Source organism: Burkholderia sp. BCC1644 (assembly GCF_902833225.1).
Classification (GTDB): domain Bacteria; phylum Pseudomonadota; class Gammaproteobacteria; order Burkholderiales; family Burkholderiaceae; genus Burkholderia.
In genome coordinates, this window is sequence record NZ_CADFEI010000027.1 from 1 (window position 1) to 57,671 (window position 57,671).

A 57,671-nucleotide genomic window follows, 5' to 3' on the forward strand; every position below is an offset into this window, starting at 1 on the left:
CCGGCCTCGGCCGTGATCAGCGCCGCGATCTCCGCCGTGCGCGAGCGCACGATGTCGGCCGCGCGGCGCAGGATCGCCGCGCGATCGTGGCGCGTGAGCGTCGGCCGGTAGGCACGCGCGACCGCGAACGCGCGGCGCACGTCGTCCAGCGTCGCCTTCGGCACGGTGCCGACCAGCGAACCGTCGTACGGGTTGCGTACGTCGATCACCGCGTCCCGATGAATCCGTTCGCCGTCGATTCGCAGTGCTTCGCGACGAATCTCGCGGACGTCCGTCGATGCTGCAATGGCGTTCATGAGTGTGTCCCCTTGCGGATGCGTACGCATCACTGCAGATGGTTGAGCGCGATGTCGATGATGTCGAAGTTGCGCAGCCGCGCGCGGCCCGTGACGTCGGTCGCGACCGGCTTGCTGAAGATCAGCGGCACGATCTGCTCGGAGATGCCGCCGTGCGAGCGCAGCGGCACGTCGAGGCCCGACAGGTCGTGCTTGATGCGGCGCGTGCCGAGCACGACGTCCTGCTTCGAGATCACGATCAGGTCGCCCATCCGCGCGGGCGGCAGCTCGAAACGCGCGCAACCTTCCGCGCCCGTCAGCACGACTTCGATGCCGTCGACCGCGGCGAGCCGCGCACGCAACGCATCGACATCGGCCGTCGCCGGCACGTAGACGGTCGCGAACGAACCAAGCGCGCCGTGGTGCACGACGTACGGATCGGTGATCGGCAGGATCACGCGCGCCGCGTCGTGGCCGAGCCACTCGTCGAACAGCTCCTGCAGGTAGATCACGTTCGGTTCGCCGGTTTCGTCGTCGTGCTTCGCGTTCATCCCGTGGTCGGCCGTGATCGCGACGATCGCGCCGAGTTCATCGAGACGCTGCAGGTACTTGTCCATCATCGCGTAGAACGCATTTGCGCCTTCCGTGCCGGGCGCGCACTTGTGCTGCACGTAGTCGGTGGTCGACAGGTACATCAGGTCGATCGGGCGCGTCTCGAGCAGGCGCACGCCGGCCGCGAACACGAATTCCGACAGGTCCGCGCTGTACACGCTCGGCACCGGCTTGCCGACCAGCTCGAGCACGTTGTCGATGCCGTTTTCCTCGACGCTCGCCTCGTCGGCCTTTTCCGACGAGAAGCAGATGCCCTTCAGCCCCTTGCCGAGCAGGCGGCGCAGCTTGTCCTTCGCGGTGACGACCGCGACCTTCGCACCTTGCTCCGCGAAGGTCGCGAGCACGGTCGGCGCGACCAGGTACTTCGGATCGTTCATCAGCACTTCGGCGCCGGTGTCGCGATCGTAGAAGTAGTTGCCGCTTATGCCATGCACCGCCGGCGGCACGCCGGTCACGATCGACAGGTTGTTCGGGTTCGTGAAGCTCGGCACCACGCACTCGCCCTTGAGCGCCGTGCCCGGCTTCAGCAGCGTGCGCAGGAACGGCGCCACGCCGGCCTCGGCCGCTTCTTCCAGATATTCGTATGCGCAGCCATCGACACAGACGACCACCACGGGCCGGCTCATCCAGTTGTAGCGGCGGCCGTTCACTTCCACGGATACAGGCGTTTCAATCATGACGTTCATTCCTTTCAGTTCGAAGGGTAGAGCCGTCGGCGCCCGCGTCGCGCCGAAGGGAGGTGTTTTCCATGCTTGACATTAAAATTGATGATTTGTAGATTGTCAACAACATGCAGAGAACAGAAAGCAAAACAACGTAGCAGCAAGAGGGCTGGTCTCCACTCATCCGCCGTGTGCCGCGGCGCCACAGTCAAGGGGTCTGAAGATGAACGAAGTGCCGGTAAACAAGCGTTTGAATGCATGGGCGGCGGGCACGGCCCGTTTCGCGCTGGCCGCGGCGGTCGCGCTCGGCGCCGCGCAGGCGGCGCACGCGAAGACGTCGCTGCTCGTCTACACCGCGCTGGAAGACGAGGCGATGAAGCCCTACAAGGACGCGTTCGAGAAAGCGAACCCCGATATCGAGATCCGCTGGGTGCGCGACTCGACCGGCTCGGTCACCGCGAAGCTGCTCGCCGAGAAGAACAACCCGCGCGCGGACGTCGTGCTCGGCCTCGCCGCGTCGAGCCTCACGCTGCTCGACCTGCAAGGCATGCTGATGCCGTACACGCCGAAGGGCTTCGACCAGCTCACGCGCAAGTACAGCGACGCGAACACGCCGCCGCACTGGGTCGGCATGGACGTGTGGGGCGCGACGATCTGCTACAACCGCGTCGCCGCGCAGGCGAAGAACATCCCGAAACCGACCTCGTGGGAAGACCTGACGAAGCCCGTCTATAAAGGCGCGATCGTGATGCCGAGCCCCGTGTCGTCGGGCACCGGCTACCTCGACGTGACCGCGTGGCTGCAGACCTTCGGCGACGACAAAGGCTGGAAATTCATGGACGCGCTCGACAAGAACGTCGCGCAGTACGTGCACTCGGGCTCGAAGCCCTGCACGCTCGCCGGCACCGGCGAATTCCCGATCGGCATCTCGTTCGAGTTCCGCGGCCACGAGCTGCAGTCGCAGGGTGCGCCGATCGATCTCGTGTTCCCGAAGGAAGGGCTCGGCTGGGACATGGAAGGCACGGCAATCATGAAGACGACGAAGCAGCCCGATGCGGCGAAGAAGCTCGCCGACTTCATGGCGAGCAAGGACGCGAACGAGATCACCGCGCGCTGGTGGGCGATCGTCGCGTATCCGGGCGTCGCACGAAAGCTGGCCGGCATTCCCGACAACTACTCGGACCTGCTCGTGAAGAACGACTTCGTGTGGTCGGCGAAGAACCGCCAGTCGATCCTCGATACGTGGCAGAAGCGCTACGGGGCGAAGGCGCAGCAATGACGCGGCAATGACGCCGCGACCGGCAGCGGGGCCGCGCAGCGCGCCGCCCCGCGTCACCCTTCCCCTCGTCGAATCCGGCCCCCGGGCCGCCCCAGCATGGAGGCGCGCATGGCACCTTATCTGAGCGTAGAACGCATCGAGAAGCGGTACAACGACACGCAGGTCCTCACCGACATCAACCTGAGCGTGATGAAGGGCGAGATGATCTGCTTCCTGGGGCCGTCCGGCTGCGGGAAAACCACGCTGCTGCGGATCATCGCGGGGCTCGAAACGCAGAACGCCGGCCACATCATGCAGGACGGCCGCGACATCTCGCGGCTGCCGCCGCAACTGCGCGACTACGGCATCGTGTTCCAGTCGTATGCGCTGTTCCCGAACCTCACCGTGTACGACAACGTCGCGTACGGGCTCGTGAACCGGAAGATGAAGCGCGACGCGATCCACGAGCGCGTGCACACGCTGCTCGCGCTGGTCGGCCTGCCCGACAGCCATCGCAAGCACCCGGGCCAGCTTTCCGGCGGCCAGCAGCAGCGCATCGCGCTGGCGCGTGCGCTCGCGACTTCCCCCGGCCTGCTGCTGCTCGACGAGCCGCTGTCGGCGCTCGACGCGCGCGTGCGCGTGCGGCTGCGCCAGGAGATCCGTGCGCTGCAGCAGCGGCTCGGCGTGACGACGATCATGGTCACGCACGACCAGGAAGAAGCGTTGTCGATGGCCGATCACATCGTCGTGATGAACCACGGCGTGATCGAGCAGATCGGTACGCCGCTCGAAATCTACCGGCAGCCGGCGTCGCCGTTCGTCGCGGACTTCATCGGCCGCGTCAACACGATTCCCGCCGAAGTCGCGCAGGACGGCACGCTGCGCGCGGGCGCGGTCGGCCTCGACTGCCGCCACGGCACGGCCCGCCCCGCGCAAGGCGCGGCGGTATCGGTCTACGTGCGGCCGGAAGACCTGCGCATCCGCGTGCCGGGTGAAACGGCCGACAACGTGCTCGCGGGCCGCGTCGAGAAGCTCGAATTCCTCGGTGCGTTCTGCCGCGTGAGCTTCCGCATCGACGGGCTCGACGGCCAGGAAATCGTCGCCGACCTGTCGTATCACGACGTCGACCGTACCGGCGTGCAGGCCGGCGCGCGCATCGACCTCGCGCTCGATCGCGAGCATGTCCGCGTGTTCCCGTGCGCGAAGGAGCGACTGCAATGAGCACCGTCCTGACCGAGCGCCGCCGCGGCGCCTCCGCCCCCGCCGACGTGCGGCAGATCACGCACTGGCACGACCGGCTCGCGCAGCTCGCGCTCGTCGCGATGGCCGCGCTGATGTCGCTGTTCCTGCTGCTGCCGCTCGCGCTCGTCGTGCAGAAATGCTTCGTCGACGCGGATGGGCGCTTCGTCGGCGCGCACAACTTCGTCGACTATCTCGAGGACAGCGGCGTGCTGCGCTCGATGCTGCATTCGCTGACGGTCGGCGCGCTCGTCACGGCGATCGTCGTGCCGATGGCGTTCACGTTCGCGTATGCGCTGACGCGCTCGTGCATGCCGTTCAAGAACGCCGCACGCACCGTCGCGCTGCTGCCGCTGCTCGCGCCGACGCTGCTGTCGGCCGTGTCGTTCATCTACTGGTTCGGCAACGCGGGGCTGCTGAAGCCGCTGCTGCACGGCCATTCGATCTACGGGCTGCCGGGCATCGTGCTGAGCATGGTGTACGCGTCGTTCCCGCACGTGCTGATGATCCTCGTCACCGCGCTGTCGCTCGCGGACGGCCGGCTCTACGAGGCCGCCGACGCGATGGGCACGCGCCGCATCCGCAAGTTCTTCACGATCACGCTGCCGGGCGCGAAGTACGGGCTGATCAGCGCGACGATGGTCGCGTTCACGATGTGCATCAACGATTTCGGCGTGCCGGTCGTGATCGGCGGCTCGTACAACGTGCTGTCGACCGACATCTACAAGCTGATCATCGGGCTGCAGGACTTCAACCGCAGCGCGGTCGTGAGCCTGATGCTGCTGTGTCCGGCACTGGTTGCGTTCGGCGTCGACTTCTTCATCCGCCGCCGCCAGCAGTCGCAGCTCGGCGCGCGCTCGACGCCGTACCAGCCGAAGCCGTCGCGCGGCTTCGACGCCGCGATGCTCGCGTACTGCGCGCTCGTGTGCGCGTTCTTCATCGCGGTGGTCGGCATCTCGGTGTTCGCGTCGTTCGTGAAGTTCTGGCCTTACCAGATGAGCCTCGGGCTGCAGCACTACAAGATGGGGCTGATCGGCGCCGGCATCTTCGACGCGTACAAGAACAGCCTGCGGATGGCCGCGACGGTGGCGCTCGGCGGCACGATCGTCGTGTTCGGCGGCGCCTATCTCATCGAGAAGACGCGCGGCGCGCGCTGGCTGCGCGGCTTCATCGCGCTGTGCGCGATCCTGCCGATGGGCGTGCCGGGGCTCGTGCTCGGCATCAGCTACATCTTCCTGTTCAACGCGCCCGGCAATCCGCTGAACGGGCTGTACGGGTCGCTGTGGCTGCTCGCGATCGTCACGGTCGTCCACTACTACGCATCGAGCCACCTGACCGCCGTCACCGCGCTCCGGCAGATCGACAGCGAGTTCGAGGCCGTATCGGCATCGCTGAAAGTGCCGTTCTACAAGACCTTCCTGCGCGTGACGGTGCCCGTGTGCCTGCCCGCGATCCTGCTGATCGCGCGCTACCTGTTCGTCAACGGGATGACGACGGTCTCGGCCGTCGCGTTCCTCTACTCGCCGGACACGCAACCCGCATCGGTCGCGATCCTGAACCTCGACGACGCGGGCCAGATGGGCCCGGCCGCCGCGATGGCCACGCTCGTGCTCGCGACCTCGTCGTTCGCGTGCGTGCTGTTCGCCTGCATCTCGCACCGTCTGCTGCGTCGTACGCAGGCGTGGCGCAACCCGCATCGCCGTTGATTCCCTGCCGCATTCACGTGACGTCCCGACTTCACCAAGGAGACACCATGACGCTCGCCGCCCAGCCCATCCTGCTCACTCCCGGCCCCCTGACGACCTCCGACACCACGCGCGACGCGATGCTGCGCGACTGGGGGTCGTGGGACAGCGACTTCAACGCGATCACCGCGCGGCTGCGCGAACGCCTGCTGCAGATCGTACATGGCGAAGGCACGCACGAATGCGTACCGCTGCAAGGCAGCGGCACGTTCTCGGTCGAAGCGGCCCTCGGCACGCTCGTGCCGCGCGACGGCCACGTGCTCGTGCCGAACAACGGCGCGTACTGCCAGCGCATCGCGAAGATCTGCCGCGTGCTCGGCCGCAAGCTGACGACGATCGACTACCGCGAGGATCGCCGCGTCGATCCGGCCGACGTCGAGCGCGCGCTCGCCGCCGACGCGACCATCACGCACGTCGCGCTCGTGCACTGCGAAACGGGCGCCGGCGTGCTGAACCCGCTGCACGAGATCGCGCAGGTGGTCGCGAAGCACGGCCGCGCATTGATCGTCGATGCGATGAGCTCGTTCGGCGCGATCGACATCGACGCGCGCACGACGCCGTTCGATGCGGTGATCGCGGCGTCCGGCAAATGCCTCGAAGGCGTGCCGGGGCTCGGCTTCGTGATCGCAAAGCGCAGTACGCTCGAACGCAGCGAAGGCAACAGCCATTCGCTCGCGATGGACCTGTACGACCAGTGGGCCTACATGCAGCGCACGACGCAGTGGCGCTTCACGCCGCCGACGCACGTGGTCGCGGCGCTCGACGCAGCCGTCGCGCAATACGTCGACGAAGGCGGGCTCGCCGCGCGCGGTGGCCGCTACCAGCGCAACTATCGCGCGCTGATCGACGGGATGCTCGCGCTCGGCTTCCGGCCGTTCCTCGATCCGGCGATCCAGGCGCCGATCATCGTCACGTTCCATGCACCGGACGATCCGAACTACGACTTCAAGCGGTTTTATCAGGAGGTCAAAAAGCGCGGCTACATTCTGTATCCGGGCAAGCTGACCGAAGTCGAGACGTTCCGGGTCGGCTGCATCGGCCACTTCGGCGAAGCCGGCATCCCGGGCGCCGTCGCCGCGATCGCCGACACGCTGCGCGCGATGGGCGTGCGCCGCGTATCGGCCGAAGCGGCGGCCTGACGCGACGTGATGCAATGCCCCGGCCGCGTGCCCGTGCGCACGCGGCCGACTCCGCCGCATGCCGCCACGCGGCGGCCAGGTTTTCCGGCCGCGTACGTGCACGGCCCCGACCCTTATTGAAGAACCATCCGATGCGACCCTTCTGGATCGAACAAGCACTGTTCAACGACGGCGATCTCGCCCCCGCGCTGCAGGGCGCAACGCAGGCCGACGTCTGCATCGTCGGCGGCGGCTTCACCGGGCTCTGGACCGCGATCCAGGCGAAGCAGCAGAACCCGGCGCTCGACATCGCGATCGTCGAAGCCGACCTGTGCGGCGCCGGCGCGAGCGGCCGCAACGGCGGCTGCCTGCTCACGTGGTCCGCGAAATTCCTGACGCTGCGGCGCCTGTTCGGCGAAGCCGAGGCGATCCGGCTCGTGAAGGCATCCGAAGCGGCCGTGCAGCACATCGCCGATTTCTGCCGCGCGCACGACATCGACGCCGAACTGCGGCTCGACGGCACGCTGTACACGGCGACGTCGCGCGCGCAGGTCGGCACGCTCGCGCCGGTGCTCGACGCGCTCGCCGCGTGCGGCATCCACAGCTACGAGCCGCTGCCGGCCGCCGAAGTCGCGCGCCGCTCGGGCTCCGCGCGCAATCTCGACGGCGTCTACTCGCCGATCGCCGCGACCGTGCATCCCGGCAAGCTCGTGCGCGGGCTGCGCCGCGTCGCGCTCGCGATGGGCATCCGCATCTACGAGCGCACGCCGATGCTCGACTTCACGCCCGGGCAGCCGGCCGTCGTGCGCACGCCGTCCGGCAGCGTGACGGCGGGCAAGCTCGTGTTCGCGATCAACGCGTGGATGGCGAGCCGCTTTCCGCAGTTCGAGCGCACGATCGCGGTCGTGTCGAGCGACATGGTCATCACCGAGAAATGCCCCGAGTTGCTTGAGCAGACCGGGCTCGTCGACGGCGTGTCGGTGCTCGATTCGCGGATCTTCGTCTACTACTACCGCACCACCGCCGACGGGCGGCTGATGCTCGGCAAAGGCGGCAACACGTTCTCGTGGCGCAGCCGCATCGCACCGGTGTTCGACCAGCGTTCGCCGTACGAGGCGCAGCTCACGCAAAGCCTGCGCGAGTTCTTTCCGTCGCTCGCGGACGTGCCGGTCACCGCGAGCTGGAACGGCCCGTCGGATCGCTCGGTCACGGGCTTCCCGTTCTTCGGCCGCCTCGACGACGCGCCGAACGTGTTCTACGGCTTCGGCTATTCGGGCAACGGCGTCGGGCCGACCTACATGGGCGGGCAGATCCTGTCGTCGCTCGTGCTCGGCCTCGACAACGCGTGGACGCGCAGCCCGATCGTGCGCGGCCCGCTCGGCCATTTCCCGCCGGAGCCGATCCGCTATGTCGGCGCGCATGTCGTGCGCAATGCGATCCGCCGCAAGGAGCGTGCGGAAGACGAGAGCCGGCAGCCGTCGGTTGTCGATAGCTGGCTCGCGAAGTTTGCGAGCGCGGCCGGGAAAGCCGACAAGGCGTGACGATGCGCTGATCCGGCGACGCAACGAAAAAGGGACGCGGCGAAGCGTCCCTTTGCTGTTGCGCGGCTGCCGCGCCGCCGCATTACGCGCGCGCGGTTTTCTCGCGCGCCGCCTTGCCCGTCGCGGGCAGCCCCTGCTCGTGCGTGCGGCGCATGCGCGCGAGGCCGTGCGCGACGTGCTCGCGCACCAGCGCGACGGCCTTCTCCTCGTCGCCGCCCGCGAGCGCCTGCACGATCTTGTCGTGCTCGGCCGCGGACACCGCGATCGCATCTTCCTCGGCCTCGATCGCGGCCTGGCGCAGCAGGCCGAGCTGGCGCACCAGCCGGCGGTAGGTGTCGGTGAGATGCGTATTGCCGACGCCGACGACCATCGCGTCGTGGAACTGCACGTTCAGCTCGGTATAGCGCGTGACATCGTGCGTCTTCGCGGCGTCCTTCATCGACTGGATGATGCCCTTCAGCACCTTCAGCGTGTCGGGCGAGATGCGCTTCGCGAGCGCGCGGGCAACCGACTCGTCGAGCATCGCGCGCACTTCGTAGATCTCCTCGGCTTCGCGCAGCGGCACGACGCGCACGGTCACGCCGCGGTTCTTCTCGTTGCGCAGCAGGCCGGCCTGCTCCAGCGCGCGGAACGCTTCGCGCACGGGGCCGCGCGACACGTTCAGCCTGGTCGCGATTTCAACTTCGTTGAGCTTCTCGCCGGGTGCGTATTCACCGGAGACGATCGCGCGCTCGAGCATGTCCTGGACGATCATCGCGAGCGACTGGCTTTGCAGGAGTTCGATGGCGCTGAGCGCGTTCGGGGAAGTCATGGTCGGACAGGCAGCGGAGCTGCGGTAGAAAACGAGGGCGCCCTATCGGCGAATGATCCTTATATACCCTCGGCCCGACACATTGTCAACAGTTTTCAGTTTCCAAAAACCAATTCCGCCTGCCGGGATGCCCCCCGGCAGGCGGCGGGCGCGCGGCGGGCGAACCTGCCCCGCCCCGCGCGACGTGCGGCCGTCAGGCCGTGTGCTTGACCGGCCCCGGGTCGCTCTGGCTCGGCCGGCCCGTCTCGACGTGGCCCGCGAAGCGGCGCACGACCTTGTCGTCGCCGCCGCGCAGCGTCGTCGCGGTAATCGTCAGATCGTACCAGCCGTGGCTCGACGACAGCTCGAAGTGATCCTCGACGCGCTCGCCCGGCTCCAGCGTGTAGGTACGCGCATGCGCATGGCTGTATGCGTTGTCGACCGTCACGCGGCACGTCGCGCGCCCGCTGTTGCGCAGCTGCAGGTACACGTGGCGGTTGCGCACGTCGTAGCCGATCTTCGCTTCCGGGTTCGCGTGACGGCCGTCCGCGGCGAGGCGCGTGTTGCCCTGGAACTCGCACAGATAGCCGTTCGGGCCGTAGGCGGCGAGATGGTACTCGCCGCGCGCGGCCGACGTGCTCCACGTGTCGGCGAAGCGGTCGTGCGCGGACACCGCGTAACGGCGCGGCGGCGTCGCCGGATTGCGGCGGTCGTACACGTAGAACGCGGCGCCTGCGTCACCGGAGTTCGCGAAGTCGAGCGATACGCTGTCGTCGCGGCCATGCACGTGGGCGTGCACGAACAGCTCGTACGGCAGCGCGCGTGCCGGACGCGTGCCGGGCTCCTGCGCCGGCATCGACTGCTGTGCGGGCACCTGGTATGCCTGGCCGGCCGTCGCGATGTGCTGCGGCACCGTGAAGCTCACCGTGCGCGTATCGGGGCGCGCGGAGAAGTCGAACGCCGACGTGAGGTCGCCGCAGATCGACCGGCGCCATGCGCTGATGTTCGGCTCCTTCACGCCGAAGCGCGCTTCGAGGAAACGCAGCACCGACGTATGGTCGAACGTTTCCGAGCAGACCCAGCCGCCCTTCGTCCACGGCGAGATGATGATCAGCGGCACGCGCGGCCCGAGGCCGATCGGCTGGATGCCGCCCGGGTCGGCGCCCGGCACGAGCGGGCTCATTTCGCCCGGGTACTTGTTCAGGTCGAGCAGCTCGTCGCCGAGGTTCGACAGCAGGTTCGACGACACGATGCCCTGGCCGCCCACGCCGCTCGTGACCGGCGGCACCGGCGGCACGACGTGGTCGAACAGCCCGTCGTTCTCGTCGTAGTTCAGGATGAACACCGTCTTCGCCCACACCTCCGGGTTCGACGTCAGCGCCTCGAGCACCATGTTGATGTAGAACGCGCCATCGGTCGGCGATGCCTGCGGGTGCTCGCTGTACTTGTACGGCGACACGATCCACGACACCTGCGGCAGCCGGTTCGCCTGCACGTCGGCCTTCAGCTCGGCGAGCGTGTGGTCCGACGCGCCCTTGTCGACCAGCGGGCCGCTCGCGCCTTCCTTCACCTGGAACTTCTTGAAGAACATCAGCGAGTTGTCGGTGTAGTTGTCGGTCGGGTCGCCCGGGATGCCCGTGCCGCCCTGGTACACCTTCCAGCTGACCTTCGCGTTTTCGAGACGCTCGGCATAGGTCGTCCACGTGTAGCCGTTCACGTCGTCGCGCTCGCCGATGCCCGGGCCGTTCGGCGGGCTGCCGTAGATGTTGCGCGGGTCGACCGTGCCGGTCCACAGGTAGATGCGGTTCGGCGCGGTGTCGGCGTGCGCGGAGCAGAAGTACGAATCGCAGATCGTGAACGCGTCGGCGAGTGCGTAGTGGTACGTGAGATCCTGGCGCTTCAGGTAGCCCATCGTCAGCACGTCCTGCTTCTGGTTCACCCACTGGTCCCACTGGCCGTTGTTCCAGGACAGGTGGCCGCTGCTCCAGCCGTGGTTGGTGCCCGGCTGGAATTCGGTCGTCTGCTTGGGATCGAGGTAGAACGGCAGCACGTACGGCGCCGACGGATCGAGGCCGCGCGAATGGTAGTTCTTCGTGAACACCGATGCCGGCGGCTGTTGCCACACCGGCGCGCCGCTCGGCAGCAGGTGCGGACGCGGGTCGTTGAAGCCGCGCACGCCGCGCAGCCCGCCGAAGTAATGGTCGAACGAACGGTTTTCCTGCATGAAGATCACGACGTGTTCCACGTCGCGGATCGTGCCCGTGCGATAGGCGGCCGGCATCGCCAGCGCGTTGCGGATCGCGGGCGGGAAGCCCGCGTAAGCGGCCATCGCGCCGGCCGACTGCGCGGCGAGGCGCAGGAAATCGCGTCGATTGTTCGAGGACATGAAGGGAACCCTGTTGTCGGTAGGAGTGAGGTGCCGGTCGAGCGGGGCCGGCGGTCGGTGTGTTACCCGCTATTACCCCGCACCGGCATGTCCCGGCCGTGACCGGTTACCGCAGGTTTCTTTGGGTTACCCACAAGAATTTTTCGAAGCGACGCACGACGCGCCTTTCATGCGGCCGACACACGCGTGCGCTACGCTGACGCGCGACGAAGAAGGGGGGAGAAGCCGAGTCGTGTTCGATCAGCTGAAGGCGTTCCACGCGACCGTCCGGCAGGGCAGCATCACGCGCGCCGCGCGCCATCTGGGCGTGAGCCAGCCGACGATCGCCGCGCAGATCCGGCAGGTCGAGCAGGTGTACGGCGTCGAGCTGTTCTACCGCAGCGGCCGCAAGCTCGAGGTCACCGAAACGGGCATCGAGCTGCTGCCGCTCATCGAGAAGATGATCGCGCTCGAGGCGCAGGCCGACATCATGCTGCGCAACGTCGGCGGCCTGTTCGAAGGCCACCTGCGGATCGGCGCGACGGGCCCGTACTACATCATGGATGCGGTCGGCCGTTTCTCGAACGCGCATCCGTCGATCGCGCTCACGTGCCGGATCGGCAACTCCGAGGAAATCCTGCAGGCGCTGCAGGAATTCCGCATCGACCTTACCGTCTCGTCGCAGCGCAACGACGCCGACGGCCTCGAACGCAAGGTAATCTCGACCGATCCGCTCGTGCTCGTCGTGCACCGCAACCATCCGCTCGCGCGGTTCGACGCGATCGATCCGGCGCAACTCGCCGACGTGCGGCTGCTGATTCGCGAGGAAGGGTCGGTCACGCGCCGCTGCACGGAGACGATCCTCGCGGCGGCCGGTGTCGCGGCCGTGTCGGTTGCCGAGATCGGCAGCCGCGAAGCGATCCGCGAGGCGATCCTGCACGGCGTGGGCGGCAGCCTGTTTCCGCTCGGCGAGGCCGAGCGCCATCCGTATCTGCGTGTGATCGCGCTGCGCGGCGTCGAGACGACGATCGACGAATACGTGTACTACCTGAAGGCGCGCCGCCAGAGCCCCGCGATCGACGCGTTCCTTGCGTGCATCCTGCCGGACGGCGCCGAAGCGGCCGGGACCGCCGACGCAGGACCAACCGCGCGGCGGGCGAACGCGCGCTGAACTGCCGCGCGTTCGCCGGTTCCGCACTTGATCGGCGCTTTTCCCGCGCCTTCCCTCGCTTTTTCCTCGTGCCTTCCTTCTGTCGTTGCGCTCACATCATTTCGGCAGTGCCGGAATCATCCACGTCAGCACGTGCTGCTGCAGGAACACCAGCACGCCGAGCAGCAGCGTGAGGATCACGCTGTGCCAGAAGGTGCGCGCAAACACGACACCTTCCTGCCCTTTCAGGTCCGTCGTCGACACACCCGTCGCGATGTTCTGCGGCGAGATCATCTTGCCCATCACGCCGCCCGACGAGTTGGTCGCGGCCATCAGTACCGGATCGAGGCCGAGCTGCCGCGCGGCCACGACCTGCAGGTTGCCGAACAACGCGTTGCCCGACGTGTCGCTGCCGGACAGGAACACGGCGATCCAGCCGAGCGACGCGGATACCAGCGGGAACAGCGCGCCCGTCGACGCGACGCCGGTGCCGAGCGTGTAGCTGATCCCCGAGTAGTTCAGCAGGTACGCGAGCCCGACGATCATCATCACCGTGACGATCGCGATCCACGTCTGCCGCCACGTCTTCACCACGCATTCGAGGAACGCGCCGGCGCCGGTGCGCGTCAGCGCGGCCGTGATGATCGCCGACAGCAGGATCGCGGTGCCCGTGCCGAGCGGCTGGAAGTCCCAGATCGCCGCATACGGCTTGTGATACAGCGACACGAACACCGCGTTGTGCAGGCCCGGCCACTTGATCTTCACGTCGCCGATCATCGCGACGTTCGCGTGCACCCACACGATCACGACCACCGACACGACGAGCCACGGCAGCCAGCCGCCGAAGCCCGCGCGCGCCGCGCCGGCCGTCGCCGGCACGCTGCGCGCGAGCGCGTATTGCGGATCGGGCTGCGGCCTCCACACCTGCAGGAAGCCGATCGTCACGATCAGCGACGTGAGCGACGACAGCACGTCGGTGAGCTGATAGCCGAGGAAGTTCGACGTGACGAACTGCGCGATCGCGAAGCTGGCGCCCGACACGAGCAGCGCCGGCCACAGCTGCCTGATCGAACGCAGCCCGCCATACGCGCCGACCACGTAGAACGGCAGCAGCAACGCGAAGAACGGCAACTGGCGGCCGACCATCTGCGCGAGCGTCGCGGGCGGCAGCGACGTGACCGCGCCGAGCACGGTGATCGGCACGCCGAGCGCGCCGAACGCGACCGGCGCGGTGTTGAACAGCAGCGTATAGGTGAGCGCTTCGAGCGCGGGGAAGCCGAGCGCGATCAGCAGTGCGCTCGTGATCGCGACCGGCGTGCCGAATCCCGAGATCCCTTCGAGCAGGCACCCGAACGAGAACGCGACGACGAGCAGCACGAGGCGGCGGTCGTCGGGCAGGTTGTCGAGCATCCACTGCCGGAACTGGTCGAAGCGGCCCGACTTCACCGCGATGTTGTACAGCAGCAGCGCGTTGAAGACGATCCACATCACCGGCACGACCGCGAGCGCCATGCCGGCGCCGACCGCATTGAACGCGAGCCCGGCCGGCATGCCCCATGCGCCGATCGCGACCGCGAGGCCGGCGACGAGCCCGGCGAGCGACGCCTGCCACGCGGGGCGGCGCAGCACGCCGAGCGCGATCAGCGCGACGGCAATCGGGATCGCGGCGACGAGGAACGACAGGAGCAGCGAGTTGGCGACGGGCGTCAACGGCTGCGCGAAGACGATGCCTGGCGGTAGGGCGTCGGTAGGGTTCATCGTGTCTCCAGATGTCGACCCGAGTTGGCGCTTCGGCGCTTACTCGGGTCCCATGCCTTGTGCGGTCGACCCGGGTTGGCGCTTCGGCGCGTACTCGGGTCCCATGCCTTGTGCGGTCGACCCGGGTTTGTGCTTCGGCGCGTACTCAGGTCCCATGCCTTGCGCGGCCGCCCCGGGTTGGCATGTCGATGCCCCGGGTTCGGTACAAGGCGATGTCCTGCCGTCACGGCCACGATCAGGCGCTTGCGTACGCAACGACGTTGCACGGCCAACCGATCGGTCGCTTAAAAGAGGTTAGGAGGCGCGCGGCGCTTGTACAAGGGGGGACAAGCCCGATGCGTGACGACCCGATACCGGCCATCCGCCGCACGATGGCAGGCGGATGGCGAGCGGCTGACGCGCTCGACAGGAAGCCCGGCCGTGCCGTCGCCCGCACAATGTTGCGCGCGCGACAAAGGTGACTGACGGCAACGAGGGTGTTTCGTTTGGCATCCGAAGCCTAGACTGGCTGCATCGATTCCGCCCGAGCCAGACGCGGCGCGGCACCGGAACCTCTCGGAGCACACACGATGAAGACGATGAAACACGCGGCATGCGCCGTCCTGCTCGTCGGCGCGGCCTTCGCCGCCCATGCGCAGACGGCATCGACGGTGACGCGCGCGCAGGTCCGCCAGGAACTCGTGGAGTTGCAGGCCGCCGGCTACCGGACGAGCCTCGCAAGCAGTCCCGACTTTCCGGAGAACATGCAGGCGATCATGCAGCGTGCCGCGCAGGCGCGCGGCGACAATGCCGGTTACGGCAGCGACGGCCGGGCGAACGTGGAATCAGGCAAGCCGGCGCTGCCGCACGCGATCGATCGCGGCACGTACGCGCATCACTGATTCGATGACTGAAGGAACCGGATGGATCGCACCGCGGCGCGGCGCACCAGCGCCGGCCGCGTGCGCGATCGTCACACGCTGAAGCGGTTCAGCGTATACGCGCGATAGGCCGCGACGAACGCGTCGAACGATCCGGCCTCCTTCGCTTCGAGCTCGGCCTGCTCGGCCAGCGACTTCGCGGCGAGCGCCTGCTCGGTGCGCAGCGTGTCCGCCGACGGCGGATGGGCGCGGAAATGCGCGGCATGCGCTTCGCTCTGTGCCAGTGCGAACGCGAGGAACGACTGCCCGTTGTCGCGCATCGTGCGCAGCACGCGCGCGGATGGCGTACGCTCCGGATCGGCAAGCTTCTCGCGCTGCGCGGCAATCGCGCGCGCATGCTCGTCGCCGCCGCGGATTTCGTCGAGACGGCGGCCGATGGTTTCGATGTCGGCCATCAGCTCGTCCGCCCACGCCTGCATCGTGACCGACTGGCCGTCGCGCGTGAGCGTGAGCCCCGGCTTGCGGCCTTCCATCGTCACGCTGCCGAAGTTCGCATTCGCTTCCTTGTACGCATCGCAGTCGAGCGGCGCGCTCTCGTCCAGCGCACACGCGAGCAGGAATGCGTCGATGAAGCGCGCGGTTTCCAGCGCGATGCCGGTCGGCTCGAACGGATCGATGTCGAGACAACGTACCTCGATGTACTGCACGCCACGCGACGCGAGCGCATGCAGCGGCCGCTCGCCCGAATACGTGACGCGCTTCGGCCGGATCGTCGAGTAGAACTCGTTCTCGATCTGCAGCACGTTCGTGTTGATCTGGATCCACTCGCCGTCGCGATGCGTGCCGATTGCCTCGTACGCCGGATACGGTTCGCTCACGGCCTTCGACAGCGCGTCGAGGTAGCCGGGCAGCGTGTTGTAGTCGACGTGCAGCGCGGCCTGGGCCGTCGTGTTCGAGTAGCCGAGATCGCTCATCCGCAGGCTCGTCGCATACGGCAGGTACAGCGTATCGGCGTCGAACGTGTCGAGCTTGTGCGGCTTGCCGCGCAGGAACTTCGTGTCGAGCGCGGGCGATGCGCCGAACAGGTACATCAGCAGCCAGCTGCGGCGGCGGAAGTTGCGGATCTGCGCGAGATAGCGTTCCGACTGGTAATCGACGAGCGTGGCCGTCGAGCCTTCGTCCGCATGCAGGCGCCGCCACACTTCTTCATGCAGCGAGTAGTTGTAGTGGATGCCCGCGATGCACTGCATCGTGCGGCCGTAGCGATACGCGAGGCCGCGCCGGTACACCGTCTTCAGGCGGCCGATGTTCGACGAGCCGTAGTCGGCGATCGGAATCTGGTCGTCGGCCGGCAGCAGGCCCGGCATCGAATCGTTCCACAGCATCTCGTCGCCGAGCGACGCATAGACGTAGCGATGCAGATCGTCGAGGCGTTCGAGCGTGATCGCGGCGTCGCCTTCAGCGGGCGTGATCAGCTCGATCAGCGCTTCGGAATAGTCGGTCGTCAGCGCCGGATGCGTGAGCGCCGAACCAAGCGCGCGCGGATGCGGCGTGAACGCGATCATCCCGTCGCGCGTCACGCGCAGGCTTTCCTTTTCGATGCCGCGCAGGCCGTCGGGCAGATGCTGCCGCGTCGGGCCCGAGCTCAGTGCTTCGAGGCGATTCAGCAGCAGTTCGGACTGGCGGTGAGTCATGGTGTTCGACATGGAGACGCAAGTGCGTGACGGCCGCGCGCAGAACGCCGCGCGCGGCCGGCTGGATTGTTGGTCGCTTCGTTGGTAGCGGGCACTTTAACATCTCGCCGAAACACGCGCTTGAGGTGGCTCCGGGCAGGGTGCGCGGGCCGGAGCGGGCCGCCGGACGGGCCGGTCGCGGCGCTCGCGACAGGTGTGACCGGTTCCAGACGGCGCCGGCGGGCGAGTCGATCCTGCGAATTCGTCGGACGGAACGTGAAGCGGGAACGGGTGGCGGAAGGTGCAACCGCGCCGCCGAACCGACCGGGGAAACGGCGCGTGCGGCCGCATCGCACGCGCGGCGTCCGGCAGGCGCCGGATTCGAGGGGTTGCCGCGATGGCCCGCATCTGGCGGACGGCCCTGGGGAGGTATGCACGGCCTGCGCAACGCGTTGCATCGCGAACCGGTCTGGTCGCAGCCGGTCGCACCCGGCCGCATGTCGCCGCGATTATCCGCCGCGCGCGCCGCCCGCCCGGTCGGCCACTTCGTTCCACAAATGAAGCGCCGCATACGCACGCCACGGCCGCCAGCCTTCGGTGCGGCGCTTCTGGCTGGTGAGCCGGTCGAGCGCCGGATCGCGCGCGGCGATCGACTGCATCAGCACGAGATCGGAGGCCGGCCACGCGTCCGGGTCACGCCATGCGCGCATCGCGATGTATTCGACGGTCCACGGGCCGATGCCCGGCAGATCGAGCCACGCGTTGCGCAGCGTCGCGAGATCGGCATGCGCGCGATCGACCGGCACGTCGCCGGCCGCCACCGCGCGCGCCACGCCCGTCAGCGCCGCCACCCGCTTGCCGGGCATCCCGATCTTGTCGAGATCGCACGCGGCCAGCGCGTCGGGAGTCGGGAAACGCCACACCGGGGCGCCGTCGTCTTCATGAATCACCCGCTCGCCGGCCCGTTCGACGAGCCGGCCGACGATCGTCGTCGCGGCCTTCACGCTCACCTGCTGGCCGACGATCGCACGCACGGCCAGCTCGAACCCCGACCACGCGCCGGGCACGCGCAACCCCGGCGCGGCCTCGACGAGCGGCGCGAACCACGGATCGCGCGCGAGCCCGCCGCCGATCGCGGCCGGATCGGCGCCGAGGTCGAACATCGTCGCGACGCGCGCGGCGAACGCATCGTCGACATGGCGTGCAATGGCCCCTTCGACGGTCGCGATCAGGCAATGCTTGCGCGGATGTTTCGTGACGGTGAGCCGGCCGGCATCGCCGTGCAGGTCGACGATGCGGCGATACACGCCGTCCGCGACCTGCTCGACGCCCGGAATCGCGCGCCCGCTGAAGAAGCGCAGCACGCGCGCCCAGTCGTACGGCGCCTTGTAGCGCAGCTCCATCTGCGCGAACGGCGGCACCTGGCCGCCGTTCGCGATGGACGTGATCGTTGCTTTATCGATGCTCAAACCGCACTGCCCTCCGTCATGGCTTCGGCTTCATCGTTGCGGCTATGACGCGCCTCGGACGCGAGCAGCGTCGCCTTGCGGCGCACGCCCCAGCGATATCCGGCGAGCGCGCCGCCCTTTTGCACGACACGGTGGCACGGGATCGCAAGCGCGACCGGATTCGACGCACACGCGGACGCGACCGCCCGCACCGCGCGCGGCGAACCGAGCGCCTCGGCAATCTCCGAATAGCTGCGTGTTTCGCCGTACGGAATATGCGTCAACGCTTCCCACACACGCTGCTGGAACGCGGTCGGCGCGATGTCGAGCGGCAGGTCGAACGCGTGTCGCGTGCCGTCGAGATACGCACGAATCTGCGTGATGAACGGCGCGAGCCGCGCAGACGCTTCGACCAGCTCGGCCCGCGCGAACGCGTCCTTCAGCTCGCCGACGAGCGCCGCCGGTTCATCGCCGAACGCGATCCGGCAGATGCCCTGTTCGGTTGCGGCGACGAGCACCGTACCGAGCGACGTCGACGCGGTCGCATAGTCGATCCGGAGGCCCGCGCCCTGGCGACGGAACGCGGACGGCGCCATCCCGAGCTCGCGCGGCACCGATGCATAGAGCCGCGACGGCGAGTTGAAACCGGCGTCGACGGCCGCCTGCGTGACCGGCTGCCCGCTTTGCAGCGCCTGCCGCAGCGCGGCGCCGCGCTGCGCGGCCTGGTACTGGCGCGGCGACACGCCGACCACGCGCTTGAAGAGCCGCTGCAGATGGAACGGACTCACGTGCACGGCGTCGCTCAGCTGCTGCAGCGTGAGCCGTTCGGCATGCGCGTCGAGCACCGCGCATGCGCGGTTGACGATCTCGAGCTCGCGCGGCAGCCCTTCCGGCTGGCAGCGCTTGCAGGGGCGGAAGCCGGCCGCACGCGCGGCCGCCGGATCGGCGAAGAAGGACACATTCTCGCGACGCGGCAGCCGCGACGCGCAGGTCGGACGGCAGAACACGCCGGTCGTGCTCACGGCATAGAAGAACGCGCCGTCCGCATGCGGATCGCGCTCGGTCACGGCGCCCCAGCGGGCATCGTCGGTCGGATAGGCGGTTTTCATCTGAACCTCGCACTCTCTAGTGTAGATGGTGCCTACTCTAGACATCGGCGCATGCCGTCGCGCCCTGAATCTTGCTCTGTGATTCGCGGCGGCGAACCGGGGACACATCGATCGACGATAAATCCGACAAAACGTCCGAAGTGCCTGCTCCGGCGCGGTTTTCGTCATCGCCCCGTCACCCTTTTGCTGCAGTGCGGATGCGACAAATCGCCGTCCTGACGTTTTTTTGCATTCGGAATATTGCGTCGCACCATCGCCGTGTGTATAGTTGGAACTGTCTCCTCCATGTCTCCTCCTGATATGGATTAAGCCCGTTCCGCACTGCGTGAACGGGCTTTTTTTCGTCTGTCGATTGTGCCGTGTTCCGGCCGGCGGCGCAGGCGCGATGCGTCTACACTCGATGCTCGTCGACAGCGAAGGAGTATCCGTTCATGAAGCCCACCATCCGCGGAATCGATCACATCGTGCTGCGCGTGACCGACATGGCGGCGATGACGCGCTTTTACTGCGACGCCGTCGGCTGCCATGTGGAGAAGGAGCAGCCCGATCTGGGCCTCGTGCAGCTGCGCGCCGGCGATGCGCTGATCGACCTGCTGACCGTCGGCGGCCCGATCGACCGCGCCGACAGCGGGCCGCCCGGCACCGGGCGCAACCTCGATCACCTGTGCCTGCGCGTCGAGCCGTTCGATCCCGACGCATTGATCGCCCATTTCGCCGCGCATGGCGCGAACCCAGGCGCCCCGGCGGAACGCTACGGCGCCGGCGGCTACGGGCCGTCGATCTACCTGTTCGACCCGGAAGGCAACATGGTCGAATTCAAGGGGCCGCCGGCCGCGATCGGCTGAACGCGGCCGGCACACGGGCCGTTACGCGTCCGCGCGCGCCTTCAACACCGTCCATTCGACCGCGACCGGATCGTGGTCCGCGCTCGAGATCCACGCCGCGCCATCCTGCACCGTGCACTGCAGGCGCATCGTGCGCTCCGCAAGCCGCCCGAGCGCGGTCGCGACGCCGTCGGCGAGCGACAGCACCTGCACGTTGCGCAGCCGCTCGACCTTGCTGCGCACGCCCTGCCACCAGATATCCGACGTCTTGCCGCCATACGCGATCACCGTGACCTGCCCGGCGCGGCCGGCCGCCTTCGAGATGCGCCGTTCGTCGGGCTGGCCGGCCTCGATCCACACGTCGATCGCACCCGTCAGGTCCTTCTGCCACAGATCGGGCTCGTCGACGTCCGACAGCCCCTTGCAGAATTCGAGCCGCTCGTGCGCGAACAGCGCGAACGCGACGATACGCACCATCATCCGGTCGTCGGTTTCCGACGGATGGCGCGCTACCGTCAGCGCGTGATCGGCGTAGTAATGCCGATCCATGTCGGCGATTTGGAGTTCGGCTTTGTAGATCGTGGATTTCAGCGCCATGCGGAGTCGGCCCGGGCGGGCATTCGGTTCGGTCGGGCCGTGATGATACCGAATGCGCGCCGCCCGGCGCGTGTCATGCGCGCCCCACAGCACAACGGCCCGACATCAGCCGGGCCGTGTTCGGTTCGCGCCGCCGGCACAACGGGCCGGTGCGCTCGCGCGTCGTGCGACTGCGCGGGGATCGATCGGTTACTGTTTCACGAAGCGCGAATCGGTCCAGAGACCTTGCTGGTCGCTGTTGTCGGCGCTGACGAACTGCACGTCGCCCTGATCGACCGACACCACGCGGAAGCGCTGGCCTTCCGGCACCGACAGGCAGCGGTAGTCGTCGAAGTATTGCTGCTTCGCTTGCGACTTGCCGTCACGCTCGTGACTCAGTACGGAATCCAGATTGTCTTTCGACAGGCAGCCCCAGGCATTCTTCGTCAACTGGATTTCCTGCGTCGGCTTGACGGCCGAATCGCCGCCGGCCTGAGCAATCGACACCGCGCAAAATGCGCCGACGAGGGCAAAAAGGATACCGGTACGCTTCATCATGTTCTGTCTCCAGGCTGCGGGCACCAGGCTTGGGTTAGCTATGTGTTTAAAGATGATCGTGAACCCGCGTTTTTCACTTTAGAAGACCGGTAAACGATAGCAAGCACATTTGTTGTGCGATCGCAATAGCGGCGGATTGTCGCACCCCGTGCGCAGCCTGTTTTTCGCGCGGCGCGCGCGGCAGGCAAAACCTGTTGCGTGGCGGACAGGCCCGTCATGCCGGGCGGAAAGCGTTATCCGGCAAGGCTTTCATCCAAGTTACATCGCGGCGATTGAACGGTTTGGATAATCCATTTCGTCATCCGGATCATTTTGATGCACCGCACATAAAGTCATTCGAAACGATTCAACTTTACCGCAGCGCGGAATCGCAAATACCTGATACAAGAAAAATGCCAGGTATAAGCGAATCCGTATTTATCCGTAGTTCCCCGAATGTATTCGACGCCCGCGAAAGCCCCGCCGCAAGCGCCTTGCGCCAGCGTGTTTACCCTGCCTTATTCGGAGTGGATTGCTGACGCTCGAAATAATCGCGCTGGAAAATACACATGCGATAAGCGTTGTGATACGCGCCGTTTCCGAAAAATTCTTCCTTCAATTCGGCCTCGTGCTGGAATCCGCATTTCTCGTACACGTGAATCGCCGCCGCATTCGACGTGTCGACGATCAGGTACAGCTTGCGCATGTTCAGCACCTTGAATGCGTACTCGATCGCGAGGCGCGTCGCCTGGCCCGCATAGCCGCGCCCCTGGCATTGCGGCGCGATGATGATCTGGAACTCGCCGCGGCGGTGGATGTAGTCGAGTTCGATCAGCTCGACGAGGCCGACCAGTTCGTTTTGCGAATCGACCGCGACGAATCGGCGTTCGCGCTGGTCGTGCACGTGGCGGTCGTACAGCTGGGACAGTTCCGAGAAGGTTTCGTACGGCTCCTCGAACCAGTAGCGCATGATCTTCGCGTCATTGTTCAGCTCGTGGACGAAGCGCAGGTCCTGGCGCTCCAGCGGCCGCAGCGCGAGCGTGTTGGTATCGTTCTGGAGTTGCATGTTCATGTCCTTTTTGATGCCGGCGCTCGTGCGAAACGCCCGCGCGGCGCGGCCGCATCCGGGCCCGTTTCGCACTGTAAGAAAATGAACGCGGGCGAGGTTCAGAGCCTAGAATGGGAGCAAGGGTTCCTGCCACCGCACGGAGGCTATCGTGATCGAGCAAGTCATACTCGGAATATTTCTCGTGCTGCCGCTCGTCATCGTCGCGGCGCTGTTTTCCGACGAACTGTGGCAGGAACACCGGCGCCAGCATCCGCGCGACGAAAACGCACCGCATATCGACTGGAAACATCCGTGGCGCCGCGTGCGACGCAGTCACTGAGCCGGTTCATCATCGATCCGCATCCCGCGCCGGCCGAGTCATCCCGGGCCGGATAACGCGCGGTGCGCCGCCTTTCCGCTTCGATCCGATTCCCGCCCAACCCGCGAGACGCCGACGTGAACGACAAGCCCGCTGCCCCTGCTCACGATATCCCTCACGAAACGATCGACCTGCAGATCGCCGACGTGCTGGCGGCCGTCCGCTACCCGGCGAACAAGGATGCAATCGTCGACGCCGCACGCGACGCCGGCGCCAGCAACGAGGTGCTGTCGATGCTCGACGGCCTGCCCGAACAGGACTACGCGGACGTCAATGCCGTCACGCAGTGGGTCGCCGGCAACTTCGGCCCGGGGCTCGGCATTTGAGCGGATGCCAATAACGCGATAGGATCGGGCCGCACCGGTCGCGCCGCGATCGGGAGGCGTGCCGCCCGGCGCAAGAACGGGTGTTTGAGCACGCGTGTCCGGGGGACTCCATGGAAGGCATCCTGATCCAGCACACGACGCCACGGCAGCTCTGGTTCGGCGCGCTGACGGCGTTCGTCATCCTGCTAGCGCTCGGGATCGCCGCGCCGCACGCGAACGTCACGCTCCCGGCCGTCGAGCCGTTCATGCCGATGTGTGCGCTCACCGTGTTCACCACCGCGAGCATCGCCGCGTTCTTCCTCGGCGCGCAGTTCACCGTGACGCGCCAGCCTGTGCTCGGCGCGCTCAGCGGCGCCTATGCGTTCACCGCGCTCGCCGTCGCGCTCCAGTTGCTCACCTTTCCCGGCGTGTTCGCGCCGCATGGCCTGCTCGGCGCGCGCCCGCAAAGCGCCGCGTGGATGTGGGTCTTCTGGCATGCCGGCTTCCCGTGCTTCGTGATGGCCGCGCTGTTCGCCCGCGAGCGGTTGACGCGCGCACCGGTCGGCGCGAAAGAGACGCGCCGCTGGACGGTCGCGCTCGTCGGCGGGCCGGCCGTCGCGGCCGCGCTCCTGTGCGCGCTCGCGCTGAACGTGTCGCTGCCGCCCGCGTTCCATCCGCCCGGCGACGCGGCCGTGCTGCCCGTCAACGGCATCGCGCTCGTCGTGTGGATCCTCAATGCGCTCGCGCTCGTCGCGGTGCTCGCCACGGGCCGGCTGCGCACGACGCTCGATCTGTGGCTTGCGATCGCGGTGCTCGCATGCCTCACCGACACGACGCTGAACCTTCTGACGACGAACCGCTTCACGGTCGGCTGGTATGTCGCGCGCGTGTTCAGCATGTTCACGCCCGGCGTGCTCGTGTGCGTGCTCGCGTGGGAAGTGACGATGCTGTACCAGCAGCTGTTCGAGGCGCACGCGACGCTGATCCGTTCTTCCGCGCGCGACGGGCTGACCGGTGCATTCAACCGCAGCCACTTCAACGACCATTTCCACACGCTGTTCCTGCAGGCGCGGCGGCAAGGCGAACCGCTGTCGCTGCTGATGGTCGACGTCGATCACTTCAAGGCCTACAACGACACGTTCGGTCACGTGAAAGGCGACGCGTGCCTGATCGCGGTTGCGAATGCGCTTGCCGGCGCGGTGCGTCGGCCATCGGATATCGTCGCGCGTTACGGTGGCGAGGAGTTCGCGATCGTGTTGCCGAACACGGGTGCGCGCGGTGCGCGGGTGGTGGCCGACGAAGCGCGCGAAGCCGTGCTGCGGCTCGACCTCGAGATGCCTGACTCGCCGGCCGGGCGCGTGAGCGTCAGCGTCGGTTGCGCGACCGTGTCGGCCGACGATCTGTCGACGCCCGATGCATTGATCGAGGCCGCCGACGCCGCGCTGTATCGCGCGAAGGATACGGGGCGAAACCGGGTCGTCGCCACCTGAAAACGTCTGCTGTTTGGCTATTTGTTACGGTCATTGTGACCGGAATAATCCGCCGTTACGGATTGCGCAACAGGGAAACGATCGCTTACAGCCGGTGTTGGAAGCGCTCGCTATGCTGGGTTTCATATCGAACCCGAGCAGGTGAGTGCCATGAAAAAAACCCTTTTGCTGATTGCCGGCGTCGCCGTGTTGCTGAGCGGCTGTATCGTGGTGCCTGACGGTGGCGGATATTACGGTGGTGGCGGGTATTACCATCACCGGCATTGGGATTGAGGCATCCAGTCGGGTGTTACTTCATCCCGCGAGACCGCGGATGACGGCGGAGTGCGCCGTCCATTGTCATGATACTTGCGGCGCACGATTCGAACCGGACGTAGCGATTTGCATCGTCGCCGGAACTCCACCTCCGAATTCCGGGCCGTCGTGTACGGCCCGCCAATCTTCGAGCATGATGCCTGCCTAACCGATCGTGCCAGCGAAGCCGCCGCATCGAAACGCCGCGGCAACTTGCCCGCCCCCATCTCCCGTCGGCACATTTCTGCGATCTTTGCCGAACAATAGTGACGATGTGCCATTCAGTTCTTTCTACCGTGGCCGATATTCTTTGTTTACGGCTGCATGCGCCTCTTGCATCCTCCCTCTCCGCAGCATCCGTCCATCATTAAAACAATGAACCCGCTGGAAGATGAAACTGTTCGACCAACAGAAGTGGCGTCATAACGCCTCGATCGCGAGCACTCGCTATCTCCGTATTCCGCTCCCAAAAATGGAAGCGGGGCGTTTCGGTTGGATCAAGCGCTGGGCCGTGGACTGGTTCGTGCCGACAGGTCTATCGGCATGGACAACCTATCACCTGACGGACGCATTCGTTGGACGCTACCGCGCGCTCCTCCCGAAAGGCGATGGTGGCGACGTTCCCCTCGAGGTCATGTCCGACTTGTGGACCCGCCCCTCGTCGCAATATTTCCTCACTGGCTTCGTCATGCTGGCCGCGCTGATCGTTGTCATGTTGATCTATCAACAGTTGGCGCGCCCAACCTGGAGAAACATACTCAATCGTCGCAAACGGCCGTTTGTCGGCCCCAAGCCATTCGTGCTCGTGTCCGTCCTTGGCAAACTGCTGGCGACCATCATTCCGGCATGCGCCGTTGCGATCGCGGCTTACGCGCCGGAAAGCATGACGTGGGGCGGGATTGGTTTTCTCATCGGACTAATCGCCATGATCACCGCCGGCTACTACCACATGGTCTACGGTGAAATGCGGCCCCCGTGCGTAATCTCGATCTCGTTTCACCGGCCACGACAATCTCCATCGATCAACACAGGCGAGACTGAATCGACGACAAGCTTGACCCAATGGCGCGACGCGCATACAGCGCTTCAAGACGACGCAAACGCAATCTCGGATGCGGCAGGCGGCGCATTCGCACAAAATGTGACTGCCTCGTTCGATCTCGATGACGTTGCCCTCTCTGTCGCGTTGAGCATCGACATCGAAGATTTGCCGCAAGATCGCCAACGCACGCTCGATGCACAAATCAACCGCGTGCTGAGCAAATGGCGCAGCGAAGGTTACACGAGCGGCTCGCTTTATGACGGAAGGACGTTGCCTGCGCCGATTACCCCATCGCCCCTCGGCGATTTCGCGCTGCCCTCGTACCCTCCCGGTGCCGCACCGGCCGACTTGGTACGCGTAGCGGCTCGTTCGGGCAGCCGCGTCATGATCGTTGGCGACGCCATCGTTCAGCGACAGGTGGATACCCGCTGCAATCGCGTTCTGCAGCGTAGAGAACGGGTATTTGAATTCGTTTCGGAATCCGGCAATGACGATGCCGGGGCACCGATGCCGTTCCCACTCGATGGCACACCATTGGCGGTAACGACGTACGGTTCGGCGCTCACTTCCCGATACAAAACCTGCTGAAAATCACCCCCAGCAGATCATCCGACGTGAACTCCCCGGTAATCGAATTGAGCTGCTCCTGCGCGAGGCGCAACTCCTCGGCAAACAGATCGAGCGACTGAGCACGTTGCTCCGCATGATCCGCCGCCTGCGCGAGATGTTCCTGCGCGGCCCGCAGCGCGATCAGATGCCGCTCGCGCGCGAGATACACGCCTTCCGCCCCCGCCTGCCACCCCGCAATCCGCAGCAGTTCGGCACGCAGCATGTCGATCCCGTCGCCGCGCTTCGCCGACAGATGCACCTCGGTCAGGTCGCCCTCCGCCGCCGGATGCTCGACACACGCCGGCACACCGGTCAGGTCCGTCTTGTTCAGCACGCGCACCACCGGCACGCCGCCCGGAAACCGCGCGGCGATCGTCTCGTCATCCGCCGTCATCCCGCTGCGCGAATCGAGCAGATGCAGCACGACATCCGCGCGCTCGATCTCGCTCCACGTGCGCGCAATGCCGATCCGCTCGACCTCGTCCTCGGTCTCACGCAGCCCGGCCGTATCGATGATGTGCAGCGGTATCCCTTCGACCTGGATCGTCTGTGCGACCTTGTCGCGCGTCGTCCCCGCGATCGGCGTGACGATCGCCAGTTCCGCGCCGGCCAGCGCATTCAGCAGCGACGACTTGCCGACGTTCGGCTGCCCCGCGAGCACGACCGACAGCCCTTCGCGCAACAGCGCACCCTGCCGCGCATCGCCGAGCACGTGCGCGAGCTGCGCGCGGATCTTCGCGAGCTTGCCGCGCGCGTCTGCCGCCTCGAGGAAATCGATCTCCTCTTCCGGAAAATCGAGCGTCGCCTCGACCAGCATCCGCAGCGTGATCACGTCGTCGACGAGCACATGGATCTGCCGCGAGAACGCGCCGTCGAGCGAGCGCCCGGCCGAGCGTGCCGCAGCCTCGGTGCTCGCCTCGATCAGGTCGGCGACGGCCTCGGCCTGTGCGAGATCGAGCTTGTCGTTCAGGAACGCGCGCCGCGTGAACTCGCCCGGCTCCGCGAGCCGCAGCCCGAAACCGCGCCCCGCATCCAGGCAGCGCTGCAGCAGCAGCTGCATCACGATCGGCCCGCCGTGCCCCTGCAGCTCGAGCACGTGCTCGCCGGTGTACGAATGCGGCGCCGGGAAATACAGCGCGATCCCGCGGTCGAGCGGCGCGCCGTGCTCGTCTAGGAACGGCACGTAGCTCGCATGGCGCGGTGCAAGCTTCTGCCCGCACAACGCGTCGATCAACGGCAGCGCGGCCGCCTCGCCGCCGCGCCCGAACGACACCCGGACGACGCCGATGCCACCCCGGCCGGCAGCAGTGGCAATAGCGACAATCGGATCGGAATCGGTAGCAAGCATGGGAATCGGATGAATCGGGTAATCAGTGAATATGGTGCGCCCGCGCAACAGTTCGAGCATCGGAACGCCGGCATTGTAGCGTGCCGGCACACACGCCATCGGTCGCCATGCCAGATTCGGACTCGCCCGAATTTATCCCGCCGTGGATAAGCCAAGTATCAGTCCGGCGCGATGTCACAACTATCGTTTCGGACGAGTATGTTTGCTGGAGCGGCTCAACGCTGCGGCCCTCAATTTCGCTCCCCACTCCGATCGAGATTGGGATTCATCCGAACGAGATACGTTTATCCCGAATGGTTGTCTGAAACATGTCGGTGGAATTGCACAATCTCTCCCATGCCGACATCCGAAGAAAAAGCCGCGTTCTCGGAACGCCTGAAATTCGCCCTGCGGCGCAGCCCGGAGAAGGTCACTGGTGCGACTGAGCTGGCGAACCGATTCAATCTGCGCCACCGCGGAGCGCAACCCGTTTCGCCGCAGACCGCGCATAAATGGCTGACGGGCCGCACGATTCCGACGTCGGACAAACTCGCAACGCTTGCCGAATGGCTGCGCGTCGAACTCCACTGGCTGCATTACGGCCCGTCGCCGAGCGTGATCGAACACCCGACGCCGCAACCGCTGCCGCGCGACGAGCGCTATCCGCCGACGCCCGAGACGATCGAACTCGCGTCGAAGATCGAAGCGTTGTCGCCGCATCATCGCTACCTCGTGCAGGAACTGGTCGAGCAGTTCTACGGCGACTCGGGCGAATCGAAAAAGGGCTGAACCCGCACCGGAACCGCAAAAACAAAAAGCCGCATGGTCACGAACCATGCGGCTTTTTTTTCGTGCGTCGCGGGCGGCTGGCCGCCCACGCGTGCAACGGGTGTCAGGCAGGCTTCTTCTTGACGCCGCCCAGCTTGCGCGTGATGTAGTACTGCTGCGCGATCGACAGCACGTTGTTCACGACGTAGTACAGCACGAGGCCGGCCGGGAAGAAGAAGAACATCACCGAGAATGCGATCGGCATGAACTTCATCATCTTCGCCTGGACGGGGTCCGGCGGCGTCGGGTTCAGGCTCGTCTGCACGAACATCGACACGGCCATCAGCACCGGCAGGATGAAGAACGGATCGCGCTGCGACAGGTCGTGAATCCACAGAATCCACGGCGCGCCGCGCATTTCGACCGAAGCGAGCAGCACCCAGTACAGCGAGATGAACACCGGGATCTGGATCACGACCGGCAGGCAGCCGCCGAACGGATTGACCTTCTCGGTCTTGTACAGCTCCATCAGCGCGGCGTTCATCTTCTGCGGATCGCTCTTGAAGCGTTCGCGCAGCGCCTGCATGCGCGGCGTGATTTCCTTCATCCGCGCCATCGACTTGTAGCTTGCAGCCGACAGCGGGAAGAACACGGCCTTGATCAGGACCGTCAGCAGCACGATCGCCCAGCCCCAGTTACCGACGACGCCGTGGATCTTCTCGAGCAGCCAGAACAGCGGCTTCGCGATGATCGTCACCCAGCCGTAGTCCTTCACGAGCTCCAGGCCCGGCGCGATGCCTTCGAGCATGCGCTCTTCTTCCGGACCGGCGAACAGGCGTGCCTGCACGTCGGCCGACTGGCCCGGCGCAATCGCGGCGACCGGCTGCTTCACGCCGACGCGGTACAGCGTCGGATCGATCTTCTCGGCGTAGATGTCGCGCTTCACGCCCTGCTGCGGAATCCAGGCCGACGCGAAGTAGTGCTGCACCATCGCGACCCAGCCGTTGTCGGCGGAATTCACGAAGTCGGCCTTGTTCTTGTCGAGGTCGCTGAAGTTGATCTTCTGGAAGTGCTTCGCGTCCGTGTAGACCGCCGGCCCGAGGAACGTGTGCGAGAACATCGGCGTTTCGACGGCCGTGTTGTCGCGGACGAGCTCCATGTAGACCGTCGGCGTGACAGGCGCCGTGCCGACGTTGTCGATCTTGGTATCGACGCCGATCACGTAGCTGCCGCGCGTGAACGTGTAGGTCTTCACGACCTTCACGCCGCCCTTCACCGGCGACTCGAACGACAGCTTCAGCGCGTTCTGGTCACCCGTCAGCGACGTCGAGCCGGGGTTCAGCTGCGTGTAGACGTCGTTGTGGTTCGGGAAATCGCCGCCGAGCAGGCCCGTGCGTGCGAGATACGTGTGGCCGGCCGTGTGGTCGAACAGCGTGATGTACAGGTCGGGCTGCTTGCCGTCGCCCTGCTTCTTCAGCGTCAGCTTCGCGAGCGTGCCGCCGCGCGTGTCGATTTCGCCGTCGTACACGTCGGTCGAGAACTTCACGAGCTGCGCCTGGGCGGCCGGAGCAGTGGTCGACGGTGCGGTGCCTGCTGCGGCAGCAGGCACTTCACCTGCGGTCGTCGTCGCGCCCGTGCCCGATGCGCCGCCGGCAGCGGCCGCGGGGGTCGTCTGCGTGGCGCTCGGGAAGAACATCGACGGGCGTCCATGGGACCGCTGCCAGTTGTCGTACAGCATGACAGCTGACATGAAGAAGATCACCCATAGGACGGTGCGTTTGATATCCATGCGTTGTCTCAGAGTCGATGGGACCGCGCGTCGGCTTCGCCGCTAGCGCGAGTGTCGGAGTTGGGCGGCGGGACGAGGTCGATGCCGCCCGCGGAAAACGGATGGCATCGGCACACGCGCCTGACGGCGAGATACGTGCCGCGCGCGGCGCCATGATACTGGATTGCCTCGCGCGCGTAATCCGAACAGGAAGGATAAAAACGGCAACGGTTGCCGAGCATCGGGCTCACGGCAACCTTGTAGAAGCGCAGCAAGGCGATCAATACCGTTTCCATACCTTGGGCGGCGCCGAAAGACGCCGCGTCAAAACCGGCCGGGCAGGCGCGAACGCCGCACCGGGCACGGATGCGTCACTCGGACGCGGGCTTCGACGCACGGCGGGCAATTTCCCGGACTGCCCTGTCGAGCAGTTCGCGGATCTCGGCCGCGCACATCGCCGCGAGCGGGGCGGAAGCCGCGCTCGGCAGCGCTTTCTTGTCGAAGCGCGTGTGCTGCCGCAGCAGCAGGTCGTAACCGGCGAACTCGGTCCGGCGCAGGCGAAACGCATCGCGCGCCAGCCGCTTCACGAGGTTACGTGTTACTGCACGCGGCGCATACTTCTTGCCGACGACGAGCCCCAGACGCGCGGGCTGGCCGGTCGGCTTGCCGTAGATCACGAAGTGCGCGGAGCGCCGCCAGGGGCGCAAACGAAAAACGGATGAAAATTCATCCGTTTTCAGAAGTCGCGCAGCTTTCGGGAAGGCGGCTTTCGTCTGCGACGGATTCGCACCCGGCTCGACGGTACCTTCCGCAGGACTGCGGACGGCGGACACAGCGCGCAACCTGCCTTAGATGGCGAGGCGCTTGCGGCCCTTCGCGCGGCGAGCGTTGATGACCTTGCGGCCACCTGCCGTCTTCATGCGGACACGGAAGCCATGGGTGCGCTTGCGGCGCGTCACGGACGGTTGGTAAGTACGTTTCATGATGTTCTCACTTGTTCGAGAATGTCGAAATTCAGGGGACCGCGTGCCCTTAACCGGAGGCATTCGGGCGAACGCAATCGCCGGGAATACAGGATTGGTTTTCGCGGAACCCGTTATTTAAACCGTTTTTCCGTTGACGGTCAATACTTTAGGAGTCGATCGCCCGTGCAAGCCCCGAGCGATCCGGCCCCGCGCCCCACAATCCCGGCCTGTGGATAACTCGCGCTGTGGCCGCGTTTGGCGGTAGAATCTCGCCTTATCTCCAAGAATCCCGCACGCCGCTTCGGCCCGCGCCTGCCGCTCCAACACTGTGATGCAGGCGTCCGAGGCACGCTCGCACGACCGCTTCGGGCCTTGTTGCGCGACCGCGACAAGGGCGCCGGCGAGCCGCGCTGTGCACGCAAAAAACGACAGTTACTTGATGAACGATTTCTGGCAACACTGTTCCGCACTGCTGGAGCGCGAGTTGACGCCCCAACAGTACGTGACGTGGATCAAACCCCTGGCCCCGGTGGCCTTCGATGCGTCGGCGAACACGCTGTCCATCGCCGCGCCGAACCGTTTCAAGCTGGACTGGGTCAAGAGCCAGTTTTCGGGCCGGATCTCCGATCTGGCCCGCGATTTCTGGAATGCGCCGATCGAAGTCCAGTTCGTCCTCGATCCGAAAGCAGGCATGCGCAGCGCCGCACCCGCGCCCGGCGCCTCGCCGGCTGCCCCGCGCGCGCCGCTGGCCCCGAGCGGCCCGGCCGCGACGGTCGCCGCAATCGCCGCCAACCTCGCCGCGAATGCCGCTGCTGCGCCCGCCGCGCCGGCCAATGTGCCGATGACGCCGTCGGCGGCCGCCGCGCACCACCTGAACGCCGACGACGCCGACATCGACCTGCCGAGCCTGCCCGCGCACGAAGCAGCCGCCGGCCGCCGTACGTGGCGACCGGGCTCGGGCGCCGCGCCCGCCGCCGGCGGTGAAGCCGATTCGATGTACGAACGCTCGAAGCTGAACCCCGTGCTCACGTTCGACAACTTCGTGACCGGCAAGGCGAACCAGCTCGCGCGCGCCGCCGCGATCCAGGTCGCGGACAACCCGGGCATTTCGTACAACCCGCTGTTCCTGTACGGCGGCGTCGGCCTCGGCAAGACCCACCTGATCCACGCGATTGGCAACCAGTTGCTGCTCGACAAGGCCGGCGCGCGGATCCGCTACATCCATGCGGAACAGTACGTGTCGGACGTGGTGAAGGCGTACCAGCGCAAGGCGTTCGACGACTTCAAGCGCTACTACCACTCGCTCGACCTGCTGCTGATCGACGATATTCAGTTCTTCTCCGGCAAGTCGCGCACGCAAGAGGAATTCTTCTACGCGTTCGAGGCACTGGTCGCGAACAAGGCGCAGGTGATCATCACCAGCGACACGTATCCGAAGGAAATCTCGGGCATCGACGATCGCCTGATCTCGCGCTTCGACTCCGGCCTCACCGTCGCAATCGAGCCGCCCGAGCTGGAAATGCGCGTCGCGATCCTGATGCGCAAGGCGCAGTCGGAAGGCGTGAACCTGTCGGAAGACGTCGCGTTCTTCGTCGCGAAGCACCTGCGCTCCAACGTCCGCGAACTCGAAGGCGCGCTGCGCAAGATCCTCGCGTATTCGAAGTTCCACGGCCGCGAGATCTCGATCGAGCTGACCAAGGAAGCGCTGAAGGACCTGCTGACCGTGCAGAACCGGCAGATTTCGGTCGAGAACATCCAGAAGACCGTCGCCGACTTCTACAACATCAAGGTCGCCGACATGTATTCGAAGAAGCGCCCCGCGAACATCGCGCGGCCGCGGCAGATCGCGATGTATCTCGCGAAGGAACTCACGCAGAAGAGCCTGCCGGAAATCGGCGAGCTGTTCGGCGGGCGCGATCACACCACTGTGCTGCACGCGGTGCGCAAGATCGCCGACGAACGCAGCAAGGACGCGCAGCTCAACCACGAGCTGCACGTGCTGGAACAGACGCTGAAGGGCTGAGCGCGCGGCGCGCTTGATAATTCGGCCTCCGCCCCAATTTAAGGGGGGCGGTTCGGTTTTGAGGCACAATACTGGTTTGACCGCCCCGGTGGTGGCGGGCCAAGAGCCCGGCCGGCGGGGCGCTGCGAGGCTGCTGCGCTGCAGGCCGTTACTCAACGAAGGAACTCTATGCAACTGGTCAAGACCGAACGAGACACCCTCCTCAGGCCGCTGCAAACGGTCAGCGGCATCGTCGAACGCCGCCATACGTTGCCGATCCTCGCCAACCTGCTGATCACCAAGAACGGCCCGGACGTTTCGTTCCTGTCGACCGACCTGGAGCTGCAGATCACCACGCGCGCCGATTTCGGCGTCGGCGGCGACCAGGTCGCGACCACCGTCGCGGCGCGCAAGCTGCTCGACATCCTGCGCGCGATGCCTGACGGCCAGGTCACGCTGTCGCTCGCCGACAAGCGCCTCACCGTTCAATCGGGCAAGAGCCGTTTCGCACTCCAGACGCTGGCGGCCGACGAGTTCCCGACCGTCGCGCAGGCGAAGGATTTCGGCGCGACCCTGACCGTCCCGCAGAAGTCGTTCCGCCAGCTGCTCGGCATGGTCCACTTCGCGATGGCGCAGCAGGACATCCGCTACTACCTGAACGGCATGCTGCTCGTCGTCGACGGCGACCAGCTGATGGCCGTGGCCACCGACGGCCACCGCCTCGCGTTCTCGTCGATGAAGCTCGAAGGCGGCACGTTCGGCCGCCAGGAAGTCATCGTGCCGCGCAAGACGATTCTCGAGCTGCAACGCCTGCTCGAAGACATCGACGACACCGTCACCATCGACATCGCGCAAACCCAGGCCAAGTTCACGTTCGGCCAGGTCGAGCTCGTGTCGAAACTCGTCGAGGGCAAGTTCCCCGACTTCCAGCGCGTGATCCCGAAGGCGCACAAGAACACGTTCGAGATCGGCCGTGAAGAACTGCAGCGTTCGCTGCAGCGCGCGGCCATCCTGACCTCGGACAAGTTCAAGGGCGTGCGCTGCATCATCGCGCCGGGCCAGCTGAAGATCATGTCGACCAACGCCGATCAGGAAGAGGCGCAGGAAGAACTGGAAATCGCCTACCAGGGCGATACCGTCGACATCGGCTTCAACGTCACGTATCTGCTCGACGTGCTCGCGAACCTGAAGGTCGACACCGTGCAGGTGAGCCTCGGCGACGCCAGCTCGAGCGCGCTGATCACCGTGCCCGAGAACGAAGAGTTCAAGTATGTCGTGATGCCGATGCGCATCTGACGCGCACGACATCAAGACACACACCAGGGGGCGGCAAGCCCCTTTGGCGTTTTTATGGCGAACCGACAACCCGTCCTTTCGGTGCCTGACCGGCACCGTGGACGAGCCAGGAAACTGGAGCGGCCCGGCGATTTCTCTCGCTGAAACGCACCGCGCCGCCACTAGAGTGGCCTCGCAGAACCGGAAGATATCCATGAGTGAACAGCACAATTCGCAACCCGATAACAGCAGCTACGGCGCCTCGTCGATCCAGATCCTCGAAGGTCTGGAAGCGGTGCGCAAGCGCCCCGGGATGTACATCGGCGACACGTCGGACGGCACCGGTCTGCATCACCTCGTGTTCGAGGTGCTCGACAACTCGATCGACGAAGCGCTGGCCGGGTACTGCAACGACATCCACGTGACGATTCACGCCGACAACTCGATTTCCGTGACCGACAACGGCCGCGGGATTCCGACCGACGTGAAGATGAACGACAAGCACGAGCCGAAGCGCAGCGCGGCTGAAATCGTGATGACCGAGCTGCACGCCGGCGGCAAGTTCGACCAGAACAGCTACAAGGTGTCGGGCGGCCTGCACGGCGTGGGCGTGTCGTGCGTGAACGCGCTGTCGAGCTGGCTGCGCCTCACCGTGCGCCGCGACGGCAAGAAGCGGTTCATGGAGTTCCACCGCGGCGTCGCGCAGGATCGCGTGCTCGAGACGGTGGACGGCGTGGAAGTGTCGCCGATGCTCGTGACGGGTGACACCGAGAACCGCGGCACCGAAGTGCACTTCATGGCCGATCCGACCATTTTCGGCACGGTCGAGTATCACTACGACATCCTCGCGAAGCGGATGCGTGAACTCTCGTTCCTGAACAACGGTGTGCGGATTCGTTTGACCGACCTGCGCTCGGGCAAGGAAGACGATTTCGCGTTCGCCGGCGGTGTGAAGGGCTTCGTCGAATACATCAACAAGACGAAGACCAACCTGCACCCGACGATTTTCTTCGCCACCGGCGAGAAGGACGGCGTGGGCGTCGAAGTCGCGATGCAGTGGAACGACAGCTACAACGAAAACGTGCTGTGCTTCACGAACAACATTCCGCAGCGCGACGGCGGCACGCACCTGACCGGCCTGCGGGCCGCGATGACGCGCGTCATCAACAAGTACATCACCGACAACGAAATCGCGAAGAAGGCGAAGGTCGAGACGACCGGCGACGACATGCGCGAAGGGCTGTCGTGCGTGCTTTCCGTGAAGGTGCCGGAGCCGAAGTTCAGCTCGCAGACGAAGGACAAGCTGGTTTCGTCGGAAGTGCGCGCGCCGGTTGAAGAAGTCGTGGCGAAGGCGCTGGAAGAGTTCCTGCTCGAAACGCCGATCGACGCGAAGATCATCTGCGGGAAGATTGTTGAAGCCGCTCGCGCGCGGGATGCTGCGCGGAAGGCGCGTGAGATGACGCGCCGTAAGGGCGTGCTCGACGGCGTCGGCCTGCCGGGCAAGCTCGCGGACTGCCAGGAGAAAGACCCGGCGAAGTGCGAAATCTACATCGTCGAGGGTGACTCGGCAGGTGGGTCGGCCAAGCAAGGGCGTGATCGGAAGTTCCAGGCGATCCTGCCGCTGCGCGGCAAGGTGCTGAACGTCGAGAAGGCGCGCTACGACAAGCTGCTGTCGTCGGAGCAGATCGTCACGCTCGTGACCGCGCTTGGGTGCGGCATCGGCAAGGAAGACTACAACCTCGACAAGCTGCGCTATCACCGCATCATCATCATGACCGACGCGGACGTCGACGGTGCGCACATCCGGACGCTGCTGCTCACGTTCCTGTATCGCCAGATGCCGGACATGATCGAGCGCGGGTACGTGTATATCGCGCAGCCGCCGCTTTACAAGATCAAGGCGGGCAAGGACGAGCGGTATCTGAAGGATGACGTGGAGCTCAACGCGCACATGCTGCGGTTGGCGCTGCAAGGGTCGGAGCTGGTGCCGGGTGAGAATGCGGCGGCGATTTCGGGCGATGCGCTTGGAGAGCTGGCGCGGTCGTATCTGCTGTCGAAGAGCGTGATCGAGCGGTTGAGCCGGTTGTATGACCCGGCAGCGCTGGAAGCGGTCATGGACGGCGTGGTGATCGACCTCTCCAATGAGGCTTCGACCGAGGCTTCGGCGAAGGCGCTGCACGCTGCGTTGCATGACGAAGCGCTCAAGAACGAAGTGCGTGTTGTGCCTTCGTATGACCCGGTTCGCGAACAGCGGTCGCTGCATGTCGAACGTACCCATCACGGCAACGTGCGGGTTTCGGTCATCGACCAGGAGTTCCAGCACACGGCCGATTATCAGCAGCTCGTGACCACCGCGAATACGTTCAAGGGGCTCATCGGGGAAGGCGCGGTCATCAAGCGCGGTGAGCGCAACATGGTCGTGGCGGACTTCAAGAGCGCGATGAAGTGGCTGCTGGCGGATGCGGAGCGGAACGTTTCGAAGCAGCGGTATAAGGGGCTGGGGGAAATGAACCCCGGGCAGCTGTGGGAAACGACGATGGATCCGACGGTGCGGCGGTTGCTGCGTGTGCAGATCGAGGATGCTATTGCCGCGGACGGGATCTTTACTACCCTCATGGGGGATGATGTCGAGCCGCGGCGGGCGTTTATTGAGTCGAATGCGTTGCGGGCGGGGAATATTGACGTTTGATCCGGGCAACTACCGTAGGGCGCCAGAGTACGTGCGACTGGCGCCACAGTTTTGCGACTGGGTGACCAGGTTGATGCGTTTGGCCTACCACCGCCAAGCAGTCGTCATCCGGGACCTTGGCGAGCTCACCTAACCGGCAGCAAGCGACTTGCGACGCCAATGGTTAATAGGGGTATTTCCGTAGGGACGGAATCGAAATGTGTCACGATTACCGACAAGTCGCTTAGCAAATTGGAAGCCGAGTAACTCTCATAGTTGCTCGGCTTTTTTTGTGCAGAAACTCGCCTCAATGGAGCACCTGACCACTGTGCTATTGCGGACCAAACTCCCCTGAGGGCTTAAACAGTCTATTACTGAGGACCAGGCAGATGTCCCGTGCACCGACTGTCCACGGGATTTTGGTTTGATCCGATCTAAAACACTGAGTGATCCGATCATGACGATTCTTAACTTGCGACAAGCGCTGAGCGTGTTGGCAAAGTCCTCCCCATACGCAGTATGTACCCGAGTTGAATCCACCAAAGGAAACGAACTCGACACGCTCAAAGAATATTTGTTCGTTGAGCAACAGATCGAGCGCGATTTCGAAGAAATGCTCAAATCCGCGCAGACCTCTGACGTCGTTTTCTTATGCGGAAGCAGCGGCGACGGGAAGTCTGAAATTCTGACGCGGCACGCGAAAAAGTACTCAGCGAAGTGTCGGTTTCATCTAGATGCGACGCACAGTTTCGCTCCCTCTCAATCAGCTATCGATGCACTCGATAGACTCTTTGACGAACGAGACGTCGACTGCCGCCCACTCATAGTGGGTATCAATGTTGGGATGCTCGCAAACTATGCAAAGGAAGGAGCAGACCGACATGAAGAAGTCCGCAACGCTATCGAATCATTTTTGAATCAACAACCAGACAGAAAACCATATAACTTTCTGGACTTCGAGAAGTACCCGAAGCTCGACTTCAACAACTACGGTGAAGCGCGCTCCGATTTCGCAAAAGAGGTTATGCGTCGCCTGACTACCGCGTCCGACGCCAACCCTTTCTATCGCCTCGCATTAAAGGAACGGCAGTTCGGGCACGAAAAGCGTTTGCTAGCGAACCTAAACCTTTTGGCTCGCGAAACCGTCCAAGATGTCATCGTTACCAACCTGCTTAAAATTCGGCTTGCCAAGGATCAGTTCATCACTACCCGTGCTTTTCTAGATTTTTTGCACCACCTCCTCACAGGCGAAAAATATCTTTTCGACAATCTCTTCCATGGCGTTGAGAACGAATTGGCGCAACGCACGTCAAGCTTTGATCCTGCCATTAAGCGGACACAAAAACTAGATCAATTTATTCTTCGATATGAGCTACAACTGCCTGATAACGAGTTGCAATCATTTTTGCTGGAGCTTGAACAGCTGTCCATCTACTTTCCGGATACAAATATTGAAAGAGGGCAAGCAGGCTCGCTAGTCAGACTTTTTTATTTACTCCGCAACGAAAACATAGGAAACAATTATCATCATCAATACGCCGAAGAATTCTCAGACTCTCTTTTGGCGCAATATGCAAAGCTTTGGACACTACACGAAAACTACAACGAAACGATAACCGAAAAAACACAGCTGAGGCAATTCTATTCGAATGAACTAATAAATGCCATCCACTTATACGCAAACCGCAACGCCCCAAATATAGAAAAAGGGGAGCTTTTCCTCGGGCAATTTGGGCCAGTTAAATTGGCAGTACCCGCGGAAATCAAGGCTGACTACGCCAGAATTAAATCACACAAAAACCTATCACGATCGTATTTTTACGCATATTTGAAATTAGCAGATACGCCCTTGCAGCCAATTTCAGTCAGCCTCAATTTACTAGAATTGGTAGTTAGATTGAATCGCGGCTACCGGCCGAACAGATATGAAAAAAGCGCGGTTGTTATACTAGACGAAATTGTCGAACAGATCACCGATATAGCCAAATCGAGCGAAAAACTTCGATTCTATGATGGTGACCGCTCATATTCTGCATTATTTGACGACGACATGATAACAGTATCCGGGGTTTAACATGTTCCCAATCTCCGAAAAATTAGCACCAACCGAGAAAAACCATCTAAATAGCTATCTCCCCATCAGAAAAAAAGGTAATGATTTTTCATGGGATACAATTACAGGAATTGTTTTGAGTGAAGCACTAAAGCGTCAAATTCTAAAATATGAGTTTGACTCTTTTAGAGATGATTGCAAGTGCGCCGTTATTGAAAAGCTTGATCAACCGATATTTTGGGAGATACTGGAGCGGATGTATTTTTCGTCCGACGCCATATTTAATATTTCACCGCTATTCCTGCTGTTCAAGGCACAGCGCAAAGGAACGGGAAAATTCGAACTCGGAACTGCCAATCAAAGAATGGGAGACCTCTTCACCAGCTTGATGGGCGGAAAATTTCAATTGCCTGATGTCACGCAGCGTTTGAATTTCATCGAAGATGAATTCATGACTGTCTTAAAAGAGCGCCTGGAGCCATTGAAAGCGAGCGAGACAATAGACGAGGCGTATCTACCGTACCTGGCCAAAGCATTCCGCGAAGACATAACATTCCTAAGCGAGCATCCAAAATACTTGGTTCAAGAGTTCACCAACACTCTTAAATTGTATGCGTTCGCTTACTGCTCACAATTAGCATTAAATATAAAAAGCTGGCGCATCGGCGAACCAGAACCAAAGCCGCTGTATTTTATTCTCGATACCGAACGAGCGAGCTCAGAGCGTACCTGGGTGCGAAATTATGGTTACAAATTCCTCCTAGAGTGCGCCGGAGACCTCTTCCCGCTTCTATCTGCTTCCGAGCCCTTGCAACACAAAGGTCCGCGACGCCCACTATGGAAGATTTATCACGATGCCGTTACATATAAAGATCAGGAATCACTGCTTGCTTCGCTGAATTTATATATAAAGGCGTTCGCAAACACAGAGAGTCGAAAGCTACAAGTCGATACAACGGCTCAAACGATAGACGCCGCGTTCGCCCAGTTAGCTGATCTCTCATTATGCCAATTCGCCGACGAGAACTCTGAACGGGCAGGTGTCAATAGACTCTATGTCAGAGAACTTGAACGACATATTTGCGTGAACTTTATGCAATCAAGAGGGCGCGCTGGAAGAATACTTGTACTCAACCAGGACTACCTTCTTCTCCTAACAAATCTCTCCATAGGAAAACGAGAAAAACTACGCCTACACGAACTCGTGAGCGAGTTCCAGCGCCGCGGATTTTACTTGGATACCCAGTCGCAACAAGTTCTGGTTGGTTTTTATGAACGCATGGGTAATGTTGAAAGAATGAGCGATAGTGGAGACGCCGTCTATGTCCGGAAAACTGTTTGAAGAATTTCTCGCCGAATGCTTTTTAGGCTGGATTGCGAATGATATTCAACCCGGTTATCGATATCAATTTAAATCACCTGATTCTGAAAATAGCAAACACCTATACGACGCATTTTGCCGAATCTCGGATGGCGAAAAGATCGAAATTGATGGAATAACTTTGCCATGTGTGATGGTGAATCAAACATGTCTGATTCCCGTACTACACGGCAATATTGAAAGCGGGTTCACGGAGAACTACATTTCACGACTCCGCGATCTTGTCGCTGGGCGAAATGGTGTATTTGAGCGAAGCGCGTTGCTTATAATACACAATAGTATGTTAGATACGCTCATTAATAGCGCACAAGATCTCGCCGCACCTGGCGCAATATGGCATGCAGCCGCGCTGGAAAGAGAGTTGAATAAATTGATCCATCCCGGATCAAACGCGCGAGAACTGACAAAATATCTCCTGGAGGATCAGTTAGGGTTGGTCCTGGAAGAAGGGGCGACCGTATTTGGCTTTGCACCACTATTTCGCGCACTGGATGATGGAAAATTGGATTTTGCCGAATTGGGGCTATTTAACGACGATCTGCTTCTAGCTATGTCAGGGCAACCGGCACAGATCAGGCGTCGGCTAGACGAAAACCGCGCGATGCGCCGAAAAATCGAGTATGCGGTCGAGCATTACCCTGATCAGCTCGAAACTGCGCTTAACGAGTACGGTCGAAAATTTATTCAAGATCATTTTGAAGAACAGAAAGATTGGCGAAGTATCCAATATCAGCGATTTCTAGATGAGCGAGATGCAAACAAGTCGCAACGCTTGTTATTAGAAAGCGTTGACGTCGAGGGCGCAGAGGTCTATCAGCGCTCAAAAAGCTTAACGAAAGCGGGGCAACAAGACATCAGTTTGTTGATGCAAATTCCCCGTGAAAGAAATGAAGCTACAATCGAGCTAACGTTTGAAGGAAACGATCTCGATCCTGCACAAATAAAAGTCTCACACAACCGGCTTCTTTCCAAGACGATTGCTGCGTCTGTCAACCGAGCTGGCGGGAAACGCAGCCGAGCGCGGCTGACCGTGCCTTTTTCCGGGCAGCCAACATTCTTTAGCCTAGAAATAAAGCGCGAAAGTCGCTCAGAAGAGTACAAGTTTCGATGCTTGATGGTAGAGCACGGGCGCTTCTACTTGGAGGAAGTCAAAAATTGCTTTCGAATCGAACCTTCTCACGAATGGGTCACCCTCCTGCTTGAAGAAAACAAGCTGCGAATCAATACAGTCAACGAATCGGTTTATATTCTAGATGAAGACGAGCAGGAAATTGATTGTTCGTGTCATGGGACCGTTGATTTCGAGTCACTAGCGAATCAGACCGAGATGATTCAATTCTCGCTTCGCTCAGGTGATCAATCCCTTCGATTTAATATCGAGGGCCCCGCGGCAGAAGACAGCGTGATTGTTCCGTTATTATTTGATCAAGAGCGATTTTCAAAGCTATTTCGGGATGACTACAACGCAGAGTTTAATCGAGCTAAGAATAAGATTGTCATCGATAACACCGAAAGTACGGTCGTCGGTACGAGGCTACAACTCTTGGGCTACGAAGCGTCTATGATCGACGGTCGGATCCTCTACATGTCGGAGGTTTCCTCTCTGCTGCTTTCTTCCTTGCCGGACATTCAGCCGAAACTATACGCTGCATATCGCGACCTCCTCGACTATCTCGATCGCCACAAGACGCTTCCAAGTTTAGTGGCGTGGGGGCCCGAATATTGTTTATTGGTTGCGGCTGTTGTGAGTGCGTATGAGGACGCATTGCTCTTGATTCCTCGCAATGAGGTAATGTCAACCGCCCACACTGATCTGCTTATGATCGGGCTTTACAAGCAAGATGGCAGAGAGCGGATCACACCGCTTCACCCCCTTGTCCTGGCCTACCATTTAGAACTCGTTCGGTTTATCAAAGCGGAAATCACGAATTCCGATAGTGGATCGTTTGCTGAACTCCCACCAGTGACGAAGGAACGACTTGTTGCATCCGGATTGTTGCCTTTCGTCTATGACGCACAGTCTGACTTTGCGCACGTGGTACCGGCAAAGGAAAATAGCTTTTGGCTCGAAATCGTCCCCCAGAAGCAGATGAGTCACGGATACGTACGACGACTAGTTCTCGACAAGCTGGAAGAGTTCACTCAAGCATACGCTCGCTTGTTTAACGCTGGACCTAGAAGCTCGCTAATACTTAATGCCATCAACCAGTCTGAAGCATCTGAGTTATTCCTCGGGTTGGCAGATTATTTCAAACGCCATAAGGACGAGGCTTGCGCAGTTCACGTTAACTTTTACGATGATGCTCTACGCTATAACGAATTTGACAGATTTGCTGAAACATCCGCACACGAAGATCTTAAAATTCAACTTGGCTTGGGCAACTCCTTTGATCGTGGAGATGCGGACACGTTGGTCGACCTAGTTCGAAGTCGCTTAACGTATAGCAAGTTTGCAACACCGAAAAGTGGTGAAAAACTCGGATATGCTCATCTAGCTTTTTTTCGCAACAACGCCTCCGTCGATTGTCGAGCCGTAGACATAGAAAACGCATTGAGCGGCGTACTTTGTGACGGGCTGATCGCCGGTGAAGCAGCTGAAACAAAAGGTAACTCGTACTTTACTGCCTTCGGTTTGCGCGGAGTTGACGCGGAGAAATGGGTTGCGCTGCGACTCGCGAAACTTATAGGCACGTTGTGGCAACCCGCTCGCCAAAGCAATACGCAGTATTTGGGTACCGGCATCGGTATTGCCGTTAGCGCAGATTTTAAAGAGCTTCTGTCCCGCTCATGTGATAGCGCACTCTGGACAACTTTAATCGACCCCAAAGTGACCTTGGATTTCTTTGCTACACAGACGGACGTTGTTCTAATACATTATTCAGATCAATATACCAGCTCTGCTGGATATGATGCGATTACTGTCACGCGGCAGGTTGATATGTTTGAGCGATTACTGTGGAAGGAAGGAGGAGGGCGAGGCCAGCATTTGCTATCGGAATTCAACGCCTTTAATGGCGAATGGCTTTTGAAGATGCTGACCTCGAATAGCAAGGAACGCAAGGAAAAATACGGAATTATTGGCGCATATAAATTCGTACGCGCGATGTTGCATCGTTCAGATATTAGTTGGGTACCACTTTCCGTGGCAGAAATGATACGCGTTTCGGGGAATGTGGGACTCAAGATGAGCGACAGTGAATTTTCCAGAAAAGTTCAGGGATACAAGCGAGGCGCTGTTTCGGACGACGTTTTGTTTGTGGGTTTCAAGGGAAATAATCTATATTTACTTCCTTTGGAGGTTAAGACAGGAGCGCGGCCAGATTTCGCACACGCGGGCGAGCAAGCGAAAGAGCTGAAACGCTATCTATGTGAAGAAGTGCTAGGCAAACGGACACTGGCCTCGCGCCTTTATCGCGCATTGTTTGTTCGTCAAGTATTGATGCAGGTGGAGAAATTTCGCCTTTATGATGTACTCGACGAGTCTGCGCTATCGACCTTGATGGGTCGGCGCGAGTGGTGGCTTAAAGGTGACTTTGAGTTGAGCACGCTGCCCGAATATGTCGATGGTTTTGTTGTTGCGCATATCGAAGACTCAAACTGCTTCGAGCCTACCTATAAAATCACTAAAGATAATATTCTTCAAATTGAGCTACCGTACTCGCTGCTCGATTCGCTGATTTCAGCAAAGAGTGGACCGGAGCTTGATCGACTCGTCCAAATTTGCAAGGTGGGCAGAGAGTACCTACTTTTGCCTGAGGCTAAGCAAGACAGCCATTTTTCGAATAACGACTCGCTCGTTCAGGATGATGGCGCTTTGGGTGAAGGACAGGGCACCGACGCCATTACGGGTGAGTGGTCGGTTAAAAAGCCAGCTGTTACGGATCAAGGCAGCTTCGAAGAAGCTCAAGATTCGAACAAAATCCCGCCTCTAAGTACTGGCTCACCTCTGCGCGTACTCTTTGGCCATGACACGCTCCATGAAAACCCGCTTTATTGGGAGCCAACAAACACTACGCGGTTTATGAATACCAACACCGGCATCGTCGGCACCATGGGAACCGGAAAAACTCAGTTTACGAAATCTCTTATAACTCAGATTTTTCGCGAGCAACGAAATAACGTCAACTCCGCCTCAATCGGGGTACTAATATTCGACTATAAATCTGATTATGTCGATGATGAATTTATTCGAGAAACATCTGCGAGCAAGTATAAACTGTTTAATTTGCCTTATAACCCATTAAGCCTATACGGAGACACCCCCATGCTGCCGGTGCACACGGCAGCAGGCTTTGCCGAAACTATGAGTCGCGCATATAGTTTGGGCAAAAAGCAGCAGCTTAAATTAGAAAATCTTATCCTCGAGTGCTATGGCGCTGCGGGAATTCTTCCTGAGGACCCATCCACTTGGCGCCGTGCCGCGCCGACAATTGAGGACATTTGGCAGCGATTTTTAAATCAAGAGAAGGTTGAGGAAGATTCGCTGTATGCAGCTCTCTCAAAACTAGCACGATTCAAGATTTTTGAAGCACAAGCAGAAAATGTGCGCAGCCTTTACGATTTGGCGGCCGGAGTAACAATCATTGAATTGGCAGGCTATCCACCTGAAATACAAAATTTGATTGTTGGACTCACGTTGGACCTATTTTATGCACAAATGCAAAAAACAGGAAAACCTCACGTGTCCGGGGACTTTAGACAGATAACAAAGATGATCTTGGTTGATGAGGCTGACAATTTTATGTCACAGGATTTTCCCGCGCTGAGAAAAATTTTGAAGGAAGGGCGAGAATATGGTGTTGGCGTCATTCTTTCGACGCAAGATATAACACATTTCAAAACAGCAGAGAACAACTACGCCAGTTACGTACTTTCCTGGGTGATTCATAGGGTTTCCGAGATTAAAAATTCGGATATTAAGTCGATCTTTAATAAGGACGACAAGTCTGAGCAAGACCACCTGATGGAGACGATCCGGAAATTGGAAAAACACCAGAGCCTCTATATCGATGGTGACAAAGGCGTAAGAAAGATGCGAGATTTGGCTTTCTGGGAGCTCTTGTAGAGGCTGATGAATAATGGTCGCGCTGCACCAGCGCGGCAAGACCATCCATGCCACGGCGCATAACGGCGTCCAGAGGGCATGTGTTCTTCGACAGTGTTAACGTGTCCACCTATTCTTATGTGGACACGATACTCCCAAGCCTCTTAGCTCAACTCAAGATGGGATCCTCGGACGGTTAGACTCGCATCTGTAACGTCCTCAAACTGTGGCGAGCGAACGTGCAAGTTCGCTCAACAGATCATCTTCACGCCGGCTCGCCAGATAAGAAAGCCCCCGATGAAGGTGAAGAAGGAGCGCCTGCCTGATCGAATTGGGTGCGGGTTGTATCTGGTCACGCAATAGCCGTACAACGAGTAGATTGTGATAAACACCTTCGTTGCCACCGGTGAATGTACGCCAATCTATTTCGAGCCCGCCTGCAAAATTAAAGCTTTCCTCGGGAGGGATAGACGGGTTCGCAAGCGACAGACAAAGCGCGTGCCGACACAGCACATTGTTATGCTCAATTCCCGTCTTGCGTTTAAGTGCGATCAGTTGATTTTTCGCAATAGCAGTCAGTTTGACCCGTTCAATGACGCTCATGCAGCCTCCAGCGAGTTCGCGTAAGTGTCAGTTCCCGAAACGTTCGTGCAGCCCATCTCATCATCGAAATGCAGGATGAACTCTCGATTCATATGCGGCCGCAACGCGTCATATGCCGCTCCCTCCACTTCTTCGTCCGTCGAGAGAACCAGTACCTGATGCGATACGGTTGCAAAGAATCGCTTGATCAATGATGTTCGATGCTGCCCATCGAGGCGCGCAAGCGGGGTGTCAACAACAACAGGGAAACGCCCCTTTCGCTCTTTGATCAATGCGCTCAGCACCGAGATGGCAAGCATCTGTCGCTCACCAGCAGACATGCGATCCATGGGAAGCTCCTGCCCCTTCCCATCCTCGATCTTGACCTGGTAGGTCACGGGATCAACGACCACATTCGATACAAGCTTCCGCTTCCGTAGCAGATTTCGAAATTCAGCCGTGATCACATCAGACAACCACTGAGCCTTGGACGCAAGTAACCTCTCTTTGAACACAACAAGGGCCTGTCTTGCTCGCGCAGCGGCTTCCAATCCCTTCGTTTCGAGCGCTCGATCCTTGAATTCAGTATTCATTCGCGACCTTAGCGCGCTCAAGCGAATTTGTACGTGATTATGGCTAGTGCACGTATCTGCCAGCGCTGCCGTGATCCTCTCCAGATTTTGTTCGGCGGTTGCAACCGCTTGAGACTTTTCCTTCATGGTGAGGAGTACATCGGCCAATTGTTCATCGGCCGGAATTTCCCCAAGAGCACGTTCGGCAACATCCAAAGCCCGCTGAATGCCATCCAGCTCCTTGAGCGTAGTGCGAACACGCCCGCGCGCATTTTCAACATGAGCGCTGACATCCGCAGGATTACCGTCAGCAACGAGAACAGGCTTCCGACGCTGAGAGCTCTTTGCATGAACTAAGTCTTGCTTCAGCAGATTCTTTACAATATCGAGTGACTTCGTCGAAACTTCCGTCGTCAGGGCCGCTAGTATGCGACGGTCGCGCTTCCTGAATTCTTCGCCCAACAAAGTGGCATGCCGACTCTGTTCGTCGTGCCCCCACTCCGCCTCATACTGCCGCCACAGATCCCCAAGCCAGGCAATAGGAAGCAATGGGTCGGCCATCCCGTCAACCAGCGTGTGATGAATAGACTTCGCCTGCATCCGTGCGCCAGTTACGTCGCTCCGAATTCGCGCAGCCTGCTCGTATGCAGATAGTCCATTACGCTTGGCTTCTACTACATAACGCTCCAATACCAAACTAGCTTGATCCAGAGTATTTCGTGCGGCTGCCTGCTCCTGGAGTTGATCCGCGTGAGCGCGCTCCAGCGATTCAAACTGGGCCTCCAGCTCCAGCAGACTAGCCTTGGCAGATTCGTACTGGGACGAACCTTCTTTCCCTCGCAGAACAGCCCTCCGCTCAACAGCCTTGAGATCGTTGCCCAACACGTCAATGCCGCCGATCCCGAGAAATACCTCTGTCGCGCGGCGCAGCAGATCCGGAAGTCTCTCAGGATTTGCAAGTGCTTCAATCTTTTCGCCGTCGAACAAGAACAACTGAACCAACTCAGCAGGAAGGATATCGCCGATAAAGCGCTCCCACCCGGCCGTAAATTCCATATCCTCCGTGCCATCAATAAGCACAGAGAATCGCTCGGTAAACGTACTGCGTCGCTGCCACTCCCGGGAGACCATGACTTTCTGACGGGTGCCGCCGATGTCGATGAGTAGCTCGATAGCGATAGCGGCATTTCCCACGGCATCAGCCCGCTGCAGCGACTGAACTAACTGTTCATATTCTGATCGTCGCCCAGAGCTAACGGCTCCGGCGCCGTAGAGACCGATCTGCAACGCTGTCAGCAAGGTGGTTTTCCCGCTGCCATTGAGGGCCTTAACGAGAATCACCGGACGCGATGAGGAAACGGAGAGCTCAAGCGTCTGTCGATCTCGGAACGGGCCGAAATTTTGGATCGAGATGCTTGAAAAAGTGATTTTAGCCATGAACAGATAAATTACGGGCGACGAGGAGCCTGCTCGACGGGTTCATCCATCAACTCAGGGACGTCAGCGTCGATAGATGCGATCTCTGGTTCGACGCCTCCTAGCGACACATCACTTTCCGCCAGGCGAACATCCGCCTCCCTATCTGAAAGGGCGAACTCAAGAGCCTCATCTTCATTTCGAAACGCATGAAACTGCAAGACGCTCTCTAGCCGGTCAAGATGCTTCGATCGCTTTTGGGTTTGCATTGCCTGGAACTGCTCACCAAGCAGCGAGCGGGTAAGCTTGTAAAGTTCATCCGACGCATCGGGATCCAGCTCGCTGGCGACCTGCTTGAGGATCGACAAATCCGAGCGCTCGAGGGGCAACGGCTCAACTTCCCTGCCCGGGTATCGTTCGCCATAAACCTCCTCGAAGATGCAAGGCACAAGATCTTCGATTTCGCGCTTCTCCTCTAGCCAGATTCGGCGAATCTCATCGAGTTCCTCCATTGAGATAAGCTCAATTGCGCCGCTCCCCTGACTACGTGCCGCGTCTTGCACGACTCTCTGCGTATTCAACAGCTCTCGCAGCAACTTCGCCCGATATTCCTGCCTGTACGGACCGTGGACAAGCTCCTCTTTGAAGACCGTCAAACGACCGTTCATTCGACGGAAATCACGTTGCTCGCGATCCTTTACAGTCAGATAACGATTCCGATAGTCCAGGATCGGCTGCATCCACCGCTTCTGGTCGTCATTCTGGATCATGGCCTGCATCGACTTATCTTGCGTGACCATCGTACAGACATAACATCCGAATCGACTGTCTCCGCAACTGGGAGTAGTTTTGTCCACTACGACCGGACACTCAGCATCGGCGGTAGCACCACGATACATGCTGAACAACTCCTGGTTGTCGACACCCCATGGATTCGGCTCCGTGATGATGTATTCCCAGACATCGTCACTACTCCACGTTTCAATCGGCAGATAAACCCAAACGCGCGCCAACTTCGGATCTTTGTTGCGGCTTAACCGATCGCGCGTACTACCGCTGTAGTGGTCGATAACCTTGTCACGTGCAGCGCTCTCTCCACGACGTTGACCAAGCACAAGAATTGCCTCTCCGCTTGATTCGGAAAGATCATGGATGAATTGCGTCGATGCACTAATTTTCAGGCGATCCGTGCACCAACGGAACTTCGGACGTGGAGCCGGGTAACCTCTACCAATAAGGTTGACCCAGAACCGGTTTTCCAATGCGGGGGTAAGGCGGTGTGCCTTGAATGGAAGATCCTGATTGGCGGCAGCCAATTTGATACAAAGGAGCGAATTCTCGACCCATGCAGCGATGATCGGATTTTCGACCAACGTGTCCGTACTAATCACATGGACCGTCTTGTGCCGACGCTCTTTCGGGAGCGCAGCGACCGCATTCCAGATCAATTGGAGAGACGCGGTCGAGTCCTTGCCACCGCTGTACCCAATAATCCAGGGTACCGGATCCGACAGATAGAGATCCTGGATCTCTTTGATGATGTCAGATGCTGGAGTTGTCACGTTGTACCTTTCGCTGTACGTCTTTTGCGTTGGGGCCCTTGCCGGGCCGCCATCAATGCCTGCTCCGCCGCGGCCTCGTCCTCAGAGAGCTGAAGACCCAGTACACGTTTGAGCTCGTTTGTCGTCAGGGTGATATTTTGTCCAGACTTTGCCATTGCACCGCCGATCATGGCACGTCCTTCCCAGGTAGCCGCGTTCTTCCGGGACCAGTCAACCGTACGGAGCCTTTTGATCCGTCTTGCCAGATCAGACTTGGGTAGCTCGAAGAGTGCCTTTCCTGCTCTCCCTATGGCTTGCAGCACAATCGCATGAGAATGGATGAAATCGCGACGGACCTCACCTGCGGTCATCTTCGATTCTCGGACGTAGATCCACTCGGGTATCTGCTGCCCGACAAGCTCCCAAAAGTCGAGGCACTTCTTTGTCGCCGACGAGAAATCTTCAAGCTCGTGCTCTGTCAGCAGCTCTACGATCGAATAATGCAGCGCGCTTAGAGTGAATAGCTTACGGGACCGCTCCGATAGGGATGAGCGCTCTGTCTCGATGAGATTCTTGAATACATCAGAGGTCCTACTGAGGTGCCGCGCCACACTCGCAGCAGCGCTCCGATGATCATAGAGAATGCCTAGCGACGCTGATGGCTTGACCGCGTAGCGATTCAGGTCAGCAAACATCTGCTGGCACCGCTCAAGCCCCCGATCCAAGAAGAACACCACAGCAATCGTTTCATCGCCGAGCTCGGGAGCAGTTTCGAGCGCCTGCTTTATCGCGGCGTGCCTATGCTGCCCATCGTTCACGATGATTTTGGCTTCCATGGAAACCGACAAGTTTCCCATTCGAAACGATGTTGAGGAGTCCGCCCCCATCGGGGTGAACGTCACCCCCCCGTCCACTGAGGCAGTGATCGCCGAGAATGTGTAGCTATCCTTGTTCTCAACGATGTACCGAACAATTTCCGGAAGACGGGTTTTGTTGAGGGTACGCTGAGCCCTGAGCTCCGGAACGAGCTCTTCGTTGTCAAATTGGAAAAGGCGAGGCAATAGCCGCATGGGGCACATGGAAACGTAGTATTCACGTCCCGCCTGCACCCCTCTGATCGCCGGGAAAACATATGTGAAACCGTCTGCCATAGTGCGGGGGATTCTAGCAGTTTGTGTATGAACACACAAACGTTTGTTGACATGACCTCGGAGACTTTGACCGTCAACCACGCCTCTCGTACGTCCCAGGCGACGGCACTCGTCGCCAGCGGTCACACTTAGCCTAAGGTCATAGTCCGAGGGATCCTCCGCCCGTTAGTTGCCTCTCGCATCTCATACGCCGCGCCTTGAGGCTTCTCTGAATAGCTGACGTGAACGGGGCGAGCCTTCCCGTAGAAGTACAGTCGATCGAATGGCAAGTTTTCCATGATCCATCGACTGACCTCTTCCATATCCTCATCCGGAACAATGAAGTCGCACGCAGCGCCTCCCCTGTCGCAAATCCGTCTCCCACGCGAGTTATATTCATAGGAGGCGTGCTGGTCCAGATCCGGCGCGATGCGCCCCCTAATATTCTTGCTTAACGTGTGCGAACAGAATCCATACGTCAGCCTGATACCGCCGAAGTAGTCGATCACGGGGTCCAAGATCTTGGTTACCAAATCGTGCAACGCGTTGAACGACTCTGGTTGCCGTGGAACATTCTCGACGCCAGAGCGCAGCTGCGTTTCACCACATTCGATGAGATCACGATAGCGGAAATACTTCCCGCACCGTTGCTCCACTGGTGGAATGGTATCGCTTCGTCCTATTGAGAAACCACGGATCGATCGACGATTCAACTCGAGCAAGTCGGCAAGCTCGCTCGCGGGAACGCCATGCCCGCCTGAGTCAAACAGCGCCAGTCGCTCCAGCTCGTTATCGAACTTCAACTGATCGGCATATCCTGGGTACTCTTCGGTCACGTAGCGCGACTTGTAATGCAGATGTGGCTTTTCGTATCTTCCACCGTACTCGAAGAGCTCATAGTCTTGCTTCCGTATGTTGATTTTTATGCGTTTGACCAAAAGCGGCAAAGGAGATGTATCGAAGTCCTCATACTCGAGCAATGTGAGCTTTCCAGATGACGGATGGACTTTGATCAACTGGGCAACGCTGGCTTCCTCGTAGATCAAGAGGCCGCATCCGACATATGCGCGGAGAACGACAGGGAGCCGATCTATCGCAACGGCGTGTAGGTACAAAGCACCTTCGCTATCGAGCCATCCAATGCCCTGCTCCGCAGCCCCCTGACAAGCTAACCGAATTGCATCCGCGTTAGCTGCTTCTATGAGCAACCGCAAGCCCTCCGCCTGCGCCGACCGGTAATCGCCAAAGAATGTCTTGATGTCCCTCTGCAACCTTGCCTCGAGGCTCTTGTATGGTGCTCGCTTTGCGAAATGCCCCATCGCAAAGAAGAGACGGAGGTCGTCGGCACGAGCTGCTGCTGCCGCGGTCAACTGGCTTCGTTCGAACTCGGCTTCCATAGCGCGTAGCGCCCGCCTGTAAGACCCTGCATGGCGCTCAAGGTCCGACAAAAATGGAATTTCGTCATGCTCAGGCACTCGCCCTAGATCAAGCGCTAGCCTCCACAAACTCTCAAGCACAACGCGAGCGTCTTGCGAGAACGGCTCTCGAATACTCGGCGATTTTCGAGTGCGCGTGCGAGCTTCCTGCTGCGGCCGCTTGAGGATCCGATTTGCCAAGTCTCGGCGTCGATAACGATTTGCGATGAATCGTTGTTCAACGTCTTTGTCCTTAAACACGAAGCATACGCCCGGTCCAACTAGGAAGGCCTCTTGATCAAGCTCTCGCTGAACGTACTGCTTCAGTTCTTCTTGAGAGAAGTACTTCTGAAAGGTATTCCGAGAAGTACGTACGCCGTCGCGGTACGGAACCCCAGGTGTCGCCCCTCCCCCCAACATAACTGAAATAGCCAAAACTTCATCGGTGATATGAAACGCCCGGTGTAGCGCGTCGCGGCGCTCGTCAGAATCCTCAATGACATTCAACACGAATCCGAGGTTGACTACATGCGCACGGGTGATCTCGCTATCGGCGGCATAGAAGGGATCCCAACCTCGCGCTGAATACCCGTCCGCACCCAAGGCAGCGATATCGTCACCTCTGCCGCAACCGTAGTCGAACAGCTCCTTACCGAGCGATAGCAAAGCATGTCGCAGCAAAAGCTGAACAGGCGCCGATAGGCGCACACGACTGAGGGCCGTGAGGTGCCGGCGTACCGGCGCGTCTTCCGAATAATCAGAAGGAGATGAATCTAGCTCCTGTTCCGCATTTCCGACCGGAATGAAGTCGGACCCGACGATCTTGTACCCCTTGCTTGCGACCAGCCGAAACCAATCTTCCCGAAATCCGATCGTTGCCGTTTCGTCGAATAAGCCAAGCGCCTCTGCTTGACGGGTGACCTCCTCAAATTTCGGCCGCAGCGGATGCGTAGGCGAAAGCAGCAGTTCTTTGCGGTGCAGTATCGGAAGGTTTAGTGAGTCAAGATAGGAGCGGTATGTAACCGTACTATCGCTTGACACGGGGAGACTCCACGACTCCAACAGCATGGGAAACGGGGCCTCGAAAAAGTCATCGTATCGTAGCAGCGAGAATCGGGACGATGAGACGTTCAGTTTGACCACGTTAGCTCGCTCGAACGCAGACGTAGGAGCGGATTCAAGCGCCGCTACTATCGCCATCCTGAGCCCGGCATCTAGGAGCTCGATTGCAGTTCGATGGACGTACCAATCGTCCACGACCCGCTTGCCGAGCCCAGCGATAGAAAGTGAATGCTCGAATTTTTTCGCCATCGGACCATCTCCTGAGTGCGCTTGTCTGAGCAATGCCGAAAAACATCCTACGCCGACGCCGGTTTCCGCACTGCGGTCGGCACTATTCAAGTGTTCGAGCCCTCACCGCCGCGGGGAACAAGGCCTCGGTGGTCCTGACGACCAATGAATGTACACTCGCGCTCCGGGCGTCTCGCGGCTCAACACGTCAATGGATTTTTTCTCTCGACGACCAATCTCAATAGCCCCCACCCCATACCTCACATCGATACAAGTCTACCTAGCGGTACGCATAGCTGGGAAATTCAACTTCTGAAGGATTCCGAATCGAAGAAAAACATATCTTAATTCGCGCCCACCACAGATCAAAAAAATATGTGACTTTCGTTCCTCGGTTCTTCGACGAGATTCTTCGTTGACCTTCGCCCTTGCCGATCTTATTCTGCAAAAATTCGAGGAAACCTTGTCGTTGAACTTCACGTGACAGATTTTGGAAGATTCGTCCGCACTCGCCGCAAGGCGCTAAAGCTGACGCAGACCGAACTCGCTCGGCGCCTCGGCGTGGATGACGCATACATCAGCGCGATCGAGCGCGGCGTTCGCACGCCCGGCGATGTCGTTTTTATTGATCAGTTGGGACGGGCCCTAGCGCTAGATACGGATGGCCGGCTTGAACTCGAGGCGGTCGCTGAAAGCTCCAAGCGACTACTGCGCCTGTCTGACCCGCTACCGCTATTCAAATATCAAGTAATTGCAGCTCTGGTCAGGGACCAATCTCTGACGGAGGCAGACATGGACACGATCGCGAAGGTACATGCGGCGATCGTCCAGATTCGAAACGCCACGGCAGGCGCCGTTAGCATTGACAATGGAGGGATTATGTAAACGAAAAGCGCCACAAACCCGAATAGAAGGCCTGTAGCGCTTTGCGGTCACAGAAACGGTAAAACTTGTCTTGGCGGACTGAGTTTCCACCGATCTGACCGCAGCGTCAAGCCCTTCCGTTCTCTACGATTTGCGCCCCCTTTAGGATTCGATCAGTTTTGATCGAGTCCCCGGTTTCGCACACCCGTTCTCCGGGCAGATATTCGACAACACATCGTCGTCGAAGGGGGACGTATTCCTTAAACGTGAGCGTCTTCTTAAGACGTGACGGAGAGAACTCGTGCCTGAAATTATCGAAACCCTAGTCATTCACTCCTCCCCACGCCGTACGCGCCGTGTTGTGACGGTCTCCGGCCGCGGGGTGCGGGGAAAGTTTCCAAGCAGGAAGTCGGATAAGCCCTTGGAGTTCGAAAGCCTCGTGGAGGTAATGGTGCTGCACGTTCTGGAGGTGGCGCCGTCGGTTACGTCTATCGCAACCCAGCCACAAGTGTTTGAGTATTCAGACGGTGCGCGCCGGCGGCGCTATACGCCGGACGTAAAGATTGGAACGACCGTTGAAACCGTATTTCTCGAAGTGAAGGATGACGCGTCGCTGACATCATCGTCAAAAGCCACCAGTCGAGTTTCAGTTGCGGCCCATCTGCTCCGACAACACGGCCACCGCCTCCACCTCATCTTGCGAAGCGATCTCGTAGCGACCGATCTTCAGGACAAGCTCGCACTTCTACTCAGAATGCGTCCGCTACGCACGAGGTATCGACCAGACATCGACCCAACCCTCTGGGATCCGGAACACGGAACACAGCCGCAAGCGGAGGTACAGCAGCAATGGGAAAACGCAAAGCAAGAATGTGACGCCTTGCTTCATCGGATCATGAAGCGGGATCCGGATGACCTCCTACCCGTCTCTCCTCGCTAACAGGGGTGTCCACCATGGCCAGTTTCGTCAAGGATCAAATCATCTTCCGGGGTGAAGGCAAGTTTCGACTCGTTCGCGTGCAAGCCAATGTCGCCACACTGGAAAACCTGACGACGGCGGAGTACTCGAACCACACTGAAGCGGACCTCCTGGAGGAATACGTCCGTGGGTATCTCCGAACAGTTAATAGCAAGCAATATCAGCGCCCTCCCGGATCGAGCACGACGGGGACCGCACAGAAAACTGCTTCAGCGCAACACGAACAAGCTCGCCTCGAATCGCGTCGGCGAATGGACTATCTCGAGAGACTTGATCGAGTGGGCGCATTCGAGGGTCGACGATCTGCACTGCGGAAAGCGATTCATGAAGTTGCAGCTGATCTGACCGATCCCAAGCCCCCCCATGAAACGACCGTCTATCGCTGGCGTCGACGATTTCGAATCGCACTACGTGATATACGAGCCCTGCTGAGCGATACGTGGCACCGAGGCGGCGCAGGCCAGTCGCGACTCGATCCAGTCGTGGAAGGAGTCATCCAGGAAAAAATTGAATCCGTATACCTTAGCAACAAGCGAGGGTCGACCGAAGAGGTTCACAACGCAGTGTTCCTCGAGATTCAACGGCTGAACGTAACTCGCGTCCAATCCGAGTGGTTCAAAGTTCCTGCACTGCGTACGATCCAACGCCGAGTCCGGGGACTCGACGCATATGAACGTATGGTCGCTCGTTGTGGCGAACGAGAGGCCCAACGGCAGTTTGCCGATCAGTTTTGCGCCCGCAAAACGTCCAGAATCCTTGAGATCGTCGAGATCGATCATACCCCGCTCGACATCATGTATACGGACGCGACGGGCACCGTCATCGATCGCCCCTACATCACTGTCGTATTGGATCGATATTCCCGATGCGTTCTCGGTTTTTGCATCAGTTCCGCCGGGCATGGCGTACACGCGGTGTTCGAGGCGCTACGGCACGCGATGATGCCCAAATGCTACTTGCCCGAGCGATTTCCTGAGTTAGCCCTGGAATGGCTGTGTTACGGCTGGCCAGAGAGGGTGCTTATGGATAACGGGCGAGAACTACATGCTGCGGCCGTCGTCGACGCCCTGATGAACCTCGGCGTGATCTGCGAATACGCGGCATCCCGCAGTCCGAACGACAAACCTCACATTGAGCGCTTTCTCAAATCACTCAACTACGGCCTCATTCATAAGCTCCCGGGAACGACGCTCGCCAAGATACATCAACGAATAGGCTTCAAGGCTGAAGACGAAGCGTGCATCACGTTCGAACAACTCAACGAGATCATCCACATTTGGATCATATCCGTGTATCACCTGCGTCCGCATCGCGGCCTGAATGGACGCGCTCCACTCGATGTATGGAAGGAAAGCGCCTCGATCTTCCCCCCGATGCTCAAATGCAACGCTGAGGATCTTAGCATCGAATTCGGCGATTACCGCGAGTGCGCAGTGCAGCACTACGGCATCGACCTCAATACCTTCCAGTACTCGTCACCGGAACTTTTTGCGCTCCGTAGGATGATGCCGGCTAAACAAAGAGTACACGTCAAAGCCCCCTTCGAGAATGCAGGCCTAATTTGGGTATGGCATCCCATCGAACACAAATACTTCCCGGCTTACAACAAGGACGACCGATTCAACAACTTGACGATCGAACAAGCTCACACGCTGAAGCACGTGTTCGCACACTCCGACGCTCACCAACGCACTCGGGCAAGTGGTGAAGAGACGATTCGCGAGAAGAGTAACAAGGCCATGCAATCGAAGAAGTATCAGACCCGAAGACAGGGGGCACGCCAGGCACACATCACGTCCAAAACGTCCAATCGCCCTCAACTTCCTCCCCCGGAGCAACAACCCGACATTGCGTCGGAGCCGCTTCCTTCGGATGGAGACGAGCTTTACGACTTTGAATTCGATACCTTTGAAGTCGAGGTGAA

Annotated in this window: 44 protein-coding genes (1 of these 44 running past the window's edge); 23 read left to right on the forward strand and 21 right to left on the reverse strand. The window is 60.8% G+C overall.

All coding sequences use genetic code 11. The annotated features are described in order from the left end of the window. Nucleotides 1-296: aldehyde dehydrogenase family protein (locus HWX87_RS34545; RefSeq protein WP_176051353.1), on the reverse strand; the 296-nt coding region annotated here is incomplete at its 3' end. 29 nt (nt 297-325) lie between these two features. After that, a complete protein-coding gene (phnA, locus tag HWX87_RS34550; protein ID WP_176051354.1) occupies nt 326-1,564 on the reverse strand; it encodes a phosphonoacetate hydrolase in 1,239 nt (412 codons plus the stop codon). 208 nt (nt 1,565-1,772) lie between these two features. Here phnA and HWX87_RS34555 point away from each other — a divergent pair, with 208 nt between their 5' ends. From HWX87_RS34555 to HWX87_RS34575, 5 genes are all read left to right on the forward strand, one after another. Next, nucleotides 1,773-2,828 (forward strand): putative 2-aminoethylphosphonate ABC transporter substrate-binding protein, encoded by a 1,056-nt coding sequence (locus tag HWX87_RS34555; protein WP_176051355.1) that lies wholly within the window; start codon nt 1,773-1,775, stop codon nt 2,826-2,828. Nucleotides 2,829-2,936: 108 nt separating this feature from the next. Then, entirely contained in the window at nt 2,937-4,028 is a 1,092-nt protein-coding gene (locus HWX87_RS34560; RefSeq protein ID WP_176051356.1) for a putative 2-aminoethylphosphonate ABC transporter ATP-binding protein, read from the forward strand. Beyond that, nucleotides 4,025-5,752, forward strand: coding sequence for a putative 2-aminoethylphosphonate ABC transporter permease subunit (locus HWX87_RS34565; RefSeq protein WP_176051357.1), 1,728 nt, complete (start codon nt 4,025-4,027; stop codon nt 5,750-5,752). Before HWX87_RS34560 ends, HWX87_RS34565 begins: the two co-directional genes overlap by 4 nt. A 47-nt stretch (nt 5,753-5,799) precedes the next feature. Then, nucleotides 5,800-6,930 (forward strand): 2-aminoethylphosphonate--pyruvate transaminase, encoded by a 1,131-nt coding sequence (locus HWX87_RS34570; RefSeq protein WP_176051358.1) that lies wholly within the window; start codon nt 5,800-5,802, stop codon nt 6,928-6,930. Nucleotides 6,931-7,061: 131 nt separating this feature from the next. Further along, nucleotides 7,062-8,450 (forward strand): FAD-dependent oxidoreductase, encoded by a 1,389-nt coding sequence (locus HWX87_RS34575; RefSeq protein WP_176051359.1) that lies wholly within the window; start codon nt 7,062-7,064, stop codon nt 8,448-8,450. A gap of 82 nt (nt 8,451-8,532) precedes the next feature. On the opposite strand, the gene HWX87_RS34580 is transcribed toward HWX87_RS34575, so the two are convergent. Beyond that, entirely contained in the window at nt 8,533-9,261 is a 729-nt protein-coding gene (locus HWX87_RS34580; protein WP_176051360.1) for a phosphonate utilization associated transcriptional regulator, read from the reverse strand. A 193-nt stretch (nt 9,262-9,454) separates the two neighbouring features. Continuing rightward, the gene (locus tag HWX87_RS34585; RefSeq protein WP_176051361.1) at nt 9,455-11,626 is read right to left on the reverse strand and encodes a phospholipase C, phosphocholine-specific; all 2,172 of its coding nucleotides are present in this window, start codon (nt 11,624-11,626) and stop codon (nt 9,455-9,457) included. 232 nt (nt 11,627-11,858) lie between these two features. Between HWX87_RS34585 and HWX87_RS34590 the strand changes: the two genes are divergently transcribed. Continuing rightward, on the forward strand, nt 11,859-12,776 hold the full coding sequence (locus tag HWX87_RS34590; RefSeq protein ID WP_176051362.1) for a LysR family transcriptional regulator: 918 nt from the start codon (nt 11,859-11,861) through the stop codon (nt 12,774-12,776). 96 nt (nt 12,777-12,872) lie between these two features. On the opposite strand, the gene HWX87_RS34595 is transcribed toward HWX87_RS34590, so the two are convergent. Continuing rightward, nucleotides 12,873-14,513: an L-lactate permease gene (locus tag HWX87_RS34595; protein WP_176051363.1), complete on the reverse strand. Its 1,641-nt coding sequence runs from the start codon at nt 14,511-14,513 to the stop codon at nt 12,873-12,875. Between the two features lie 569 nt (nt 14,514-15,082). Here HWX87_RS34595 and HWX87_RS34600 point away from each other — a divergent pair. Further along, complete coding sequence (locus tag HWX87_RS34600; protein WP_176051364.1) at nt 15,083-15,394, forward strand: DUF4148 domain-containing protein; 312 nt, start codon at nt 15,083-15,085, stop codon at nt 15,392-15,394. A 71-nt stretch (nt 15,395-15,465) separates the two neighbouring features. On the opposite strand, the gene gshA is transcribed toward HWX87_RS34600, so the two are convergent. From gshA to ada, 3 genes are all read right to left on the reverse strand, one after another. Continuing rightward, complete coding sequence (gene gshA, locus HWX87_RS34605; RefSeq protein WP_176051365.1) at nt 15,466-17,079, reverse strand: glutamate--cysteine ligase; 1,614 nt, start codon at nt 17,077-17,079, stop codon at nt 15,466-15,468. A 476-nt stretch (nt 17,080-17,555) separates the two neighbouring features. Then, nucleotides 17,556-18,515: an AlkA N-terminal domain-containing protein gene (locus HWX87_RS34610; protein WP_176051366.1), complete on the reverse strand. Its 960-nt coding sequence runs from the start codon at nt 18,513-18,515 to the stop codon at nt 17,556-17,558. Further along, nucleotides 18,512-19,603 carry a bifunctional DNA-binding transcriptional regulator/O6-methylguanine-DNA methyltransferase Ada gene (gene ada, locus HWX87_RS34615; RefSeq protein WP_176051367.1) on the reverse strand — a complete coding sequence of 364 codons (1,092 nt, stop codon included), beginning with the start codon at nt 19,601-19,603 and terminating at the stop codon, nt 18,512-18,514. Before ada ends, HWX87_RS34610 begins: the two co-directional genes overlap by 4 nt. 431 nt (nt 19,604-20,034) lie before the next feature. Between ada and HWX87_RS34620 the strand changes: the two genes are divergently transcribed. After that, a complete protein-coding gene (locus HWX87_RS34620) occupies nt 20,035-20,448 on the forward strand; it encodes a VOC family protein (RefSeq protein ID WP_176051368.1) in 414 nt (137 codons plus the stop codon). Between the two features lie 21 nt (nt 20,449-20,469). Here the strand turns inward: HWX87_RS34620 and HWX87_RS34625 are convergent, their stop codons facing one another. The 3 genes from HWX87_RS34625 to speG form a co-directional block, all read right to left on the reverse strand. Next, a complete protein-coding gene (locus HWX87_RS34625; protein WP_124455812.1) occupies nt 20,470-21,024 on the reverse strand; it encodes a YaeQ family protein in 555 nt (184 codons plus the stop codon). 189 nt (nt 21,025-21,213) lie between these two features. Next, nucleotides 21,214-21,561, reverse strand: coding sequence for a hypothetical protein (locus HWX87_RS34630; protein WP_027788811.1), 348 nt, complete (start codon nt 21,559-21,561; stop codon nt 21,214-21,216). A 487-nt stretch (nt 21,562-22,048) separates the two neighbouring features. Then, the gene (speG, locus tag HWX87_RS34635; RefSeq protein ID WP_176051369.1) at nt 22,049-22,606 is read right to left on the reverse strand and encodes a spermidine N1-acetyltransferase; all 558 of its coding nucleotides are present in this window, start codon (nt 22,604-22,606) and stop codon (nt 22,049-22,051) included. Nucleotides 22,607-22,757: 151 nt separating this feature from the next. Between speG and HWX87_RS34640 the strand changes: the two genes are divergently transcribed. From HWX87_RS34640 to HWX87_RS34655, 5 genes are all read left to right on the forward strand, one after another. Beyond that, nucleotides 22,758-22,928, forward strand: a complete 171-nt coding sequence (locus HWX87_RS34640; protein WP_176051370.1) for a hypothetical protein — start codon at nt 22,758-22,760, stop codon at nt 22,926-22,928. Between the two features lie 116 nt (nt 22,929-23,044). Further along, a complete protein-coding gene (locus HWX87_RS34645) occupies nt 23,045-23,293 on the forward strand; it encodes a DUF2795 domain-containing protein (RefSeq protein ID WP_059232870.1) in 249 nt (82 codons plus the stop codon). Between the two features lie 110 nt (nt 23,294-23,403). Further along, nucleotides 23,404-24,762, forward strand: a complete 1,359-nt coding sequence (locus tag HWX87_RS34650; protein ID WP_176051371.1) for a sensor domain-containing diguanylate cyclase — start codon at nt 23,404-23,406, stop codon at nt 24,760-24,762. Nucleotides 24,763-24,912: 150 nt separating this feature from the next. Further along, entirely contained in the window at nt 24,913-25,035 is a 123-nt protein-coding gene (locus tag HWX87_RS38275) for a hypothetical protein (RefSeq protein ID WP_021157980.1), read from the forward strand. Between the two features lie 412 nt (nt 25,036-25,447). Beyond that, nucleotides 25,448-26,686 carry a hypothetical protein gene (locus HWX87_RS34655; protein WP_176051372.1) on the forward strand — a complete coding sequence of 413 codons (1,239 nt, stop codon included), beginning with the start codon at nt 25,448-25,450 and terminating at the stop codon, nt 26,684-26,686. Here the strand turns inward: HWX87_RS34655 and mnmE are convergent. Then, complete coding sequence (mnmE, locus tag HWX87_RS34660) at nt 26,661-28,055, reverse strand: tRNA uridine-5-carboxymethylaminomethyl(34) synthesis GTPase MnmE (RefSeq protein WP_176051373.1); 1,395 nt, start codon at nt 28,053-28,055, stop codon at nt 26,661-26,663. The genes HWX87_RS34655 and mnmE overlap by 26 nt on opposite strands. A gap of 336 nt (nt 28,056-28,391) precedes the next feature. Between mnmE and HWX87_RS34665 the strand changes: the two genes are divergently transcribed. Then, nucleotides 28,392-28,823: a transcriptional regulator gene (locus HWX87_RS34665; RefSeq protein WP_059700521.1), complete on the forward strand. Its 432-nt coding sequence runs from the start codon at nt 28,392-28,394 to the stop codon at nt 28,821-28,823. 103 nt (nt 28,824-28,926) lie between these two features. Here the strand turns inward: HWX87_RS34665 and yidC are convergent, their stop codons facing one another. The 4 genes from yidC to rpmH all read right to left on the reverse strand — a co-directional run bounded on the left by yidC (nt 28,927) and on the right by rpmH (nt 31,553). Continuing rightward, nucleotides 28,927-30,591 carry a membrane protein insertase YidC gene (gene yidC / locus HWX87_RS34670; RefSeq protein ID WP_176051374.1) on the reverse strand — a complete coding sequence of 555 codons (1,665 nt, stop codon included), beginning with the start codon at nt 30,589-30,591 and terminating at the stop codon, nt 28,927-28,929. 8 nt (nt 30,592-30,599) lie between these two features. Beyond that, nucleotides 30,600-30,866, reverse strand: coding sequence for a membrane protein insertion efficiency factor YidD (gene yidD / locus HWX87_RS34675; RefSeq protein ID WP_059232865.1), 267 nt, complete (start codon nt 30,864-30,866; stop codon nt 30,600-30,602). A 75-nt stretch (nt 30,867-30,941) separates the two neighbouring features. After that, nucleotides 30,942-31,403: a ribonuclease P protein component gene (gene rnpA, locus HWX87_RS34680; protein WP_176051375.1), complete on the reverse strand. Its 462-nt coding sequence runs from the start codon at nt 31,401-31,403 to the stop codon at nt 30,942-30,944. 15 nt (nt 31,404-31,418) lie between these two features. Beyond that, nucleotides 31,419-31,553 carry a 50S ribosomal protein L34 gene (gene rpmH / locus HWX87_RS34685; RefSeq protein ID WP_004198824.1) on the reverse strand — a complete coding sequence of 45 codons (135 nt, stop codon included), beginning with the start codon at nt 31,551-31,553 and terminating at the stop codon, nt 31,419-31,421. 421 nt (nt 31,554-31,974) lie between these two features. On the opposite strand from rpmH, the gene dnaA reads away from it, so the two are divergent. From dnaA to dptH, 6 genes are all read left to right on the forward strand, one after another. Beyond that, nucleotides 31,975-33,558 (forward strand): chromosomal replication initiator protein DnaA, encoded by a 1,584-nt coding sequence (gene dnaA, locus HWX87_RS34690; protein ID WP_244137813.1) that lies wholly within the window; start codon nt 31,975-31,977, stop codon nt 33,556-33,558. Between the two features lie 168 nt (nt 33,559-33,726). Further along, nucleotides 33,727-34,833, forward strand: coding sequence for a DNA polymerase III subunit beta (gene dnaN, locus HWX87_RS34695; RefSeq protein WP_006750113.1), 1,107 nt, complete (start codon nt 33,727-33,729; stop codon nt 34,831-34,833). 193 nt (nt 34,834-35,026) lie between these two features. Next, the gene (gyrB, locus tag HWX87_RS34700; RefSeq protein WP_176051377.1) at nt 35,027-37,501 is read left to right on the forward strand and encodes a DNA topoisomerase (ATP-hydrolyzing) subunit B; all 2,475 of its coding nucleotides are present in this window, start codon (nt 35,027-35,029) and stop codon (nt 37,499-37,501) included. A gap of 436 nt (nt 37,502-37,937) precedes the next feature. Then, on the forward strand, nt 37,938-39,554 hold the full coding sequence (gene dptF, locus HWX87_RS34705) for a DNA phosphorothioation-dependent restriction protein DptF (protein WP_176051378.1): 1,617 nt from the start codon (nt 37,938-37,940) through the stop codon (nt 39,552-39,554). Nucleotide 39,555: 1 nt separating this feature from the next. Continuing rightward, nucleotides 39,556-40,875 (forward strand): DNA phosphorothioation-dependent restriction protein DptG, encoded by a 1,320-nt coding sequence (gene dptG, locus HWX87_RS34710; protein WP_176051379.1) that lies wholly within the window; start codon nt 39,556-39,558, stop codon nt 40,873-40,875. After that, nucleotides 40,856-45,979, forward strand: a complete 5,124-nt coding sequence (dptH, locus tag HWX87_RS34715; protein WP_176051380.1) for a DNA phosphorothioation-dependent restriction protein DptH — start codon at nt 40,856-40,858, stop codon at nt 45,977-45,979. Before dptG ends, dptH begins: the two co-directional genes overlap by 20 nt. A gap of 198 nt (nt 45,980-46,177) precedes the next feature. On the opposite strand, the gene dndE is transcribed toward dptH, so the two are convergent. The 5 genes from dndE to HWX87_RS34740 all read right to left on the reverse strand — a co-directional run bounded on the left by dndE (nt 46,178) and on the right by HWX87_RS34740 (nt 53,925). Then, nucleotides 46,178-46,561 (reverse strand): DNA sulfur modification protein DndE, encoded by a 384-nt coding sequence (gene dndE, locus HWX87_RS34720; protein WP_176051381.1) that lies wholly within the window; start codon nt 46,559-46,561, stop codon nt 46,178-46,180. Then, nucleotides 46,558-48,549, reverse strand: a complete 1,992-nt coding sequence (gene dndD, locus HWX87_RS34725) for a DNA sulfur modification protein DndD (RefSeq protein WP_176051382.1) — start codon at nt 48,547-48,549, stop codon at nt 46,558-46,560. The genes dndE and dndD overlap by 4 nt, the downstream gene beginning before the upstream one ends. 11 nt (nt 48,550-48,560) lie before the next feature. Continuing rightward, a complete protein-coding gene (gene dndC / locus HWX87_RS34730; RefSeq protein WP_176051383.1) occupies nt 48,561-50,090 on the reverse strand; it encodes a DNA phosphorothioation system sulfurtransferase DndC in 1,530 nt (509 codons plus the stop codon). Beyond that, nucleotides 50,087-51,220, reverse strand: coding sequence for a DNA sulfur modification protein DndB (dndB, locus tag HWX87_RS34735; protein ID WP_176051384.1), 1,134 nt, complete (start codon nt 51,218-51,220; stop codon nt 50,087-50,089). The genes dndC and dndB overlap by 4 nt, the downstream gene beginning before the upstream one ends. 128 nt (nt 51,221-51,348) lie before the next feature. Then, the gene (locus HWX87_RS34740; RefSeq protein WP_176051385.1) at nt 51,349-53,925 is read right to left on the reverse strand and encodes a DNA phosphorothioation-associated putative methyltransferase; all 2,577 of its coding nucleotides are present in this window, start codon (nt 53,923-53,925) and stop codon (nt 51,349-51,351) included. Nucleotides 53,926-54,384: 459 nt separating this feature from the next. Here HWX87_RS34740 and HWX87_RS34745 point away from each other — a divergent pair, with 459 nt between their 5' ends. The 3 genes from HWX87_RS34745 to HWX87_RS34755 all read left to right on the forward strand — a co-directional run. After that, nucleotides 54,385-54,789: a helix-turn-helix transcriptional regulator gene (locus tag HWX87_RS34745; protein ID WP_176051386.1), complete on the forward strand. Its 405-nt coding sequence runs from the start codon at nt 54,385-54,387 to the stop codon at nt 54,787-54,789. Between the two features lie 400 nt (nt 54,790-55,189). Beyond that, nucleotides 55,190-55,708, forward strand: coding sequence for a hypothetical protein (locus HWX87_RS34750; protein WP_244137814.1), 519 nt, complete (start codon nt 55,190-55,192; stop codon nt 55,706-55,708). 14 nt (nt 55,709-55,722) lie between these two features. Further along, a protein-coding gene (locus HWX87_RS34755) for a DDE-type integrase/transposase/recombinase (RefSeq protein ID WP_176051387.1) crosses the window boundary here: on the forward strand, nt 55,723-57,671 show its 5' portion. It continues 13 nt past the right edge of the window; 1,949 of the gene's 1,962 nt are visible here — the first part of the coding sequence; the start codon lies at nt 55,723-55,725; the stop codon falls past the right edge of the window.

Excerpts from the sequence above, each read along its gene's own strand:
- phnA (WP_176051354.1), bottom strand. The coding sequence starts at position 1,564 with ATGATTGAAACGCCTGTATCCGTGGAAGTGAACGGCCGCCGCTACAAC.
- HWX87_RS34555 (WP_176051355.1), top strand. The coding sequence starts at position 1,773 with ATGAACGAAGTGCCGGTAAACAAGCGTTTGAATGCATGGGCGGCGGGC.
- HWX87_RS34560 (WP_176051356.1), top strand. The coding sequence starts at position 2,937 with ATGGCACCTTATCTGAGCGTAGAACGCATCGAGAAGCGGTACAACGAC.
- HWX87_RS34565 (WP_176051357.1), top strand. The coding sequence starts at position 4,025 with ATGAGCACCGTCCTGACCGAGCGCCGCCGCGGCGCCTCCGCCCCCGCC.
- HWX87_RS34570 (WP_176051358.1), top strand. The coding sequence starts at position 5,800 with ATGACGCTCGCCGCCCAGCCCATCCTGCTCACTCCCGGCCCCCTGACG.
- HWX87_RS34575 (WP_176051359.1), top strand. The coding sequence starts at position 7,062 with ATGCGACCCTTCTGGATCGAACAAGCACTGTTCAACGACGGCGATCTC.
- HWX87_RS34580 (WP_176051360.1), bottom strand. The coding sequence starts at position 9,261 with ATGACTTCCCCGAACGCGCTCAGCGCCATCGAACTCCTGCAAAGCCAG.
- HWX87_RS34585 (WP_176051361.1), bottom strand. The coding sequence starts at position 11,626 with ATGTCCTCGAACAATCGACGCGATTTCCTGCGCCTCGCCGCGCAGTCG.
- HWX87_RS34595 (WP_176051363.1), bottom strand. The coding sequence starts at position 14,513 with ATGAACCCTACCGACGCCCTACCGCCAGGCATCGTCTTCGCGCAGCCG.
- HWX87_RS34600 (WP_176051364.1), top strand. The coding sequence starts at position 15,083 with ATGAAGACGATGAAACACGCGGCATGCGCCGTCCTGCTCGTCGGCGCG.
- gshA (WP_176051365.1), bottom strand. The coding sequence starts at position 17,079 with ATGTCGAACACCATGACTCACCGCCAGTCCGAACTGCTGCTGAATCGC.
- ada (WP_176051367.1), bottom strand. The coding sequence starts at position 19,603 with ATGAAAACCGCCTATCCGACCGACGATGCCCGCTGGGGCGCCGTGACC.
- HWX87_RS34620 (WP_176051368.1), top strand. The coding sequence starts at position 20,035 with ATGAAGCCCACCATCCGCGGAATCGATCACATCGTGCTGCGCGTGACC.
- HWX87_RS34625 (WP_124455812.1), bottom strand. The coding sequence starts at position 21,024 with ATGGCGCTGAAATCCACGATCTACAAAGCCGAACTCCAAATCGCCGAC.
- HWX87_RS34630 (WP_027788811.1), bottom strand. The coding sequence starts at position 21,561 with ATGATGAAGCGTACCGGTATCCTTTTTGCCCTCGTCGGCGCATTTTGC.
- speG (WP_176051369.1), bottom strand. The coding sequence starts at position 22,606 with ATGCAACTCCAGAACGATACCAACACGCTCGCGCTGCGGCCGCTGGAG.
- HWX87_RS34650 (WP_176051371.1), top strand. The coding sequence starts at position 23,404 with ATGGAAGGCATCCTGATCCAGCACACGACGCCACGGCAGCTCTGGTTC.
- HWX87_RS38275 (WP_021157980.1), top strand. The coding sequence starts at position 24,913 with ATGAAAAAAACCCTTTTGCTGATTGCCGGCGTCGCCGTGTTGCTGAGC.
- HWX87_RS34655 (WP_176051372.1), top strand. The coding sequence starts at position 25,448 with ATGAAACTGTTCGACCAACAGAAGTGGCGTCATAACGCCTCGATCGCG.
- mnmE (WP_176051373.1), bottom strand. The coding sequence starts at position 28,055 with ATGCTTGCTACCGATTCCGATCCGATTGTCGCTATTGCCACTGCTGCC.
- HWX87_RS34665 (WP_059700521.1), top strand. The coding sequence starts at position 28,392 with ATGCCGACATCCGAAGAAAAAGCCGCGTTCTCGGAACGCCTGAAATTC.
- yidC (WP_176051374.1), bottom strand. The coding sequence starts at position 30,591 with ATGGATATCAAACGCACCGTCCTATGGGTGATCTTCTTCATGTCAGCT.
- yidD (WP_059232865.1), bottom strand. The coding sequence starts at position 30,866 with ATGGAAACGGTATTGATCGCCTTGCTGCGCTTCTACAAGGTTGCCGTG.
- rpmH (WP_004198824.1), bottom strand. The coding sequence starts at position 31,553 with ATGAAACGTACTTACCAACCGTCCGTGACGCGCCGCAAGCGCACCCAT.
- dnaA (WP_244137813.1), top strand. The coding sequence starts at position 31,975 with ATGAACGATTTCTGGCAACACTGTTCCGCACTGCTGGAGCGCGAGTTG.
- dnaN (WP_006750113.1), top strand. The coding sequence starts at position 33,727 with ATGCAACTGGTCAAGACCGAACGAGACACCCTCCTCAGGCCGCTGCAA.
- gyrB (WP_176051377.1), top strand. The coding sequence starts at position 35,027 with ATGAGTGAACAGCACAATTCGCAACCCGATAACAGCAGCTACGGCGCC.
- dptF (WP_176051378.1), top strand. The coding sequence starts at position 37,938 with ATGACGATTCTTAACTTGCGACAAGCGCTGAGCGTGTTGGCAAAGTCC.
- dptG (WP_176051379.1), top strand. The coding sequence starts at position 39,556 with ATGTTCCCAATCTCCGAAAAATTAGCACCAACCGAGAAAAACCATCTA.
- dptH (WP_176051380.1), top strand. The coding sequence starts at position 40,856 with ATGTCCGGAAAACTGTTTGAAGAATTTCTCGCCGAATGCTTTTTAGGC.
- dndE (WP_176051381.1), bottom strand. The coding sequence starts at position 46,561 with ATGAGCGTCATTGAACGGGTCAAACTGACTGCTATTGCGAAAAATCAA.
- dndD (WP_176051382.1), bottom strand. The coding sequence starts at position 48,549 with ATGGCTAAAATCACTTTTTCAAGCATCTCGATCCAAAATTTCGGCCCG.
- dndB (WP_176051384.1), bottom strand. The coding sequence starts at position 51,220 with ATGGCAGACGGTTTCACATATGTTTTCCCGGCGATCAGAGGGGTGCAG.
- HWX87_RS34740 (WP_176051385.1), bottom strand. The coding sequence starts at position 53,925 with ATGGCGAAAAAATTCGAGCATTCACTTTCTATCGCTGGGCTCGGCAAG.